Annotated in this window: 41 protein-coding genes (1 of these 41 cut by a window edge); 15 read left to right on the top strand and 26 right to left on the bottom strand. The window is 66.8% G+C overall.

The genetic code is table 11. The features are described from left to right. Positions 1-196 precede the first annotated feature (196 nt). From AC0685_RS36875 to AC0685_RS36855, 5 genes are all read left to right on the top strand, one after another. Complete coding sequence (locus tag AC0685_RS36875) at positions 197-823, top strand: LysE family translocator (protein ID WP_478229703.1); 627 nt, start codon at positions 197-199, stop codon at positions 821-823. Then, positions 820-1,440 carry a LysE family translocator gene (locus tag AC0685_RS36870; protein WP_478229702.1) on the top strand — a complete coding sequence of 207 codons (621 nt, stop codon included), beginning with the start codon at positions 820-822 and terminating at the stop codon, positions 1,438-1,440. Before AC0685_RS36875 ends, AC0685_RS36870 begins: the two co-directional genes overlap by 4 nt. A 61-nt stretch (positions 1,441-1,501) precedes the next feature. Further along, a complete protein-coding gene (locus AC0685_RS36865) occupies positions 1,502-1,693 on the top strand; it encodes a hypothetical protein (protein WP_478229701.1) in 192 nt (63 codons plus the stop codon). A 291-nt stretch (positions 1,694-1,984) separates the two neighbouring features. Continuing rightward, the gene (locus AC0685_RS36860; RefSeq protein ID WP_478229700.1) at positions 1,985-2,161 is read left to right on the top strand and encodes an LPXTG cell wall anchor domain-containing protein; all 177 of its coding nucleotides are present in this window, start codon (positions 1,985-1,987) and stop codon (positions 2,159-2,161) included. A gap of 36 nt (positions 2,162-2,197) precedes the next feature. Continuing rightward, positions 2,198-3,046, top strand: a complete 849-nt coding sequence (locus AC0685_RS36855; protein ID WP_478229699.1) for a trypsin-like serine protease — start codon at positions 2,198-2,200, stop codon at positions 3,044-3,046. Here AC0685_RS36855 and murA read toward each other — a convergent pair whose 3' ends face one another. Then, positions 3,047-4,321, bottom strand: a complete 1,275-nt coding sequence (gene murA / locus AC0685_RS36850) for a UDP-N-acetylglucosamine 1-carboxyvinyltransferase (RefSeq protein WP_465367979.1) — start codon at positions 4,319-4,321, stop codon at positions 3,047-3,049. It abuts the gene before it with no gap. 61 nt (positions 4,322-4,382) lie between these two features. Between murA and AC0685_RS36845 the strand changes: the two genes are divergently transcribed. Continuing rightward, on the top strand, positions 4,383-4,955 hold the full coding sequence (locus AC0685_RS36845) for a cob(I)yrinic acid a,c-diamide adenosyltransferase (protein WP_478229698.1): 573 nt from the start codon (positions 4,383-4,385) through the stop codon (positions 4,953-4,955). An 81-nt stretch (positions 4,956-5,036) separates the two neighbouring features. Here the strand turns inward: AC0685_RS36845 and AC0685_RS36840 are convergent, their stop codons facing one another. From AC0685_RS36840 to AC0685_RS36755, 18 genes are all read right to left on the bottom strand, one after another. Continuing rightward, on the bottom strand, positions 5,037-5,189 hold the full coding sequence (locus AC0685_RS36840) for a hypothetical protein (RefSeq protein ID WP_478229697.1): 153 nt from the start codon (positions 5,187-5,189) through the stop codon (positions 5,037-5,039). A gap of 89 nt (positions 5,190-5,278) precedes the next feature. Next, positions 5,279-6,514: a 3-phosphoshikimate 1-carboxyvinyltransferase gene (gene aroA, locus AC0685_RS36835; RefSeq protein WP_478229696.1), complete on the bottom strand. Its 1,236-nt coding sequence runs from the start codon at positions 6,512-6,514 to the stop codon at positions 5,279-5,281. A gap of 75 nt (positions 6,515-6,589) precedes the next feature. Continuing rightward, the gene (locus AC0685_RS36830) at positions 6,590-7,024 is read right to left on the bottom strand and encodes a DUF2550 domain-containing protein (RefSeq protein ID WP_039915170.1); all 435 of its coding nucleotides are present in this window, start codon (positions 7,022-7,024) and stop codon (positions 6,590-6,592) included. A 25-nt stretch (positions 7,025-7,049) separates the two neighbouring features. Beyond that, complete coding sequence (locus AC0685_RS36825; RefSeq protein ID WP_016336851.1) at positions 7,050-7,415, bottom strand: F0F1 ATP synthase subunit epsilon; 366 nt, start codon at positions 7,413-7,415, stop codon at positions 7,050-7,052. A 114-nt stretch (positions 7,416-7,529) separates the two neighbouring features. After that, on the bottom strand, positions 7,530-8,954 hold the full coding sequence (gene atpD, locus AC0685_RS36820) for a F0F1 ATP synthase subunit beta (protein ID WP_038508936.1): 1,425 nt from the start codon (positions 8,952-8,954) through the stop codon (positions 7,530-7,532). After that, positions 8,954-9,898: a F0F1 ATP synthase subunit gamma gene (locus AC0685_RS36815; RefSeq protein ID WP_478229695.1), complete on the bottom strand. Its 945-nt coding sequence runs from the start codon at positions 9,896-9,898 to the stop codon at positions 8,954-8,956. The genes atpD and AC0685_RS36815 overlap by 1 nt, the downstream gene beginning before the upstream one ends. Positions 9,899-9,909: 11 nt before the next feature. Beyond that, entirely contained in the window at positions 9,910-11,547 is a 1,638-nt protein-coding gene (atpA, locus tag AC0685_RS36810; RefSeq protein ID WP_478229694.1) for a F0F1 ATP synthase subunit alpha, read from the bottom strand. 54 nt (positions 11,548-11,601) lie between these two features. Further along, on the bottom strand, positions 11,602-12,423 hold the full coding sequence (locus AC0685_RS36805; RefSeq protein WP_478229693.1) for a F0F1 ATP synthase subunit delta: 822 nt from the start codon (positions 12,421-12,423) through the stop codon (positions 11,602-11,604). A gap of 6 nt (positions 12,424-12,429) precedes the next feature. Beyond that, positions 12,430-12,993, bottom strand: a complete 564-nt coding sequence (locus AC0685_RS36800) for a F0F1 ATP synthase subunit B (RefSeq protein WP_478229692.1) — start codon at positions 12,991-12,993, stop codon at positions 12,430-12,432. Between the two features lie 34 nt (positions 12,994-13,027). Further along, the gene (locus AC0685_RS36795; RefSeq protein ID WP_478229691.1) at positions 13,028-13,285 is read right to left on the bottom strand and encodes an ATP synthase subunit c family protein; all 258 of its coding nucleotides are present in this window, start codon (positions 13,283-13,285) and stop codon (positions 13,028-13,030) included. Positions 13,286-13,347: 62 nt separating this feature from the next. Continuing rightward, a complete protein-coding gene (atpB, locus tag AC0685_RS36790) occupies positions 13,348-14,145 on the bottom strand; it encodes a F0F1 ATP synthase subunit A (RefSeq protein WP_478229690.1) in 798 nt (265 codons plus the stop codon). 377 nt (positions 14,146-14,522) lie between these two features. Next, positions 14,523-14,978 (bottom strand): hypothetical protein, encoded by a 456-nt coding sequence (locus AC0685_RS36785; protein ID WP_478229689.1) that lies wholly within the window; start codon positions 14,976-14,978, stop codon positions 14,523-14,525. A 57-nt stretch (positions 14,979-15,035) separates the two neighbouring features. Further along, a complete protein-coding gene (locus tag AC0685_RS36780; RefSeq protein ID WP_340683754.1) occupies positions 15,036-16,187 on the bottom strand; it encodes a glycosyltransferase family 4 protein in 1,152 nt (383 codons plus the stop codon). A gap of 88 nt (positions 16,188-16,275) precedes the next feature. Beyond that, positions 16,276-16,926, bottom strand: coding sequence for an L-threonylcarbamoyladenylate synthase (locus AC0685_RS36775; protein ID WP_478229688.1), 651 nt, complete (start codon positions 16,924-16,926; stop codon positions 16,276-16,278). A gap of 80 nt (positions 16,927-17,006) precedes the next feature. Then, the gene (locus tag AC0685_RS36770; protein WP_478229687.1) at positions 17,007-18,992 is read right to left on the bottom strand and encodes a M6 family metalloprotease domain-containing protein; all 1,986 of its coding nucleotides are present in this window, start codon (positions 18,990-18,992) and stop codon (positions 17,007-17,009) included. A gap of 178 nt (positions 18,993-19,170) precedes the next feature. Then, positions 19,171-20,037: a peptide chain release factor N(5)-glutamine methyltransferase gene (gene prmC / locus AC0685_RS36765; protein WP_034308966.1), complete on the bottom strand. Its 867-nt coding sequence runs from the start codon at positions 20,035-20,037 to the stop codon at positions 19,171-19,173. An 84-nt stretch (positions 20,038-20,121) separates the two neighbouring features. Beyond that, on the bottom strand, positions 20,122-20,670 hold the full coding sequence (locus AC0685_RS36760; RefSeq protein WP_478229686.1) for an HD domain-containing protein: 549 nt from the start codon (positions 20,668-20,670) through the stop codon (positions 20,122-20,124). Between the two features lie 7 nt (positions 20,671-20,677). Then, entirely contained in the window at positions 20,678-21,025 is a 348-nt protein-coding gene (locus AC0685_RS36755) for a MerR family transcriptional regulator (protein ID WP_478229685.1), read from the bottom strand. Positions 21,026-21,084: 59 nt separating this feature from the next. On the opposite strand from AC0685_RS36755, the gene AC0685_RS36750 reads away from it, so the two are divergent. The 5 genes from AC0685_RS36750 to AC0685_RS36730 all read left to right on the top strand — a co-directional run bounded on the left by AC0685_RS36750 (position 21,085) and on the right by AC0685_RS36730 (position 26,231). Further along, positions 21,085-21,852: an alpha/beta fold hydrolase gene (locus AC0685_RS36750; RefSeq protein WP_478229684.1), complete on the top strand. Its 768-nt coding sequence runs from the start codon at positions 21,085-21,087 to the stop codon at positions 21,850-21,852. 59 nt (positions 21,853-21,911) lie between these two features. Then, the gene (gene wsfD / locus AC0685_RS36745; RefSeq protein WP_478229683.1) at positions 21,912-23,348 is read left to right on the top strand and encodes a glycan biosynthesis hexose transferase WsfD; all 1,437 of its coding nucleotides are present in this window, start codon (positions 21,912-21,914) and stop codon (positions 23,346-23,348) included. A 104-nt stretch (positions 23,349-23,452) separates the two neighbouring features. Further along, the gene (locus AC0685_RS36740; RefSeq protein ID WP_478229682.1) at positions 23,453-24,718 is read left to right on the top strand and encodes a glycosyltransferase family protein; all 1,266 of its coding nucleotides are present in this window, start codon (positions 23,453-23,455) and stop codon (positions 24,716-24,718) included. 110 nt (positions 24,719-24,828) lie between these two features. Next, positions 24,829-25,809 carry a glycosyltransferase family 2 protein gene (locus AC0685_RS36735; protein ID WP_478229681.1) on the top strand — a complete coding sequence of 327 codons (981 nt, stop codon included), beginning with the start codon at positions 24,829-24,831 and terminating at the stop codon, positions 25,807-25,809. Next, on the top strand, positions 25,806-26,231 hold the full coding sequence (locus AC0685_RS36730; protein WP_478229680.1) for a GtrA family protein: 426 nt from the start codon (positions 25,806-25,808) through the stop codon (positions 26,229-26,231). The genes AC0685_RS36735 and AC0685_RS36730 overlap by 4 nt, the downstream gene beginning before the upstream one ends. Positions 26,232-26,244: 13 nt before the next feature. Here the strand turns inward: AC0685_RS36730 and AC0685_RS36725 are convergent, their stop codons facing one another. From AC0685_RS36725 to AC0685_RS36715, 3 genes are all read right to left on the bottom strand, one after another. After that, complete coding sequence (locus AC0685_RS36725) at positions 26,245-28,020, bottom strand: hypothetical protein (RefSeq protein ID WP_478229679.1); 1,776 nt, start codon at positions 28,018-28,020, stop codon at positions 26,245-26,247. A 510-nt stretch (positions 28,021-28,530) separates the two neighbouring features. Beyond that, positions 28,531-30,426 carry an FG-GAP-like repeat-containing protein gene (locus AC0685_RS36720; RefSeq protein ID WP_478229707.1) on the bottom strand — a complete coding sequence of 632 codons (1,896 nt, stop codon included), beginning with the start codon at positions 30,424-30,426 and terminating at the stop codon, positions 28,531-28,533. A gap of 111 nt (positions 30,427-30,537) precedes the next feature. After that, a complete protein-coding gene (locus tag AC0685_RS36715; protein ID WP_478229678.1) occupies positions 30,538-31,026 on the bottom strand; it encodes a hypothetical protein in 489 nt (162 codons plus the stop codon). Positions 31,027-31,319: 293 nt separating this feature from the next. Here AC0685_RS36715 and AC0685_RS36710 point away from each other — a divergent pair, with 293 nt between their 5' ends. The 3 genes from AC0685_RS36710 (at position 31,320) to AC0685_RS36700 (ending at position 36,656) form a co-directional block, all read left to right on the top strand. Next, the gene (locus tag AC0685_RS36710) at positions 31,320-35,006 is read left to right on the top strand and encodes an ALF repeat-containing protein (RefSeq protein WP_478229677.1); all 3,687 of its coding nucleotides are present in this window, start codon (positions 31,320-31,322) and stop codon (positions 35,004-35,006) included. Positions 35,007-35,020: 14 nt separating this feature from the next. Beyond that, the gene (locus tag AC0685_RS36705; protein ID WP_478229676.1) at positions 35,021-35,500 is read left to right on the top strand and encodes a hypothetical protein; all 480 of its coding nucleotides are present in this window, start codon (positions 35,021-35,023) and stop codon (positions 35,498-35,500) included. 418 nt (positions 35,501-35,918) lie between these two features. Next, on the top strand, positions 35,919-36,656 hold the full coding sequence (locus tag AC0685_RS36700) for a hypothetical protein (RefSeq protein WP_478229675.1): 738 nt from the start codon (positions 35,919-35,921) through the stop codon (positions 36,654-36,656). A gap of 142 nt (positions 36,657-36,798) precedes the next feature. Here AC0685_RS36700 and prfA read toward each other — a convergent pair whose 3' ends face one another. Both prfA and rpmE read right to left on the bottom strand, forming a co-directional pair. Further along, positions 36,799-37,869, bottom strand: coding sequence for a peptide chain release factor 1 (gene prfA, locus AC0685_RS36695; RefSeq protein ID WP_478229674.1), 1,071 nt, complete (start codon positions 37,867-37,869; stop codon positions 36,799-36,801). Between the two features lie 81 nt (positions 37,870-37,950). Next, positions 37,951-38,178: a 50S ribosomal protein L31 gene (gene rpmE / locus AC0685_RS36690; RefSeq protein WP_007028345.1), complete on the bottom strand. Its 228-nt coding sequence runs from the start codon at positions 38,176-38,178 to the stop codon at positions 37,951-37,953. A 222-nt stretch (positions 38,179-38,400) separates the two neighbouring features. On the opposite strand from rpmE, the gene AC0685_RS36685 reads away from it, so the two are divergent. Next, the gene (locus AC0685_RS36685; RefSeq protein WP_478229673.1) at positions 38,401-38,946 is read left to right on the top strand and encodes a CHAP domain-containing protein; all 546 of its coding nucleotides are present in this window, start codon (positions 38,401-38,403) and stop codon (positions 38,944-38,946) included. Positions 38,947-39,011: 65 nt separating this feature from the next. Here AC0685_RS36685 and AC0685_RS36680 read toward each other — a convergent pair whose 3' ends face one another. Together AC0685_RS36680 and rho are read right to left on the bottom strand one after the other, a co-directional pair. Then, positions 39,012-39,545: an AAA family ATPase gene (locus AC0685_RS36680; protein ID WP_478229672.1), complete on the bottom strand. Its 534-nt coding sequence runs from the start codon at positions 39,543-39,545 to the stop codon at positions 39,012-39,014. Between the two features lie 174 nt (positions 39,546-39,719). After that, positions 39,720-40,590 carry the 3' end of a transcription termination factor Rho gene (rho, locus tag AC0685_RS36675; RefSeq protein WP_478229671.1) on the bottom strand. It continues 1,139 nt past the right edge of the window, so the window shows 871 of its 2,010 coding nt (coding positions 1,140-2,010); its start codon lies beyond the right edge, outside the window; the stop codon is at positions 39,720-39,722.

Below are 40,590 nucleotides of genomic sequence, written 5' to 3'. Positions count from 1 at the left end.
TGTTCTTGGGGAAACTTGGGGAAAAAACGCCTCTCCTGCTTCCGTCGGTGTGGGTGGTTGGGGGGGGGGGGTTGGGTTCCCACCCAAACCCCCCCCCCACGACCCACCCGGCCCAGCGGCTACCGCGGCCGCGGAATCGTGACTGTGACCGAAATCCGCGAGACTCGCCCGTGCCCGGCGTCTAGCGTGGGTGACCGTGACGTGGAGTGCGTACAGCAGCTATCTGGTCATCGTCGTCCTGATCGTCCTCGCGCCGGGGCCGGACACGATGGTGATGCTCAAGAACTCGCTCTCCGGCGGCACCCGCGGCGGCTTCCTCGCCACGGCCGGGATCTTCGTGGCCAACGCCGTCCAGGGCACCGCCGCCGCGCTCGGCCTCGGCGTCGTGATCGCGCAGTCGCAGCCGGTGTTCGTGACGCTCAAATGGGTCGGCGCCGCATACCTGGTCTTCCTCGGTTTCCAGGCGTTGCGCGGCGCGTGGCGGGGCGACTACTCCGGTGTCACGGCGGTGAAGCAGCAACGATCGAGCGGATTCCGCCGCGTCCGTGAGGGCTTCCTTTCCAACATCACCAACCCGAAGGTGCTCGTGCTGTACCTCTCGGTGCTGCCGCAGTTCCTCGACCCCGTGACGACCTCGGCGTGGCACGCGCTGCTGCTCGCGTACACCGTCGCGGTGCTGGGCGCGGTCTGGCTGCTGACGCTGTTGTTCTTAGTGCATCGCGTGCGGGCCTGGCTGGAACGCCGCAAGGTCCGGCGCGCGCTCGACGGCGTCACCGGGACCGCGCTGGTCGGATTCGGCGCCGCTTTGGTGCTCGAGTCATGACCTGGGGTGTCTACGGCGGTTTCGCGCTGATGATGCTGGCGCTGGCGCTCGTCCCGGGCCCGGACAACATGGTGGTGCTGAAGAACGCGCTGTCCGGCGGTGTCCGCGGTGGCGGCTGGGCCTGTTTCGGCATCGGCGTCGCGAACCTCGCGCAGGCGACCGCGGCGGCGCTCGGCCTCGGCGCGGTCATCATGAACTCGCGGCCGGTGTTCGAAGCCGTGAAATGGGCGGGCGCGGCCTACCTCTGCTACCTCGGCGTCCGGGCACTGATCGGCGCCTTCCGCGGCGACTACGGCCTGCTCGCCGAGACCGCCGCCGCCCGGAGCGGATTCCGCCGCTGGCGGGAGGGTTTCCTCTCCAACTTCACCAATCCGAAGGTCCTCGTCCTGTACCTGTCGGTGCTGCCGCAGTTCCTGACCCCGGGCGTCACCGGCACCGGGGACGCCCTGCTGCTGGCCTACACGATCGCGGCGGCGGGCACCATCGCCCAGCTTCTGCTGCTGTTCTTCGTGCACCGCGTCCGGGCCTGGCTGGAACGCCGCAAGGTCCGGCGCGCGCTCGACGGCGTCACCGGGACCGCGCTGGTCGGATTCGGCGCCGCTCTCGTCCTCGAGTAACCCCTTCGGTCGTTTACGCGATACTCCGGATGTCGCAATGGCGCGACCTTAGGAGGCTTCGATGAACAAGAAGACCTACGGCGTTCTCGCCGGAGCCGCCTTCTCCCTCGTTCTTCTCGGCGCGGCCCCCGCCGACGCCGGTGAGCGCGGCAACGGCGTCGCCCCGCCGGGACGCGCCCAGGACACCACCAAACCGCAGCCTCCGTCCAAAGCGGACTTCTCCGGGCACGGCGCCAACAAGCGCGGGCCCTAAGACTCGACACGGGACGGTTCGCCGTCGGCCAACGGCAACGGCGGTGGTGAAGCGGCCGGAAAGCCGTGCGCGGGCTGCGTCGGCAAGGCCGACAACAAGAACCCGCCCGGACAGCTGCCCGGCGGCTCGGATGCCAACGCGGGTTACGAATGCGACCGCAACCACGGCGTCGGGCGCGGCAATCCCGCGCACACCGCCTGCGTGCCGGACCGGACACCGCCTGCCTCGAACCCTCCGGCCGAGACTCCCCCGCGCGGGGGACCGCACAGCGAGGGCGTCCGTCCCGCGGCCGTGCCGGTAGCGGTCCAGGGCGAGGCCGTCACGCCTCGGCCCGTCAGCGCGGTCGCGAGCCCGCCTTCGCTGGCTAAGACCGGTTTCGAACTCGAACCCGTGCTGCTGACCGGGCTGGGTTCGCTGGCCGCGGGTGCCGCGCTGTACGCGGGGACCCGGCGGCGCAGGGACGCGTGACTACTTTCGGCGGATGACTTTCGGGCGCCCACCACATTGAATCCCGTCTCCAGAAGCACGAGACGAGGCGGCGCCACCGCCGCGCCCGCGATCAACTCCTACAACGCCACGCCCGCACCGGAGCGCACCGAGGTCGGTGCCCTCGTCGCGACCTGGGACAACGACGGCGACCCCGCCACACCCGACCGGGTCGACTGGGTGTGCTCGGGCACGATGGTCGACGCCGACACCTTCCTCACCGCCGCGCATTGCACCACCGATTGGCCGGCCAACGTGCGGTTCTTCGTCTCGCTCGACCAGGACGTGCAAGCGGGTCTCGACGCGGCGGCAAAGAAGTACCCCGGCGACCCGGCGGCGATCGCCAAGGCCGTCGCGGTGGAAGGGGTCGCGCACAACGAGCCCGGATACCCCGGCAACTCGGCCGACTCGCACGACATCGCCGTCGTCCAGGTGCCCGCGAAGCAGGTCTCCGCGCGCTGGACCTTCACTCCGGCCACGCTGCCGAGCGCCGGCCAGCTCGACGCGCTCGGGCCACAGGCGCTGAACTCGACGCCGTTCGTGGTCGCCGGCTACGGCACGCAGGAGGCCGTGAACGCGCCGGGCGGGCACACCCATCCGGGCGGCGGAGTCCGGATGAAGGCGCCGGTCACCTTCAACGCGCTGAACAACACGTGGGTGCGGCTGGCGATGACAGCGCCTCAGGGCAACGGCGGCGCCTGCTACGGCGACTCCGGTGGGCCGAACTTCGCCACCATCGGCGGCAAGCGCGTCCTGGTGTCGACGACCATCACCGGCGACGGACCCTGCTTCGCCACCAACGTCACCTACCGGCTGGACTCGCCGACGTCGCGTGACTTCCTCGCGCCGTTCGTCGCCCTGCCCTGATCAAGCCCGGTCAGGCTCCCCGGCCACGCGCTCGATCCTGGCACCGAGCCGGTTCAGGTTCTCCACGAAGTGCGGGTAACCGCGGTCGATGTGGAAGACGTCCCAGACCTCGGTGACGCCGTCCGCGCAGAGACCGGCCAGCACCAGCCCGGCACCGGCGCGGATGTCCGCGGCCCACACCGGAGCACTCGAGAGCTTCTCCACGCCGCGCACGACGGCGTGGTGGCCATCGGTACGCGCGTCGCCGGAAAGCCGCATCATCTCTTCGATGAACCGGAACCGGGCCTCGTAGATGTTCTCCGTGATCATCGACGTGCCTTCGGAGACCGCGGACAGCGCCACCGCGAACGGCTGCAGGTCGGTCGCGAAACCGGGGTACGGCAGCGTCACCCAGTCGACCGCCTTCGGGCGCTCGTTCTGGACGATGCGGAAACCCTTGTCGCCGAACGTCTCGACCTCGGCGCCCGCCAGGCGGAGCTTGTCGAGGACCAGGTCGAGGTAGTGCGGGTTGACGCCGCGGACGGTCAGGTCGCCCCTGGTCATCGCGGCGGCGAACGCCCAGGTCGCGCCGACGATCCGGTCGCCGATCACGCGGTGCTCGGTGGGGTGCAGCTTCTCGACGCCCTCGACGGTGAGGGTCGAGGTGCCCGCGCCTTCGACCTTCGCGCCCATCTCGGTCAGCATCGTGCAGATGTCGACGATCTCGGGCTCACGCGCGGCGTTGTCGATGACCGTGGTGCCCTCGGCGAGCACGGCGGCCATCAGGATGTTCTCGGTGGCGCCGACACTCGGGAAGTCCAGCCAGATCTGCGCGCCGCGCAGCCCGTCGGCCTTCGCCACGACACAGCCGTGCTCGATGGTGCTGGTGGCGCCCAGCTTGCGCAGTCCGTTCTGGTGCATGTCCAGCGGACGGGAACCGATGGCGTCACCGCCCGGCAGCGCGACGACGGCCTGCTTGAGCCGTCCGACCAGCGGACCCAGCACGCACACCGACGCGCGCAGCTTGCCCATCGCGGCCGAATCGGCCCGGTGCGACAGCTCGGCCGGAGTGGTGATCTTGGCGGTGTCGCCGTCGATGACGACGTCGCAGCCGACACTGCGCAGGACGTCGCCCATCAGGGGGACGTCCAGGATCTGGGGGCAGTTCGTGATGGTCGTCGTACCCTCGGCCAGCAGGGCCGCGGCCATCAGTTTCAGGACGCTGTTCTTGGCCCCGACCACGTCGACCTCGCCGACCAGCCGTGCTCCGCCGTGCACGTCGAAGTGCTCGCTCATGGGCGCCAATCATGCCCTCTCGCCCGGATTTGCCTTACGCCGGGCCGGTAGAGTCGGCTTCATGGTCGTACGCATCAACCGCGTGTACACGAAGGTCGGCGACAACGGCACCACGGCGCTCGGCGACGGCTCCCGCGTGCCGAAGACCTCGCCACGGCTGGGTGCGTACGCCGACGTCGACGAAGCCAACTCCGTCATCGGGCTCGCGCTCGCGATGGGTGGTCTCCCCGAGGAGATCACGCAGGTGCTGCGTGCGGTGCAGAACGATCTCTTCGACGTCGGCGCGGATCTGTGCGCGCCGATCGTGGAGAACCCGCCGTACGAGCCGCTGCGGATCACCGAGCGGTACATCGAGCGGCTGGAAGGCTGGTGCGACGAGTTCAACGAGCGGGTGCCGAAGCTGACGTCGTTCATCCTGCCGGGTGGCACCCCGGGTGCGGCGTTCCTGCACCAGGCCCGCACGGTCGCGCGGCGGGCGGAGCGTTCCGGCTGGGCGCTTTTCGAGGCCGAGCAGGCCACGACCAATCAGCTGGCGATCAAGTACCTGAACCGGCTCTCGGATCTGCTGTTCATCCTGTCCCGGCTGGCGAATCCGGACGGCGACATCCTGTGGCGGCCCGGCGGCGCCTCCTGACGACGCGATCCGGCACCTGGTCGCGGTCGTCGCGTGAGCGATCACCGCGACCAGGTGCCGGATCGCGTGATGGGTAGGAGTTCAGCCCTGTTCCTGTGCTGCCCAATAGCGCTCGAGGTCGACTTCGGGCGTGCCGTCCTTGCCCGGGTCGATCGCCTTCATCGTGATCGTGTCCTCCAGGGACACGGCCTCGGGAAGGTGGCTCCAGCGGTTCGTGTCCTCGCTCTGAGTCATATGCCGAGAATAGCCGCGCGGCATACCGGAAGGCCGGTAGAAATGCCGCTTCGTGATGATCCCATGTTTCCGCGGGCGCATTCAGAGGACTAAGTGCCCCAGGAAGCCCGCAGTGAAGCGAGAGCGTCGTGGAAACCCGGGAACGTCTTCTTCACGCAACCCGGGTCGTCCAGCGTGATCCCCGGCGTCCGCAGCCCCGTGACGCTGAACGACATCGCGATCCGGTGATCCCGACGGCACTTCACCAGCGTCCCCGTCGGCACACCCGGCTGGATCTCGATCCAGTCCCGCCCCGTCTCGACCGAGACACCCATCGCGCGCAGGTTCTCCTCGCATGCCGCGAGCCGGTCGCATTCCTTGATCCGCGTGTTGTAGACATCCTCGATCCGCACCGGCCCGTCCGCGAACGGCGCGATGGCCGCGAGCGTCGGCACGGTGTCGGAGATGTCGCGCATGTTCACCGTGACGCCGCGCAGCCCGCCCGTCCCGGTCACGGTCACGGCGTCCGGGCCCACCTCGACGTCCGCGCCCATCTGCCGCAGGACTTCGACGAAGGCCAGATCTCCTTGCAGGGCACCGTCACCCAGGCCCGGCACGGTCACCGAGTTGCCGGTCAGCGCGGCGGCCGCGAAGAAGTAGCTGGACGTCGAAGCGTCGGGCTCGATCTCGTAGTGGCAAGCCCGGTACGGCGTGGGCGGCACGACGAACGTGTCGCCGTCCCGGACGACCTCGACGCCGAAGCGCCGCATCATCGCGATGGTGATCTCGACGTAGGGCACCGAAACGAGGTCCGTCACGGTGATCCGCAGTCCCTCGGACGTCAGCGGCCCGACCAGTAGCAACGCGGTCAGGAACTGGGAGGACAGCCCCGCGTCCAGCGTCAGCTCCCCGCCCTTGATCCCGTCGGCCCGCACGACCAGCGGATGGTGCCCCGGCGAGCCTTCGAAGGTCAGGTCGACGCCCAGCTCCTGCAACGCGTCGGTCAGCGGCCCCAGCGGCCGGGCGCGCATCTGCTCGGAGGCGTCGAAGCGGAAGGTGCCGTGCCCGGCCGAGGCCAGCGCGGGCAGGAAACGCGCGGTGGTGGCACCATCGCGGCAGAAGACGTCGGCGCTGTCGACGGCGGGCCCCTCGGGCCTGCCTTCGATCGTCCACTCCCCGTCAGTGCGGGAAACCTGGTAGCCGAGCTTGAGAAGGCCTTCGGCGAAGCCCTCGGAGTCATCCGAACGCAGCGGCCTGCCCAGCACGGTCGTCCCGTGGGCGGCGGCCGCGAGGAACAGGCCTCGGGCGGTGATCGACTTCGAACCGGGGATGTCGACGATGGTCACGGCGTGAGCATACGGCGTGCTCGAACGGCGAACTCGCGTGCTCAGAGACGGGACATGCGTGCTTGGGGGCGTAACTCAGGAGGCGCGTGGGAGGCGGCGGCCCGGCGGGGCCGACTCCAGCCAGGAGAGGAAGCCGGTAAGGGCACCGGGACCCATCGCGATCTCGATCGCCTCCTGCGTGGCGGACTCACACCGCAGGACGATCGAACCTTCGGGGACGGCGTACGCCTCCGTGCCGGAGGGATCGCGCCGGTCCGCGATCTCCATACTCGCCCGCTGGAAGACCCGGTCCGGGCCGGTCCGCAGGCTCCACACTCGGAACCAGACGAACTCGTCGCCCTCGTAGCGGCCCAGCCCCAGATGCCAGCTGGACCGCGCCTCGTCCGGACGCCACCGCAGGGCGACACTCACGCCACCACCGCGGCGCATCCGGACCCACCGCAACGAATACCAGGCCACGACGACGGCCAGGATGGTCAGGGCCCCGAGAACACCCACGGCGATTTCCACGGCCCGGCCCCTGTCCTTCGCCCGGTCAGACTGACTGACCGGCCGCGCGGAGCTGGGCGGTCGCCCTAGCCCGCTCTTGCTCGTCTTCGCCGGTCAGCGCCTTCTTGGCCGCGTCGACGTCGATCTCGTCCGAAAGCTCCGCGCTCTCGGCGAGGATGCTCACACCGGTCGCGGTGACCGACAGGAACCCGCCGTGCACCGCGGCGGTCACGGTCTCGCCGTCCGTGGTCGTCACCTTCACGACGCCACCCTCGACGAGCTGGCCAAGAACCGGCTCGTGACCGGCCATGATGCCGATCTCGCCCTCGGTGGTCTGCGCCACCACGAACGTGGCGGTACCGGACCACAGACGGCGCTCGACGGCTACCAGCTCGACAGAAATCTCAGCCACGTAGCTTCCCTTCACCTCAGGTGCTGGCACCGAGTGTAATAGTCAATGATCCCGGTAAGCGAACGACGGGACCAGCGTCCACAGTAGACACTGATCCCGCCGCTCATCGGAACATCACTTCTTGGTGATTTCCTTGTACTTCTTCTCGAGGTCTTCGAGGCCACCGATACCCAGGAACGCCTGCTCCGGGTAGTGGTCGAAGTCGCCCTTGGTGATGCGGTCGAAGGACTCGATGGTCTCCGACAGCGGCACGGTCGAGCCCGGCTGACCGGTGAACGCCTCGGCGACCAGCATGTTCTGCGACAGGAACCGCTCGATGCGGCGCGCGCGCTGAACGGTCAGCTTGTCCTCTTCCGACAGCTCGTCCATACCGAGGATCGCGATGATGTCCTGCAGCTCCTTGTACTTCTGCAGGATCCGGATGACCTCGGAGGCCACGCGGTAGTGGTCCTCACCGACGATGGCCGGGTCGAGAATGGTCGACGTCGACGCCAGCGGGTCCACCGCCGGGAAGATGCCCTTCTGGAACACGCCACGGGAAAGCTCCGTGGTGGCGTCCAGGTGGGCGAACGTCGTCGCCGGGGCCGGGTCGGTGTAGTCGTCCGCGGGGACGTAGATCGCCTGCATCGAGGTGATCGAACGACCACGGGTCGAGGTGATCCGCTCCTGGAGCTGACCCATCTCGTCGGCCAGCGTCGGCTGGTAACCCACGGCCGAAGGCATGCGGCCCAGCAGGGTCGACACCTCGGAACCGGCCTGGGTGAACCGGAAGATGTTGTCGATGAAGAGCAGCACGTCCTGGTTCTGCACATCGCGGAAGTACTCCGCCATGGTCAGCGCGGACAGCGCGACCCGCATGCGAGTGCCCGGCGGCTCGTCCATCTGACCGAAGACGAGGGCGGTGTCGTTGATGACGCCGTCCTCGGACATCTCCAGGAAGAGGTCGTTGCCCTCACGGGTGCGCTCGCCGACACCGGCGAACACCGAGGTACCACCGAAGTTCCGGGCGACACGGGTGATCATCTCCTTGATGAGCACCGTCTTGCCGACGCCGGCACCGCCGAACAGGCCGATCTTGCCACCCTGCACGTACGGGGTCAGCAGGTCGACGACCTTGAGGCCGGTCTCCAGCATCTCCGTCTTGCCTTCGAGCTGGTCGAAGGAGGGCGGGTTGCGGTGGATGCCCCAGCGCTCGAGGTCCTCGCCGTAGCCGGGCTCGTCGAGGCACTCGCCGAGCGCGTTGTAGACGTGGCCCTTGACCTTGTCGCCGACCGGCACCGTGATGGGGCCGCCGGTGTCGGTGACCTCGGCGCCACGGACGAGGCCGTCCTGCGGCTGGAGCGAAATGGTGCGGACGAGGTTGTCACCGAGGTGGCTGGCGACCTCGAGCGTCACCGTCTTGCGGAGCTGCTCGAACTCGATTTCGACCTTGAGCGCGTTGAACTGGTCGGGAACGGAACCGCGCGGGAATTCGACGTCGACGACCGGGCCGGTCACCGAGACGATGCGCCCCTTGGCACGGGCTTCAGTACTGGTCATCAGTCATCACTTCCTGCTGCGGTGAGAGCGTTCGCCCCACCGACGATTTCGGAGATCTCCTGGGTGATCTGCGCCTGGCGGGCCTGGTTCGCCTCCCGCGTCAGCGTGTTCACCAGTTCGTTCGCGTTGTCCGACGCCGCCTTCATCGCGGTGCGTCGGGCCGCGAGTTCGGACGCCGCCGACTCGAGCATCGCCGCGAAGATCCGCGTCTTGAGGTACTTCGGCAGCAACGCGGCGAGCAGCTCCTCGGCGTTGGGCTCGAACTCGTAGCCCGGCAGCAGACCGGCGGACTTCTCGTTCTCGTCCTCGTCGTCGCTGTACTCGACTTCGAGCGGCGCGACACGCTTGGCGACCGGCCGCTGAGTGAGCATCGAGACGAACTCGGTGTAGACGACGTGGATCTCGTCGACACCGTCGATGCCGTCGGCGTTGCCTTCCTCGTCGTCCGCCCCGGCGAGGAAGGACTCGACGATCAGCTCACCGACCTCCGCGGCGTTGACGTAACCGGGCTGGTCGGAGAAGCCCGTCCAGCTTTCGGAAACCTCGCGGCCACGGAACCGGTAGTAGCTCAAGCCTTTGTTGCCGGTGACGTAGAGCTCGGGCTGCTTGCCCTGCTCACGCAGCAGCGTGAGCAGTTCCTCGGTCGCCTTGAGCACGTTGGAGTTGTATCCACCGCACTGACCCTTGTCGCTGGTGATCACGAGGACCGCCGCGCGCTTCGGGTTGGGGCGCTCGACCAGGAGCGGGTGGTCGAGGTTCACCGAGGCGCTGGCCAACGCGGAGAGCACCTTCGTGATCTCGTCCGAGTAGGGCCGCGACGCCGCGACCTTCGCCCGCGCCTTGGTGATGCGCGCGGTGGCGATGAGCTCCATCGCCTTGGTGATCTTGCCGATGGACTTGGTCGCCTTGATACGCGACCGGAGTTCTCGGAGTTGTGCGGCCATGAGCTATCAGCTCACTTCTTCGGTGCGGGCTTGTTGACCTTGACGGTCTCCTGCCCGACCTTCTCGGCGTCCATCGCGTCGGAGACCTCGACCAGGCTCTTGCCCTCGGAAGTGGTGAACTCCTTCTTGAACTCGTTCACCGCGTCGACCAGCCCGGAGGCGGTCTCGTCGGAGAACTTGCCCGATTCGCGGATGTCCTTGAGGAGCTCGCCGTGCCTGCGACGCGCGGAATCGATGAACTCGTCGCGGAAGCGGCGCACGTCCTCGGTCGGGACCGAGTCGAAGTGACCGTTCGTGCCGAGGTACACCGTGACGACCTGCTCCTCGACCGGGATCGGCGAGTACTGCGGCTGCTTGAGCACCTCGTACAGGCGGGCACCACGCTCGAGCTGCGCCTTCGACGCGTCGTCGAGGTCCGAAGCGAAAGCCGCGAAGGCCTCCAGCTCGCGGTACTGCGACAGGTCGATACGGAGCGAACCCGAAACGTCCTTCATCGCCTTGACCTGCGCGGCACCACCCACACGGGAAACCGAGATACCCACGTCGATGGCCGGGCGCTGACCGGCGTTGAACAGGTCCGACTGGAAGAAGCACTGACCGTCGGTGATCGAAATGACGTTCGTCGGGATGTAGGCCGACACGTCGTTCGCCTTGGTCTCGATGATCGGGAGACCGGTCAGCGAGCCCGCGCCCAGCTCGTCCGAGAGCTTCGCGCAACGCTCGAGGAGGCGGGAGTGCAAATAGAAGACGTCGCCGGGGAAGGCTTCGCGGCCCGGCGGGCGACGCAGCAGCAGCGAGATCGCGCGGTAGGCGTCGGCCTGCTTGGTCAGGTCGTCGAACACGATGAGGACGTGCTTGCCCTCGTACATCCAGTGCTGGCCGATGGCCGAACCGGTGTACGGCGCGATCCACTTGAAGCCGGCGGAGTCCGACGCGGGGGCCGCGACGATGGTGGTGTACTCCATCGCGCCGGCGTCCTCGAGGGACTTCTTCACCGCGGCGATCGTGGAGCCCTTCTGGCCGACCGCGACGTAGATGCAGCGAACCTGCTTCTTCGGGTCGCCGGTCTCCCAGTTGGCCTTCTGGTTGATGATCGTGTCCACCGCGACGGCCGTCTTACCGGTTTTTCGGTCACCGATGATCAGCTGGCGCTGGCCACGGCCGATCGGGGTCATCGCGTCGATCGCGGTGATACCGGTCTGCAGCGGCTCCGACACCGGCTGGCGCTCGACCACCGAAGCGGCCTTGACCTCCAGCGGGCGGCGGTCGGTGGTCTCGATCTCGCCGAGGCCGTCGATCGGGGCGCCCAGCGGGTTCACGACGCGGCCGAGGTAGCCCTCGCCGACCGGAACCGAAAGGACCTGCCCGGTCCGCTTGACTTCCTGGCCTTCGACGACGGTCTCGAAGTCACCGAGGATCGCGGCACCGATGGAGCGCGCGTCCAGGTTCAGCGCCACACCGAGGACCCCGCCGGGGAACTCGAGCAGTTCGTTGGCCATCGCCGAGGGAAGGCCCTCGACGTGGGCGATGCCGTCACCGGCGTCGATGACGACGCCGACTTCTTCCCGGCTCACGTCCGGGGCGTAACTCGAGACGTAGTTCTCGATCGCGCTACGGATCTCATCCGAGGAGATCGTCAGCTCCGCCATTTCAATCCCGCTCTCGCTTCGTTCGTGCCAGTGTGCAAAGTCGTTGTTATGGGTTCAGCTGGCCAACCGGCGACGCAGGGCGTCGATGCGCCCCGCGGTGCTGCCGTCGATGACCTCGTCGCCGACGCGGACGACGAGTCCGCCGCCCAATGACGGGTCGACCTCGACGTGCAGCGCGAGCTGCCGCCCGTACAGGGCGTTGAGCTTCTCGCTCAGCCGAGCCTGCTGCTCGTCGGACAGCGCGCTCGCGCTGGTCACCTGGGCGACCGAGCGTTGACGGCGTTCCGCGGCCAGCCGGACCAACCGCTCGAGGGCATTGGCGACCCCGCGGCCCTTGGCGCGCAGGACGACCTGCTCGACGAGAGTCTCGGTGACCACGTCCACCTTGTCGGCGAACAGGGTGCGGACCAGCGTCCGCTTCGCCTCGGCGGGGGCGGTCAGGTCGGACAGGGCCCGTTCGAGCTCCGGCTCGCCCGCAACGATACGGCTGACCCGGAACAACTGGTCCTCGACCGCGTCGAGGTTCCCGGACTTCTCCGCACTGGTGAGCAGCGCCGAGCGGCCGAGGGCCTCGAGCCCGTCGGTCAGTTCGCGCGGGCTCGACCAGCGGCTGCCCGCCACGGAGTCGAGCACCTGCAGGGCCGGCTCGGAAACCTTGCCCGCGAGAATCCCGCGAGCGAGGCCGATCCGGGCGTCGGGCGTGGCCGAACCGTCGGCGACGGCCCGGCGCAGGCCGATCTCCCGGTCCAGCAGGGCGACGACCGAAAGCAACTCGTCGCCGACCGTCGCCGGGTCCGTACCCGCGGCGGCCAGAACCTCGCCGAGCCTGTTCTCGGCGAGGTCGAGCGCTTCACGGCTCGCAGCATGCAGCGTCATTCTGGTCTACTTCCCCGCTCCGAGACCGGCACCGTTGGTGCCCGCGGTCTCCAATTCGGCCAGGAACCGGTCCACGGTGCCGTGACGGCGCGCGTCGTCCGCGAGCGACTCGCCGACGATGCGGCTGGCCAGCTCGACGGAGTTACGGCCGAGTTCGGCACGCAGTTCGGCGATGATCTGCGCCTTCTGGGCCTGCAGCTGGGCCTGCCCCTGAGCGACGATGCGCTGGGTCTCGGCCTCGGCCTCGGCCCGCAGCTCCACCTTGATCTGCTCGGCTTCGAGCCGGGCGTCGTCGCGGATCTTCGCGGCCTCGGAACGGGCTTCCGCCAGCTGCGCCTTGTACTGCGCGAGGTTTTCCTCGGCTTCGGCCTGCGCCTTCTCAGCCCTTTCGATGCCGCCCTCGATCAGCTTGCTCCGCTCCTCGTACATCGCCTCGAAACGAGGAACGACGTACTTCTTGAGCACCCACAGCAGCAGGAGGAAGGCGACGAACCCGAGGATCAGCTCGGGAATGTGCGGCAGGATCGGGTTGGGCGCCGTGGCGGCCAACACCAATTCGGTCTTCAGCACAACGTCTCCTTAAGCGAGATGAGCTAGCGACAACTCAGCTGGTGGAGGCGAGGAAGTAGACGACGATACCGATCAGCGCGAGCACCTCGACCAGCACGAAGGTGGAGAAGGCGATGCTCTGCAGCTTGCCCTGCGCCTCCGGCTGACGGGCGGTGCCGTTGATGACCGCGGCGAAGATCAGACCGACGCCGAGGCCGGGCCCGAGGGTACCGAGACCGTAACCGATGGCGGCGAGGCCCGGGTTGATGCTGGTGGCGGCCTCGGCAGCCTGCGCAAGAACGATGTTGCTCACGTGCGTTTCCCTTCAAACTCGGTCCGCGCGACTCACGCGGATCGGGGGCTTTTGGTGTTCTCTCAGTGCTCCGACGCCAGTGCGGCGCCGATGTACCCTGCGGCCAGGAATGCGAAAATGTACGCCTGCAGGATCTGGATGAATGCCTCCAGGAACGTCATCGCGATGGCGAAGAGGAACCCGACCGGCGAAGCGAGTTTCACCAAACCTTCACCATCGGTCAGCAGGAAGCTGCCACCGAGGGCGAAGACCATGATGATGAGATGCCCGGCGAACATCGCCGCGAAGACCCGGATCGCCAAGGTGGCGGGGGCGATGAAGAACTTCTGCGCGAACTCGATGAGCGCGTACAGCGGCATGACGAACCACGGCACGCTCGGCGGCGCGAGTTCCTTCTTCAGATAACCACCGAGACCGTGGCGCTTGATACCCACGTAGTGGTACACCGGGTAAACGACAAGGAACGCGAGTGCGAGCGGGAAGCCGATCCGTGACATGGTCGGGAACTGAAAGAACGGGATGATCCCGAAGAAGTTGTTCACCAGTACGAAGGTGAACAGTCCCAGAATCAGCGGAATGAACGGCTTGAAGTCCTTCGAGCCGATCTGGTCCCGCGCGATGTTGTTACGGCCGAAGCCGTAAATCGACTCGGCCAGGAACTGTCCCTTGCCAGGGACGACCTTCAGCTTGCGCGAGGCAAGCAGGAAAAAAGTGGCGATGATGACCACGGACATGATCACCAGCAACATCGGCTTGGTGAAGCTCAGCCAATAGCCGGAGCCGAACAACGGCGGCAGGTTGAAGTCCGCGATGCCTGGCGGCTTGAACTCCGCACCCTCGGCTAGTACCAGCGCGCCCACTGGGCTCCTTCCGGTTCTCCCGGCCGGCGTTCACTCCGCCGGGGGAATCGTCACGATCTGGACTTAACGTACCCGACACGTATCGGGCCGTCGGAGGCGGCCACCCCACGATGTGCTGAACATGGGATCACGTTCCGCGCACGAGGATTCTCGCTGCAATACTCCCGGAGGACAGACGCCTGACAGCGGCATGAGGGGACGATTCAACTCCGTCGCCACACTGCTGTTCGGGGTTCGTCATCGGGAGCAGGCAGCCGAGGCCGCCGCCCACACGCGGACCATATCAGCCGCTTCCCACGCACCGTACAGGCGTACTACTTTGCCCTGATCGGTCGAGGACCTAGGTCCCGTCCCAGGTCAGGACCTTCGTCCCGGATTCAGCGGGAAGCAGGGATGATCGTCGGGATCTTGACCTTGCGGAACGCCGCGAACTCCACGCCCGCGGCCAGGAGGATGCCCACGATCATGGTGATTCCCAGCGACATGGGATGCACGGCGGAGACGCCGCGGAGCAGGGAAAGCGCCCCGAAAAGGAGGAGGACCTTGGCGATGTAACCACTGAGAGTGATCGCCAGCACGAACATCGGGTCCAAGCCGGCGCAGAAGCGCATCATTCCCAGCGTCGCCAGGGCGGACGCGATGGCGAGCACGCCACCGATGACCGAACCCACGAGCCCGGGCAGTCCATTGAGGATGGTGAACACCACGACGCACACGAGAACCGCGGGCGGGGTGATGCGCAGGGAAGCCTTCGTCATCGCGTTGGCCGCCTGCAGGACCACCTTGGCGTGGGGGTTCTCCTCCGCCTCGACGGTCTTCTCGGTCTCGCTCACAGAAAACTCCCTGGTCGTCTCAGCCCGCCAGTGTAGGCCCGTGCCGGTGTGTGCGGTTCAGGCGGTCCGGTTCCGGGACCGCAGCCGGGGCACGATCGACACCAGGGTCGCCAGCAGGAAGCCGAAGCCGACGATCCAGAAGACCGCGGCGCTGTCGAACAGCGTGACCGAAACCGCGCCGAACGCGAGCAGGCCCGCCCACAAGTAGATGAGCAGCACCGCGCGGCGCTGGGAGTGGCCGATCTCCAGCAGGCGGTGGTGCAGGTGCATCTTGTCCGCGGCGAACGGGCTCTCGCCGCGACGGGTGCGGCGGATGACCGCCATGATCAGGTCGAGCATCGGCACGAACAGCACCGCGGCGACCACGACAAGCGGCGAAAGCAACGCGAGTGCGTCCTTTCCGCTGAACTGCGGGTACGGCACGCGGCCCGACGCGGACGTCGTCGCGCCCGCCAGCATGAGGCCGATCATCATCGAACCCGAGTCGCCCATGAAGATCTTCGCGGGCTGGAAGTTGTACGGCAGGAAGCCGAGACAGGCCCCGGCGAGCGTGGCGGCGATGAGGGCGGGCGGGTACGCGCCGACGTCGCCACCCGAGGAGTCGAGCAGGCCGAGAGAGAAGGAACAGGTCGCCGCGGCGGCGATGAAGCCGAGGCCGCCGGCGAGCCCGTCGAGGCCGTCGACGAAGTTCATCGCGTTGACCATGACGACCACCAGCACGACGGTCAGCAGCGCGCCCTGGTTCTTGTCCAGCACCAGCACCTGGCCGAAGGACTCGCCACCGCCGCCCCACGGCACCCAGAACGACACCCACTGCACACCGAAGATCACCAGGATCCCGGCGCACATGACCTGGCCGGCCAGTTTCGTCCAGGCGTCCAGCTCGAACCGGTCGTCGAGGGCGCCGATCAGGGAGATCACCCCGGCGGCGAGCAGGACGCCCAGCGAATCGAAGGAGAAGTCGAAACCGCGGCTCAGCGCGGGCAGCTGGTGCGCGAGCCCCATCGCGGCGGCGACGCCGAGGAAGATCCCGATACCGCCCATCCGCGGGATCGGGGTGACGTGGACGTCGCGGGCCCGCGGGTTGGCGATCGCGCCGATCCGGATGGCGACCCGGCGCACAACGCCGGTGAGCAGGAAGGTCACGGCCGCCGCGGTGAGGGCGACGAGGATGTACTCCCGGATCGGGAGGCCTTGCGTAGGAGGCATGATGCGTTACGCCGCCGAGGTCCAAGTCACTCGAACACGCTACCGCGTGAGGGGGATACGCCCGGACACGGTACTGACACCCGGTGAATCAGGCGAGTGACTCCGCGGGCACTCCCAGTACTTCCGCGACGGCGGCCCGGCTGACCGCGCCCTCCCGCAGGATGACCGGGTCGTCGCCGGTGAGATCGACCATCGTGGACGGAACGGGCTCTCCGGTGGAGCCGCCGTCGAGGTACACCGCGACGCTGTCGCCGAGCTGATCGACGGCCTCCTGCGCGGTGGAGGCGGGCGGCTGTCCGGAGACGTTGGCGCTCGAGACCGCCATCGGGCCGACGTCACGCAGCAGTTCCAGCGCGACCGGGTGCAGCGGCATCCGCAGCATCACCGTTCCGCGTGACTGGCCGAGATCCCACTGCAGGCTCGGCGCGTGCGGCAGGACGATGGAGAGGTCGCCGGGCCAGAAGGCCTCGATGAGCGCGCGGGCCTGCGGCGGCGTGCCGAGCACGAGCCCGTCCACAGTGGACCAGGAGCCGACCAGGACGCCGACCGGCATGTCCGGGCCGCGGTTCTTGGCCCGGAGGAGGGACTGGACGGCGCCGCTGTCGAAGGCGTCCGCGCCGATGCCGTAGACCGTGTCCGTCGGGAGGACGACGAGACGGCTGGACCGCACGGCGCTCGCCGCCGCGGCGAGCCCGTCGGCCCGGGATTCATGCTTGCTGCAGTCGTACACCGCGCTCATGGCCTGTGAGCGTAGCCCTGCGGCCTCGTGAGTGGTAAGGACGGTTCTAACCGTCCTTACCGCTCACGAGCCGTGCTGGGTCAGAAGGCGAAAGCGGTGCAGAACGACGTCGCCGTCTTCGCCGGATCCGCGATCGACGTCGCGGTCAGCTTGATATGCGCGACGTGGTCACCGCCCGCGGCCCGTTTGGCGTGCGCCGTCGCCGAAGACCGCCCGCCGAACGGGACGGTCGACAGCTCGTTCGGCAGCCGTACCTCCCAGCCCTTCGCGTTGGTGGACGCGCTCAGCCGGTAGGTGTCGGTGTCGAACGGCGCCGCCGCGCCCTTCGCGTCCCCGGTGTTGAACACCGGGAACGAGCAGCTCGCGAGGCCCTGCTTGGCGAACGCCGGGGCCGATGGCCACAGCGAAACACCCCTGGCCCGAGAGCCGGCGCCGTCGAGCGAAGCCACCGTGACGACGTAGGACAGCACGCCCTTGCGGTCGCGCTCGACGTCCGAGACGAGGAACTTCAGCCTGTTCGCCTCGTCGGTGTACTCGTACTTGCTCGCGGAACCGGTGCCCGCCTTGAACGCCGCGTCGTTGAGCTGGCGGTAGTCGCCGATCGTGATCGGCACCGCGGTGCCGTCCGGTTTCTTGTAGTCGGTCATGCCGATGTCGGCCGGATTCGCGTCGACGATCCATTCGAACGGCGCGTTGTCCTGGTTCTTGGTCTTCGCGATGATGACCCCGGAATCGGGGGCGAAGGAATCGCTGCCCATCCGGTCGACGACCTCGACGGTGTAATTGTTGTATCCACCGCCGTCACAGAACGGATCCTTGGACCGGTCGCATTTCGGCGAAAGGTCCCCGCCGGTCAGCGCGATGTTGATGCCGCTGTAGGCACCCTGCCCGGGAAGAACCGAACGCGCCGTGATCCTCGCCGAAACCGGGCCGGTCTCGGCGAGCTGGTTCCGGTCGAGTTTCAGCACGTCCTCGGGGTCGATGATGTCGAGCTTCATCTTGGTGCGCAGCATGTGATGCGAGCCCATCGAGCCACCCTGCGTCGCCGGGATCTGCCAGCGCGTGTGCGGTCCGCCCGGGCCGTTGAAGCTGCCGCGCGACATCATCTCCCACGGACCGGTGTAGGTCCTGGACGGCGGGGTGCCGAACGGGTTGTTGTAATTGTCGCCGATACCGAGAATGTGGCTCAATTCGTGCGCGTAGACCGCCTGACCCGAGCTTTCGGCCTGGGTCGAGGAACCGGTGACCGCGTTCGGCCAGATACTCGCCGCCGATTTCCAAGACGTCCACGGAACGTACCGGGTGGACGCGGCGTTCGGCATTCCCGCGACACCGGGGCCGAATTCGTCGGGCACGTTCCCCGGCTCGCCGAACTTCATCACGCCGAATTCCTGCCAGGTCGCGCTCTCGTCCTGGCCCGCGGAAAGGTAGAAGATGAAGTCGAACTGCTTGGCGACGTCACCCACGTCCGCCCGCCAGGCCGCCCCCGCGTCGGCGCGCAGGTCACGCTTGCAGTTCGCGTCCGACGGACAGGCGTCGGGCTGGAACTCCATGCCGTATTCGAAGGACTTGCCGGGCAGGCGGTACGGCCCGAACGCGGTCAGTTCGACCCCCATCCTGCCGCCGGAGTCCTCCATCCAGTACTCGTTGATGGTGTGGCCGCGGTTGATCGCCTGCGGCTTGTTGAGGAAGTCCTGGTAGAACTTCGCGACGTCCGCGCGCGGGATGTTGCTCGCGGCGGGGCCGGGGTTGCCGAACACCGTCGAATGCGTCGGCTGCGTGACGGCGAACTCCTGGTCCGGGTAGTCCGCGAGCACCACGGCGCCCTTGAACGTCCGCTTCGTCGGCTTCAGCGCGGGGTCGGCCCAGTTGGTGCCGGGCGGCTTGCGGTAGTCGTCCCACGTCATATGGTCCTGGTTCTCCCAGGTCGACCCGTCGATCGGGGCGGGCCAGCCTTTCACCGGCACCGCGGCGGACGCGGGTTGGGCGACCAGACCCGGCAGCAGCGCGACGGTGGCGAGGACGGCGAGTGTTCTGAGTGGGGCTCGTCGGAGAGACGATCGCATCGGGGTACACCTCCCAGTCGGACCGCCGATGAGGCGGCCGTGCTCGACGTTAAGAGGTGGCCTTTGCCGTGGGCACCGCCGGAAGTCGTGAGTCTCGCTAACTATCCCCCGCGGTCAGTCCTCTGGATGCGGTCCTTGCGCGTGCAAGTACCGCATTCAGAGGGCTAAATGCAGGGGGTCAGGAGACGCGCAGGGCGGTGACGAACCGCGGCCGTCCGGCGAGATCGAGGTGCCCCTGGACATCGGTGAGCACCCGTCGTGCCCGCACGAGCGCCGGGACGGCGGAGCCGTGCGTGTCGTCGTGCTCGATCGCCATCCCGCCGGTGGGCCGCAGCAGGCGCGCGGCCGCGGCGATCGCGTGCCGGATCACCGCCAGCCCGCTCTCCTCCGCGAACACCGCCCGCGGCGGGTCGTGCTCCGCGACCTCCGTCGGCACAGGCGTGCCTTCGGGGACGTACGGCGGGTTGCACAGGACCAGGTCGACGAGCCCGTCGAGTTCGGCGAACATCGTGCTGTCCGCGACGTCGCCGGAGTACAGGCGGATGGGCGTGTCCCCCGCGTCGGCGTGGACGTCCGCGTTGTGCCGGGCCCACGCGAGCGCCTGCGCGTCGATGTCGACCGCGTAGACGACGGCGTCTGGCCGCGCGTGCTGCACGGCCAGCGCCAGCGCGCCCGACCCCGTGCACAGGTCGACCACCACCGGGTACTCGCGCCCGTGCAGCAGTTTGAGGCCCCATTCCAGGAGCAGTTCGGTCTCCGGGCGCGGGACGAACACCCCGGCGCCGACGTTGACCGTGATGTCGCCGAGCGCGGCCCAGCCGGTGAGGTACTGCAGCGGGATCCGTTTGGCCCGCTGGTTCACGAGCTGGCCGATCGCGTCGATGACGGGCGGGTCCACCAGCGGCACCATCGGCAGGCGGCCGCGTTCGACGCCGAGGACATGGGAGGCGATCAGTTCCGCGTCCGAACGCGGTGACGCCACACCGGCCTCGGTGAGGATGCGGGTCGCTTCCATGATGGCGAGGCGCAACGGCTGCCGGTTCACTGGTGTTCCTTCACAGAGTCAAGCCTGACACACGAGGCACGCGTGCCGGGGTCGATACACGCGGGCCCAGGGTATCGATTCCTTTCACCTCACCCGCCACGAGAGCGACGACAACGTCAGTGCCGCTTCGGCCACACGCCGCGCCAGGTCGGTCTGAAGGCTCTTCGTCGCCGAAGCGATCCACTCGTCCACGTTCCGTACACCGACATCGCGGTATTCGACGGCTTGAAGCAACATCTCCAGCTTGTCCGCGTCACGCGCGTAGAGTGCTTCCGGACTCTCAGCGGACTCGTACTCGTCGACGGCGTCGCGCACCGAGTCACGCGCTGCACCGGGAAGCGACGACGTCTGCGCGGCGGTGATCGCGCGCGGATCCGGCTTCTCGACGAAACCCTTGATCGTGTGCGGAAGGTCGCCGGTCCGCGTCTCCTGCGTGTCGTGCCAGAGCGCGAGATACGCCGCCTTCGCCGGGTCGGCACCGCCCTCCGCCGCGAGCAGACCGGCCAGCTGCGCGACCCGGGCGGTGTGCTCGGCGACCGATTCGGGATCGCGGACCCCCGCCTGCCACCACCCGGCCCGCCGGATCCGCTTGAGCACACCCAGTTCGAACCCGAATCTGGCCAGGGCCTCCACAGTTCTCCTACGCGTCGAGAGTGAGATATCCGACCAGTGTCCCGCGCCGCCGGCGGAGGGTGTCGATGCGGTCGTCCATTTCGGCCAGTTCGCGCCGGATCTCCCCGACGACCGTGGGGCACAGATCGAGTTCCGGCAGTTCGCCGTTCGCGCACGGCAGCACCTTCGCGATGACCTGCGTGCTCAGCCCGGCCGCGAGGAGCGCGCGGATCTGCCGCACGGTGGTGACCGCGTCTTCGTCGAAGCTGCGATAGCAGTTGGAGTCGCGCCGCGAGACCAGCAGCCCCTGCTCCTCGTAGTAGCGCAGCAGCCGCTGGCTCACGCCGGTCCGCCGGGACAGCTCGCCGATCAGCATGTGACCCCCGTCATCCGAGTTTGACCTTCACATCGATGTCAGTACCTAACGTCGCCGGCATGACGAATCATTTCGCGCGCGTCGTCCGCGGTTCCGGTCCCGGCCTGCTGCTCGCCCACGGCAGTGGCGGCAGCGTCGAGGGCAACTTCGGGAGCATCCTCGACGACCTCGCCCGCACGCACACCGTCGTCGGCCCCGACTACCCCGGCTCCGGGGCCACGCCGCGCAGCACCGAACCGCTGGACCTCGACGCCGTCGCGGACGAGCTGGTCTCCATCACCGTCGAGGCCGGCCTCGAACGCTTCGCGATCCTCGGCTACTCGCTCGGCACCGGCGTCGCCGTCCGCGCCGCGACCCGGCACCCCGATCGGGTCACCGGGCTCATCCTGACCGCCGGGTTCACGAAACCGGACAACCGGCTCCTGCTGGCCGTCGACATCTGGCGCGAGCTGCTGACCGGCGACCGGAAGCTGCTCGCGAAGTTCCTCACTTTCGCCGCCACCGGCGAGAAGCAGCTGAACGCGCTGACCCCCTCGGAGCTCGAAGCCACCATCGAAGGACTCGCCGGATTCATCCCGGAGGGCAGCCCCGAACACGCGGCCCTGGTCGCGAACGTCGACACCCGCGCCGAACTGGCCGGGATCTCGGTCCCCACCCTCGTCATCGCCACGACACTGGACGGCCTCGTCCCGCCGGTCCACTCCCGCGAACTCGCGGCCGGGATCCCCGACGCCGAATTGGTCGAGATCGAGGCCGGGCACGGTATCGGCACCGAGGCCCGCGACGAATGGCTCGGCGTGATCCAGAAGTTCCTCGACCAGGCATAGTTCTCGTATACAGAGGGTGCCGAGTCGATCACTGTGCCGGATATTCTATGGTGGCCCGGATGAGGTATCGGGAGATCGGTCTGCCCTTAGGCGTGTTTTCCGCCGCGCTAGGCGTGCTGCTCGTCCGTTTCCTTGTTCCGCGCCCGATCGGCATGGCGGACAACGGTGACGGCTGGCGCATCCTGTGCCGGCTCGGCGCCCGCGAGCTCGACAGGCCTTCGGAAGACTTCGTCCGCTTCTCCTACGGCCCTGCCCCGGCCTGTAACAGCGAGTACATCTCCAGCCAGAGCTGGATCGACAAGATCGCCAGCGAACTCGGACAGCTGCTCGGCTCGTCGGCGATCCTGGACCTCCTGGTGCTGGGCGTGCTGGGCTGCCTGCTGGTCGCGGGCGGGATCGCCGCGATCGTGGCGGGCCTGCGCCTTTCGGCCCGGAACAGCGTCATCGCCACGGTCGCGCTACTGCTGGTCGTGGCGGACTCGGCCTTCTTCGGCTACTTCGCCTCGGTGCTGAGCGAGGGTGCCGCCTTCGTCGGGATGCTCCTGCTCGCCGGCGGGCTCCTGCTCATGCATCGCACCGGGCCGTGGCGCTACGCCGGCGCCGCGGTCACCGTGCTCGGCGCGATGATCGGGATCAACGCCAAGTCGCAGACGCTGCTGCTGATCCCGGTGTTCGCGCTCGCGCTCCTGTTCGTCCGGCCGGCGGGCAGCCGTGGCCTGGCCCGATGGGCCCTGCCGCTGGCCGTGCTCGCCGTTGTCGGCACGGGCACCGCACTGGTGCAGGGTGCGGGCGACTCCGCGAACGCGGAGTACCGCGAGGCCAACATGTATCACGTCGTGTTCAACGGGATCGTGGACGGGAAACACGACACCACCGGCGATCTCGCCGCGCTGGGTCTCCCGCCCGAGTTCGCCGAGTACGTCGGCACGGGCTGGTGGAGCGACAACGCGGCGTGGCACTCCCCTGAGTATCCGAAGTACCGCGACAAGATCAGCCGCCGCAACGTCGCCCAGTACTACCTCGAACACCCGGGCCGCGTGGTCCAGATGCTGCACCGCTCCGCGCAGGAGACGCTGACGGCCCGCGTGCCGAACCTCGGGAGCTTCGGCGAGCACGCCGGGCAGCCGCCGATGGCCAAGGAGTACCGGATCCCCGTCCTGTCCGGGATCACCGGCTGGATCGCGCCGCTGGGGTTGTTCGCCCTCCTGCCGATCTGGCTGCTCATCGGCTGGGCGGGGCTCCGCGCGTTCCGGAACCGCACCGGGCGCCGCGACGTGGGCATCGTGGTGCTCATGTTCCTGCTGTTCGCGATGGGACAGTTCCTGCTCTCCGGCCTCGCGGAAGGCATCGAGAACATCAAGCACCAGCAGCTGACGATCTTCCCGACCTTGCTCGCCGCCGCCTTCGCCGCGCTTTCGTTCCTTCCGCGGCGAAACAACGAATCGGACCTCGAAAAACCGTCCGAGACCAGGGAAACAGCGACCGCGCTCTCCTGAATCCGCGGTATTCGGACAAGTCCGGTGGGCCGATTCAGTTCCGGTCACCGGGGCATCGGCACCCCGCTCAGGCCATGCCGTGCCGCCCCTGTAGGAATTCAGTCATGACCGACATGATCACGGCGGGCCCCACCAAGGTTCCCGCGGACGCGAGCGAGCGAAGATCCGGCCGCGAGCGAGTGCTCGGCTGGCTGGCCGGGGACTACGGCAAGGTCCTCTTGGTCGTCCTCGCCTGGAACGTCGCACTGACCGCGGTGGCGTGGCTGTTCGGCCCCTCCACTCCGTCGAGCGAGGGTATTCCCAAGACCGGTATCGGCTCGACGCTGAGCCTGCTGTCCCACACCTACCGCTGGGACGCGGGAAACTACGGCGAGATCGCCGAACACGCGTACACCGGCGACTTCATCCCGGTGCGGGCCTTCTACCCGGTGTTCCCGATCTGCGTGTGGCTGGTCAAGACCCTCAGTTTCGGCACTCTCGGCCTGCTCACGGCCGGGTTCATCGTCAACCTGATCGCGACCTGGCTGGCAGGCGTCGCCCTGCTCAAGATCGCCCGGTTCTTCCTCACCGCGACTCGCTCGCACTGGCTGGTCGTCGGCGCGTTCCTGACCGCGCCCGCCGCCTTCTTCCTGCACTCGTTCTACAGCGAGGCGGTGTTCTGCGCACTCGGCTTCTGGGCGTATCTGTTCGCGTTACGGCGCCAATGGCTGTGGATGGGACTGTGCCTGATCCCGCTCACCGCGTCGCGGATCACGGCCGTGGTGTTCATCGGGCTGTGCTTCCTCGAGTTCTGGCGTTCCGCCGGCTGGAAGCCGCGCGGCCTGCTGTCCTGGCCGATCCTCTGGTTCCCGGTCGCGTATGTCGGCCTCGGCGCGCACATGCTGTACATGAAGCTCGAGACCGGCAGCGCGACCGCCAGTTTCACCGCGCTCGAAAGCGCCAGCACCTGGTCGTACCACAAGTTCAACCCGAACATCCTCAGCACGACGTTGACGGAACTGAAGATCACCGCGAGCGCGCTCACCGGCGGCAGCCCGATGACCGGGTGGACGCTGATGAGCCACGTACTGCCGACGATCGGCCTGGTCCTGCTCGTGGCCTCGTCGATCTACTTCTTCGTCGCGCTGCGGTCGAAAGGCCTGCCGCTCGCGCTGTTCGGGATCGCCTCCTTCGTGATGCTGACGCTGAACAGCAACGTCGTCTCTGTACACCGTTATCTCCTTCCGTGTCTGGTCATGTACTTGGCGTTGGTCCATTTGGCCGAATGGCGACCGAAACTGCGCGGTGTGATTTACGCGACGCTGTACCTGAATTCGCTGATCTGTACCGCGATCTTCATCCGGTTCGCGACAGGTCACTGGGCAGGCTGAGAAACCGGCAGGGTCCCGGAAAAGCCTTTCAGCGATCTTCTAGAATCACTCCGCTCAGGCCGTGAGAGTCACTCACCGCCTTCTCTTGAAAACCGCACAGGGGGTATCCAGTGCCCGCGGACCACGACAGACGCCGGATCGCGTTCATCTTTCCCATCTACAACGAGGAAGAGAACATCGAACTCCTCCACCGCACGGTGGACGAGACGATCGCGCCGCTCGTCGACAAGTACGATTTCAGCTTCGTCTACGTCGACGACGGCAGCCGCGATCGGTCGATGGACCTGCTCACCGCGCTGAGCAGGCGCGACGCCCGCGTCACCGTGATCGAACTTTCCCGCAACTTCGGCCACCAGATGGCGGTCACCGCCGGGCTCGACCTGGTGGACGCGGACGCCGCGATCATCATGGACAGCGACATGCAGGACCCGCCGAGGGTTGCGCTGGAATTGATCGCCAAATGGGAAGAAGGCTTCGACGTCGTCTATGCGCAGCGTCGTTCGCGCCAGGACTCGGCGTTCAAGAAGCTCACCGCCGGCGCCTTCTACTGGTTCCTCCGGAAGATGGCGTCCGTCGAGATCCCCCGTAACACCGGCGACTTCCGGCTGATCGACCGCAAGGTCGTCGACGAACTGCGCAAATACCGCGAACAGGACCGGTTCCTGCGCGGGCTGATCAGCTACATCGGCTTCAAGCAGACAGCCGTCCTGTTCGACCGCGACAAGCGGCACGCCGGGGTGACCGGCTATCCCCTGCGCAAGATGCTCCGCTTCGCCGCGGACGGCATCCTCGGCTTCTCCGTCGCGCCGCTGCGGATGATCACCCGGCTCGGCTACCTGATCTCGCTGCTCAGCTTCCTCGGCATCCTGTACGTGCTCGGAGTCAAGCTTTTCGCGCCGACGACCGCCGTCCCGGGCTGGGCCTTCATCACCGCCGCGATGTTCTTCCTCGGCGGTATCCAGATCATCATGCTCGGGGTACTCGGCAGCTACATCGGCCGGACCTACTCGCAGGTGCAGAACCGCCCGCTCTACGGCGTCGCGTCGGTCCGCTCCGGTTCACCCGTCGACGCCGGGCAAGTCGCCCGGTGAAGCCGATCAGCGGCACCCAAGTGCGCTTCGGTGTCGTCGGGGTGCTCAACACCGCCGTCGACGCGCTCGGCTACGCCCTGCTGGCGACGCTCGGGGTCCCGATGTTCGTCGCGAACTTCATCTCGACCACGGCGGGCATGCTCCTGAGTTTCACGCTCAACCGGAACTTCACTTTCCGCGCGAAGGACGGCGACATCCGCCGTCAGGCCGTTCTCTTCTTCGCCGTGACGGCCTTCGGCCTGTGGGTCGTGCACGCCGCGGTGATCTTCGGGGTCACCAAGCTCTTCCCCGGGATCAACGTGCTCATCCCGAAACTGGGCGCCATCGCGGTCGGCATGGTGTGGAACTACGTCCTGTACAAGAAGATCGTCTTCCGGCAGGCAGTCGAACCCGCGGTGGTTCAGCCCGGTTCGCCGGGCTGAACCACCGCGGGGTTCAGCGGCGAGGCGCCCAGAAACCGACGAAACTTCCGCAGCCGACCCTGGCCCCGTTCAGCGTCTGACGCACTCGCTCCACCACGGGGGTGTAGTCGAAGGTGTGCGCATCGGGGGCCACGGCGGCGGGAACCGGACGGGCATCGATCAGCGAGGCCGTCAGGACGGTTTGGAAGAGAATGAGGTAGTCGCCTTCCCCGTTCAGGCGTTCCGCCGCCTCGACCATCCTTTGTGGAGCGTCTCCGGTCATCTCCATCGGGACGGGCCAGTCCATCGGCAAGGGATTCCGCACTCCGAACACGGGCGCGACGAACGCGTTGTCGGGCAGGACGGCCACCCGTGTGGCCGGATAGCGGTCGATGCAGTCACGGATCTGCGTGACGTAGGTGTGGACACTGGGGTTCGTCCGGACCCCGCGCATCGTCGGCACGACATCGCCGAGAGCGCGGGTCAGCTCGCCCTGCGGCCGGTCCGCGTACGGCGCCTTGTCGTGAGCAGCGACGACCTGCACAGCGACGAGGAGCACCACGATCGCGCCGATCGCGCCGGCGGCGACCCCGCGGATCTCCGGCAGATCGTCGCGTACCGCCAGTGCCACCACCTCCAGCGTGCCGAGCACGAGAACGCCGGTGATCAATCCCGGCAGCGGATAGCCCCAGGACAGGCTGGCCATCCACCCCAGTAGTGCGACGAGCAGGTACTGCCACGGCAGCCGTCTGCGGATCACCGCATCCAGCACAGCGGCGGTGACGAAGATCCAGAGCAGTTCCAGCTGCCAGGCCCCGGCATGGGCAAACGCGCCGTCGACCAGTACGAAGACGACCACAGCGACGACGCAGGCCGCTGTCACGACGCGCAGCGCCAGTCCCGTGATGCCCCACCGGGCCCTCGACGTCCAGGCGACCGCGAGCACAACCATGCCCAGCAGGACCGGCACCACGTACGTTCGCGGGTCGGCACGTAGTCCGCCGAGGTCCGCCGTCCAGAACCGGAAAAGTCCTTCTCCCCAAGCTCCGGTGCTCCCGGTCAGCTGCGCGATCGCCGAGGGCAGCCCGCCGGCGAGAGTGATCATGCCGAAGTACAGCAAGGGCGCCGACCCGAGCACGAGGACGTCGACGACCATCCGGCGCCACCGGCGAGTGCCCCCGGGGTGGAAGAACAGGATCAGCAGCCCGATCGGCGCGGCGAACATGAAGCTCTGCTTGACGATGACCGCGAAACCCAGACAGAACAGCCCGAGCCAGCGTTGCCATCTCGAACCGGAGCGGAGTCCCGCGTCGAGGAGCCACAGCCCGACAGCGACCAGGAAGACACCGTCGACGGTATGCCATGCCATCGTCGGATAGGTGTTCAAGCTGATCAGCGCCGCGGCGAAGACGAGACCGAGCCGAAGCGGCCCCCAGGTCAGCGGGGATGTCCCGGTCAGGAAGGCCACGAGCGCGAAGGTGGAGACGGTCAGCTGGACCATCATCACCCAGCTCGACCCGATCATCAGCGGCGCCGGGACGAGATAGTCCACCAAGTGCAGGTACGCCGATCCGAAGGGACGTGGCGCCAGGACGTCCACCTGGGGAATTTCACCGTGGAGGACCCGCCGGCTCTGCGCCAGGATGAAGCCCTGGTCACTCGGGTTGAACCCGAACCGGCCGATCCTGGCGACGACGGCGGCGCTCAACAGGAAGATTCCGCCGACGATCATGATCGCCCGCGGCCATCGTCTTCGCTCGGCGACAGGAGGAGGCGTCGCCGCTCCGCCCTCGATGACCTCGGTCAGCAAAAGAAACCCCCAAAGAATGCCCGGCAAGGTGCGTTCGCGGTTCGGCGCGAATCAGCCGATTCAGTTCCTGACAACCGTACTCGATGCCCACTGTGCCGATCATGCGAATAACAGTCGTCACGACCGTATCCGCGAGTGTCGAAACCGAAGATTTCGCTGAACGCGGCCCCTTGGTGAACGAATCATCGACCTGTCGGACGTTCCCAGGTACGATTTCCTTCACGCGCGGCAACCGATGTCGATCGCACGAGCACACCGAGCAGGTGAGCATGTCCGCCCGGGCCATCCATACCGGACTGAAGGATGCAGCCAACGCCTCCGCGGCAGCATTCCGGCAAACTCATCCAGGGATCCGAATTCCGCCGAATACACCAGGCGCGGGTACGAATTCATTACCGAACTTGCCCCTCCGGGTAATCGAGCAGGAGACCTCGACCCATCTTGCGGGGCGGCAAAAGACGATGTCGGGCAGGCGAGTAGCGACCCGCCTGCCCGACAGAGATGAAACGGTCAGAAACCGAGTGCGAAAGCCCTGGGTATCGGCACCTCTTCACCGAAGGCGAAATCTCCGTGCCAGCGGACCGAGGCGCCGACGAACTGCACACCATCGGACGCCGCCACGTACACATCCGCCCCCGAACCGCGCGTGTAAGTCGCGATATCGGCCTTGCCGTCGCCGGTGAAGTCCCCGATCGCGGGCAACTCCGTCCCGTACGCGAAGTTACCGTGCCACCGCACGCCGCTTCCGACGAACGTCGTCCCATTGGAAATCGCCACGTAGACGTCAGCCGCCGTACCGCGGGTGAAGACCGCGATGTCGTCCTTACCGTCGCCGTCGAAATCGCCCGAGGCCGGGATCTCGTCACCGAAAGCGAAGTCCCCGTGCCACTGCAAGGAATTGCCCACGAACTTCCCGCCGTCCGACAACGCGATGTACACGTCGCCCGTCGTACCGCGCGTGAACGTGGCGATGTCGTCCTTGCCATCGCCGTCGAAATCGCCCACGACGGGAACTTCGCCACCGCCGGCGAACCGGTCGTGCCACTTCACGCCGTTGCCCACGAATTTCGTGCCGTCCGACAACGCGACGTAGACGTCGGCCAAGCTCCCACGCGTGAAGACCGCGATGTCGTCCTTACCGTCACCATCGAAGTCACCGACCGCGGGGATCTCCTCACCGAAGGCGAAATCCCCGTGCCACTGCTGCGAGTTCCCGACGAAACTGCCACCGTCGGACAGCGCCACATACACGTCACCGAGCGCCCCTCTGGTGAAGGTCACGATGTCGGTCTTGCCGTCCCCGTCGAAGTCACCGGCGAGCGGCACTTCGTTGTTCATCGCGAACCGCTCATGCCATTTGACCGAATTGCCCACGAACTTGGTGCCGTCGGAGACGGCCGCGAAGACATCCGCGGTGGCCCCTCGGGTGAATACGGCGAGGTCATCCTTGCCGTCGCCGGAAAAGTCGCTCACGGTGGGAACCGGCGTGGTCGCCGAAGTCGGGTCGGTCATCAAATCCGTACCGCCGGCAAGCGTCGTGACAACTCGGTAATACAAGGTCTTCTTGGCCGGCAGGGACTTGTGCGTGAAGCTGGTTCCCGTCGTCGAACCGATACGACGAGCTTCGGCCACCGGGACCTGGGGCTCTTCTCCCGCGTAGATCCGGTACGTCAACTGCCCTTGGCCCGCGACCGGAGTCCAGCTGATCTTGATCGCGTGGTCGACGGCCTTGGCCGACGCGACGAACGTCTGCTGGCGAATCCACCCGGCGAGGTCGTCGGTGCGGGTGGCCGTCGTGCCCTGCCGCGTCTCCGTCACACCAAGGCATCCGTGCTGCCAGGAAGCGCCCACGACACCGGCCAGTTCGAACCTGCCCGCGTTCTCACGGAAAACCGGACCACCCGCGTCACCCTTGCAAGCGTCCGCGCCGTTGTCCCCGGTGAGCGGGACCTCGGTCGCCGTCGGCGTACCGACCGTGAACAACGCCGAATGCAGCTTGTCCGGGACCCATTCGGTGGCGGTGCGGCCATAACCCGCCAGCCGCAACTTCTCGCCACTCGCGGCGGCGGTACCCAGCGACACCGGCGCGATGTCGTTGATCGCCGTGTCGAGCCTCGCGAGCATCACCCCGCGGCTCGGGTGCGCCACGAGATTCGTCACCTTGGCGACCTTGCCGGCGGTACCGGCGAGATCGGTCCGGCCCACCGTCACCGTGGTCGCCTTGATGGGCGCCCCGCCCTGCGGGTTGCCGGGAAAACAGGTCGCCGCCGTGATGACCCACTCCGACGCAACGAGGGCACCGCTGCAGGCGGCGCCTTCCATGTTGATCTTCGCTGCAAAGGTATAGCTCCCGTCAACTGCCGGGGCCCCACCGGAGACCGCGTTCGCCGGCGCGAGAACGCACATGCCGAAGGCCACCACAAGTACAGCGACAGCCGAGCATCTGAGATATTTCATTTCTTCCTCATTATTCGATACCGCCTCGAAATTCGACAGAAGACCACGATTTTCGAATGCTCACGCCGACGTCTTGAGTTCAAGCAAGGTCGCGCCATCTCCGGCATTGATCGGAGTCCAGAGATTTTTCTTGATTTCAGTGTCCCGTGGCGCACCTCCGGCAACACTGACCGTTGCGATGGCCGCATGGTCGTCGCCCTTGATCGAGTAGACCTCGGGAATCGACATGCTCAGATAGCCGACGGCTCCGGTCACCTTGAAGCAAATCGGATCAGCAAAGGACGAACTGGACAGAACGATCTGACCGGCGCCACCTGGTGAACAGTCGACGAGGAGAATATGCCCATCGCCCTTGAGTAGAGTTATTCCGCGGTCGGCCAGAATATTGGCCGCACCCGGATAGGAAAAGTCCTCGACAAGCGATCCGGCATCGTTCTGAACTCGCACCTCCGACCCGGAAGCCTCACCACCAGCGGCCGCCGCCGCGCCACCCAGGAGACCCAAGACAGCAGCCGAACAAACTAGTATCGCGGCAGAAAGATAACGCATTACCACCCCTGTTCATCACACCGAAGGAATTCGACGGGAAGGCTACTCGGACAGGCAGTCACACGGGAACACCTCCCGAAAACCGTTGAATCACACCCCAAACCACTACCGACAGCCTCCCGCCCAGATGGATGCTAGCGCAGGTGTAGACCTATTGATAGATTCCTCAATGGGCCGAAAAACAACACGGCAACACGCAACCGAGGCCGAACGGGCTATCCATTACACCAAATGGACCATCTTTAACACCAGGGGGAACACCTGTGCGCGTAAGAGCGTGTCTCAGTATCCTTATGGCCTACATCACACTCATCATGGGCGTCGGACCGGTAACGGCTTCCGCCGCCGAATCGATTGACAGCATCGCCGCAAACGACGGTGAACGTGCGCAGACACTCGCATTGTTCAAGTCGGGCGGCCGGGTCGTCGCGCGGGAAGCAGAATTCGCACTGTTGGGTACAGATGCGGATGTTCATCGCTTCTTGGCCGAACGGCGGCCAGTCGCCACCGAGCACGATGACCGAATTGCCCTGAATCAGCTTATGGCAAGGTCGGGACCTGCGGTCCGAGCCGCGGGTAGCGCGGCCTTGAGCGACTCGATCGCCGCCGTACGGACCTTCCTTGACTCAGGGTGGCGCTCCCCTTGGGAAAACGACCAGCGCCGGCTCCTCAATCAGATCATGGCGCGGGCCGGTGCGCAGGTGATCAAGGCGGGCGACGCCGCCCTCAAGGGGACTATCGACGATGTCGTGGCTTTCCTGCGCACCGGTCAGTACGTCGCTCAAGACAAAGACGACCGGATCCGCGTCAACAAGATCTTGTACGCATCGGCTGTTGGCTCGGCCGTGTATCAAGCCTGCCAGCGGGTACTGAGCGGAAACGCCGACGACATCCGCGAATTCCTGCGCAGTGGCTGGCAGGTTGCCGTGCAGCGCGACCAGGAGACACTCTCGGTCGCCGGATTGGCCGAGTTGGCGGCCGACGCTCAGCGACGCGCCGCAGAGAGCACCGACGCCGCGAAAGAAGCGGCGGACCAGGCGGTCAGTGCGGCACAGAAGTCACGGGAGGCGGCGGAACTCGCTGCCACTGAGGCCACGGCCGCACAAGGTGACGCGGCACGAGCCGGTCAGGCGGCGACACGGGCGGCCGAAGCCGCCAGCGCCGCGGCCGCTTCCGCCCAGACCGCGATCAATGCGGCCGGGCGCGCCAACGATGCCGCACGGGTCGCAGCGAACGCCGCGGGTCAAGCGGCGATCGCCGCTTCTCTGACCGAGAAGGCGGCGACACGAGCACACGACGCCGCAGCCGGTGCGGCGAGAGAACGCGGCAAGGCACATGATGCCCGCGTGGCCGCCGAGGCGGCCAAGGAAGTGGCCGTGAACGCTACGGCTGCGGCCGCGGCGGCGGACGCGGCCGGCAAGGCCGTTCTTGAGGCGGGCAACGCCTCCACCGCAGCCGGCAATGCCGGTGACTTTGCCGACAAGGCGGCGAAAGCCGCCGAACAGGCCGCGACAGCGGCACGAGCGGCCGGCGCGAACGCCGACGAAGCGGAACGCGCCGCGCGGCGCGCACGCCAAGCGGCAGCGGAGGCAAGAAGGGCGGCTGCAGCCACTCAGTCGCTGGCGCAACGAGCGGCACAAGCGGCGTTCGAGGCGCGTGACGCCGCCAACTCAGCCGCAGGACATGCCGTCAAGGCAGCCGAAGCCGCCCTGCTCGCAGCGGAACAGGCCGGTGAAGCCGAGAAGGCCGCCGAGCGGTCGGCGGCAGCGGCTGCGGAGGCCGACAAAGCCGCGAACGCGGCGAGTGCCGCCGCGGTCAAGGCGCACACCGTGGCCGACACGGCGCGACAAGCCGATGTCGAGCGATTGGCTCAGCAGGAATCTCAAGGGATTCGCGATGCGCAAGACGCAGTGCTGGCAGAAGCCGCGGAAAAGGCCGAGCCGACGTGGAAACCCGGCGAGCGAGAAATCATCGATCCCGACACTCAAGCTCTGCTGACAGCAGCTAGCCAAAGCAGCACTCCCCCGGAGACCTTGCTCTTCAAGACACGTCAAGCCGCACTTCGGTTGCTCACTCGAGGTGGCCCATGGGTGCAGGTAGCGGCCGAAGACGCCCTGAGCGGGACCGCCGCGGGGGTCAAGGAGTTTCTCACCGCGGGGTTGGCCCTGGCCGTAGAACAAGACGACCGGGCGAGCATCGGCGTCATCATCCGCTCCACCACCAAACCACCGCAGCGCGCCGCTGCGATCGCCGCTGCCGCCGGTAGCCATGATGCGGTCAAGGAATTCCTGCGCACGAAGTTCTACCCCGGCAAGCCCAATGACGACCGCCAAGAGATCAATCGCATCATGGCGGCCGCGGGCGAAGGCACTGTGGTTCACCAAGCGGGTAGCGAAGCGCTGACAGCCGAACTGAACGGGGACGCCGACGCTCTGCAACGGTTCCTGGAACACGGGCGGTACGTCGCGGCGAAGCAGGAGGATCGCAAGGCTGTCAACCGCGCCTTGGCGGCTGGCGGCCCGGAGGTTCGAGCAGCCGCACAAGCGGCCCTGTCCGGGCCCGACTCCTATGTGACGTCGTTCCTGCAAACAGGACTACCGAAGGCACAGCTCCGAGACTCCGACACCGCGACCCATGTCTCACAGATAGCCAGCTATCTCGCCAGCGCCGACCAGTCAGCCGCCGCCGCACGCCAGAGTGCCCACCTGGCCGCCGAGCAAGCCGCGATCGCCCGGAGCGCGGCGGACGAGGCACATCAATGGAACGAGAAGGCACAAGCCTCCGCTACCACGGCCGCCGCAGCGGCGAAGCGGGCGAAGGAATCGGCCGATGCGGCGCAGCGATCCGCCGACGAGGCAGCCGCCTCTGCGAAGCGGGCTCGTGACGCGGCGGCGGCCGCGGGCAAGAGCGCTCAGCGTGCGAGCGCGTCTGCTGCCTATGCGTCGTCTCAGGCGACCTTCGCTCGCACGAAGGCAGCGGAAGCAAAGCGGTCCGCGGACGACGCACGCACCGACGCGACCGAAGCCGGCAAGGACGCGGAAGCCGCGGCACGGGCCGCCGAGGAAGCCCGTACGGCGGCTGCGAGGTTTACGCAGGTCGGGGAGCAACGCGAAAACATCGGCGACGTGCCCGACGAAAACGCAATCAGTCAGTTCGGCGTCGACAGGCAGCCTGAGAATCTTCGCGACAATCCCAAGACGCACGGCCTCGAAAATTGCAAGCCGAACGGCCTGGACATCGGCGGTGGTCCGCCGATCTACATCTGTGATATCACCATCGAGCACCACATCACGGGCACCATGCGCTACTTCACCTTCCAATGCCCGCCTGGCGCCACCCAGCGTGAACAATGCACACGCGTCGAGATCGGCACGAGCCCCATCGATTTCGTGTACACCGAGCACACAAAGCTCAAGTCCTGGGAAGTCGTCGGCGACGCGCTCGTGGCGATCGGCAGGGCGCTGATCGACGACTTCGTCAAGTGCGCGAACGACAAAGGATGGGCGCAGGCAGAAGGCTGCGCTTGGATTGCCGCGTCGATGTTCATCCCGGTGCGGATAGCCCGGCTCGGCAAGGTAATGGCGATCACTCCCACCAAATTCGCCGCGACAAGCAAAGCGTTTGATGTTTCCTTGTCCGACGGCACCATCTTCATGACAACTCTGAGCGAAACCGGAACTCTCGAAATAGTTGTCGAAGTCGGAACAAAGCACCAAGGCATAGGCGGAACCCTCGTCCAGTCCGCATTTGATCACTTCGGAGCAAAGGTCAAACGAGTCGGCGGCAAATGGAATACAGGCTTGCGCGACAACTTGGATACATTTAATCGACTTCTTCGCGAGAACTACACTCCAGAAAATGCGGCGCGCGCCACGTTTACCGGCAAGCAGGCGGGAAAATACGGGTTCACGGAAGTTGAATTCGTAAAGCGCGTTGGCGAGTACGGCAACTACACGGACGTGGAAGTCTTGTTCAAGTAGGATACCCTGGAGCGATGATGGACGTGCTACTCGACTTCGCAGGCAAAGGCAGGTTAGGGCCGATTCATACCGGCATGAAACTTCAGGAAGCCACCAGACTCCTGGGTCCCGGTTCGCCTCATCCGGCGATCCGCATGCTCGGCTCGAAAGCAGACGAGTATCCCTATCCGTATTCGTGGGCAAATCTGTCGCTCGACGTTGCGCGCGGGCTCGTCACGGCGATCCGGCTCAGGCTGGAACCCGGAGACTCTTTTACAATTCCAGCACCACTGAACGGGAGCTCTCCGGATTCGAACATTTCGAAAGAGGTTTTCCTGGCAGCCCTCAAAGAAAGGGGCTACCTCTACCAGGAATACGCCGACCTAACTTTTGAAAAACAATCCGCATTTCAGGTTCAGGACACCAAAGTGGTGGCCAGCTTCTTCGAGTACCAACAGTCCGATCACATCGAGAAGAAAGGCTTCTACCTGACCGGGATGTATCTGGAGTCATGATGGGTCGTCGCCTGGATTTCGCGAGCTCTGGCGTTCCGTGACAGGAGGGCGTCCGACAGGCGATTCACCTGCTCGGCGACAGCTCGACGGACATCCATACGGCTGGGATTGCCCGCGATCAAATTTCGTCCAGCCAGCTCGAGACGTAGCCCTGCGAAACTATCGCTGTCGCCTGAACTCGGGGCGGCAGATCGGCAACCGGCTCATTCCCGGGCATGTGGTGATCGCCACGCGCCCGGGAACGAGCGTTGCGGACAACTGAAGATTACGACGCGAAATTCGTCGAAGCCGACCCCGCAGTCGTTACTCCCGAAGACCGTTCGCGGACATGGGAACAACCTGGGGCACCGGGCGCGTTCCGAACGTTGGCCGTAAGCTGGGCGCAGCTGTCGTCACCGAAGGAGCCTGCGGACCAGTCATGGATTTCCGAGAGACGCGAGTCGTCACGCGGTTGTCCGCGAATATCGAGACCGACGATTTCGCGGCGGCCGCTGGGTTGGGTGAGCGCTTGATCGGCGAGTTCGAGGCCACCGAGGTGGAGATCTGCCGAGCGAGCCCCGGAGGGCGACTGAGGGGCTACTTGGTCTCCGTCGGTTATCGCACACTGCCGTCGGGCGGCGAGGAGCCTGCCGAAACCTTGCATCGCGCCGCCATGCCTGCGCTTTTCCACTTCGGACTGAATGCGGCGTTCTTCGAAATCCACGGGACGCCGGATACCGGTCACTATGGAAGCTACGACGCCGGCGACACGCAGCTCGACGGTTTCACACTCTATTCGCTCATGACGACCTTCGGTGGCACCGATCCCCGTGAACCGGCTTATGTTCCTCGGCATGATTTCACCCCGCGAGCGGACACCGACGTCATCTTGCGGGTACACCTCTACGTGCCCACCGACGACCTGCGGGCAGCCATACGCCTGTGTGGCGCGACCGCGACGGATCTTTCGGCGTCCCTGATCAGGATCAGCACGGACACGGGCCCTTGCGAGGCGGTGCTGTTATCGGCTTTCCCCGCGGCCGCCGGGGAAACCGGCGCGGAAGCACTCAGCCGGGTCGAGGACGATGTGAACGGCCGTCTTTCACAGGTAGGCATGTCCGTGCGGGCCATCCACACGGGCCTGGACGACGATCCGTTCTCCACGGAACCTGGTTAGCGGGCCTTCCCTTCCCAGCGAGAGTGCTCCAGGCGTTTCCGCATCGGTGCGCTGCTGATCACCGAAAGTCCTCTAGGTGGCGGTCGCAGCCGTCACCGGAAGAATCCACGGGCGAGCACGACGATGCCGCCCGGCACCGGAATCAGCCCGCGTGGGCCGCGAGCCGCTCTTCGCGGTCCGCGGTGATGAGCGCGTCCAGCACGCCGTCGAGATCGCCGTCGAGGACCTGGTCCAGGTTGTACGCCTTGTAGTTCACCCGGTGGTCGGCGATGCGGTTCTCGGCGAAGTTGTAGGTGCGGACCCGCTCGGAGCGGTCGACGGTGCGGACCTGCGAGCGGCGCGCGTCCGACGCCTTCGCGGCGGCTTCCTCCTCGGCGATCGCCTGGAGGCGGGCCTGCAGCACCTGCAGGGCGCGGGCGCGGTTCTGGATCTGCGACTTCTCGTTCTGGCACGAGACGACCACGCCGGTCGGGAGGTGGGTGATCCGCACCGCCGAGTCGGTCGTGTTCACGCTCTGGCCGCCGGGGCCGGACGAGCGGTAGACGTCGATCCGCAGGTCGTTCGGGTCGATCTCGACCTCGACGTCCTCGGGTTCGGGGTAGATGAGCACGCCGGACGCGGAAGTGTGGATGCGGCCCTGCGATTCGGTGGCGGGCACGCGCTGCACGCGGTGCACCCCGCCCTCGAACTTCAGGCGCGCCCAGACGCCGTCGGCCTCGGCGGAACGGCTCTTGATGGACACGGTGACGTCCTTGAAACCACCGAGGTCCGAGTCGACCGAGTCGAGCACCTCGGCCTTCCAGCCGTGACGCTCGGCGTAGCGCAGGTACATACGCAGCAGGTCGCCGGCGAACAGCGCCGATTCCTCGCCGCCTTCACCCGACTTGATCTCCATGACCACGTCGGAGCCGTCGTACGGGTCGCGCGGCAGGAGCAGTTCAGTGAGCTTGGCTTCGAGCACGGGGATCTTGGCGGAGATCTCCTCGGCCTCGGCCGCGAAGGCCGAGTCTTCAGCCACCAGTTCCTTCGCCGTCTCGAGGTCTTCACGGGCGGTGTCGAGCTCGCGGACCGTCTTGACGACGGGGCTCAGCTCCGCATACCGGCGGCCGAGCTTGCGGGCGCGCGCCTGGTCGGCGTGCACGGACGGGTCGGCCAGCTGCTCTTCCAGCTGGGCGTGCTCTTCGAGCAGACCCTTCAGCGAACTCGAATCCACCACTCCACCTCTCAACGGACCCTGATAGAACCATGAAAAACGGCGCCTACCCGGACATGCGGGTAGGCGCCGTCGTTCAAGCTACTTGGCGTCTTCGGCCTTCTTGCGCTTGCCGTAGCGAGCCTCGAAGCGCGCGACGCGGCCGCCGGTGTCCATGAGCTTCTGCTTGCCGGTGTAGAACGGGTGGCAGTTCGAGCAGATCTCGACGTGGAGGTTGCCGGAGGTCTTGGTGCTGCGCGTGGTGAATTCGTTGCCACAGTCACAGTTCACGTGCGTGACCACGTACTCGGGGTGAATACCGCTTTTCATGGTGTCCTCTCTCGTTGGCCCCGGGTCCCCGTGCGGGGTGAACCGGTGCCGGACTTCAGCGGATGATTTTGCCAGATGTGCTGGCAGTGGCGTCAACGCACCCCACCCCCGGCATATTCCACTACGTTGAGTTATCAACTATCGACATCCAGTTGTACGAAATTTGTACTTGATCACGCGATGCTCCGCCTGTTGGTGATTCCTCAACAGGAGGTACTGATCATGCGCACCATCCTCGCCAAGGTGGCGAAGCCGGCCTCCGTCGCCGCGCTGGCCATCGCGGCCCTCGCAGTGGCTCCGGTCGCAGGAGCCGCTCCGGCCACCCCCGAAACGGCCGCCACCATCACCGCCGCCGACATCAACCCGGCCGCCGGGACGTTCACCACTCTGTCCGACGGCGACCTGGCCATCCAGGGCGCCGGCGACGGCACGCCTGCCGGCGCCGTCCAGTGGTTCAAGAACCGCATGGGCTCCACCGCGTACCAGGGCCTCTGCGAGAAGGCCGTCGAGAACGCGTACGGGACCACCGGCGTCTGGGCCTCGGCCAACGCGCACTGGAACGGCGCGAGCCCGAAGCACACGACCGGGACGCCGCCGAAGGGCTCCTTCGTGTACTGGAACATCAGCCAGTGGGGCCACGTCGGCATCGCCGACGGCTCCGGTGGGATCTACGCCTCCAGCATCGGCGGCAAGATCGGCCACGCGTCGAGCGTGCACTACTTCAACAACTACCGCGGCTGGACTCCCGCTGCGGTTCCGCACCGCTGAGCCATCGCTTGGACCGCCGTCCGTGAAGGCCTCCTTCCCTACCCTGAGAGTAGGGAAGGAGGCCTTCACGGACCTTCGATCGACGCAAACCAGCGCTTCGTCGTGCGCGGCGAGGTCAGCCGCACCACCGGCACCGCCGGATCCGCGACCCAGCCGCGGATCGTGCGCCGTTTGCGCGCGAACGAGCGGAAGTGCCACACGATGATCGAGTCGCCGGAGAGCATGCCCCGCAGCGTCTCGACGTTGCCGTTGCAGATCCGCCGACGGGTGACACACCGCACCACGGTCCGGCGCACCAGACGGCTCAGCGAAACCCAGCGCGGATAGTCCAGTGCGACGACCAGTTCGGCGCGGGGCAACGCGATGTCGCGCCATTTGGCGAACATCCCGTCGATGACCCAGCGCTCCCCCGCGACCAGCGCGCCGATCCGGCGTCGCTGCTCGTCGTCGGGGACGGGCACCCAGCCTGGCTGCCAGGCGAGTTCGTCGTCGACCGAATGGCACGGCAGCCCGGTCCGCTCGGCCAGCTTTCGCGCCAGCGTCGACTTACCCGAGCCGGTGACCCCGTACACGACGATGCGCCCCGGCACCGAACCCACGGCTTCCTCCCTGCATGGACCGCCGTCCGTGAAGGCCTCCTTCCCTACCCTGAGAGTAGGGAAGGAGGCCTTCACGACCTCACCTCGCTGACATACGCCCCGAGTACATGAAGGCCCCCTTCCCTGCGCCTGGCGCAGGGAAGGGGGCCTTCATGTACTTACCGACCGAAAAGATCAGTCGTCGTCGTTCGAGCCGAGGGCCGTCTTCGAGACCTGCATGAGGAACTCGATGTTGGTCTTCGTCTTGCGCAGTCGCGAGATCAGCAGGTCGATGGCCTGCTGCGAGTCCAGCGCGTGCAGCACCCGGTGCAGCTTGTGGGTGACCGCGAGCTCGTCCGGCGAAAGCAGCAGGTCTTCCTTGCGGGTACCGGACGGGTTGATGTCCACCGCGGGGAACACGCGCCGCTCGGCGATCTTCCGGTCGAGCTTGAGGTCCGCGTTCGCGGTGCCCTTGAACTCTTCGAAGATGACCGTGTCACCGGTGGACCCGGTTTCGACCATCGTCGTGGCGAAGATCGTCAGCGAACCGCCGTTCTCGATGTTGCGCGCCGCGCCGAGGAACCGCTTCGGCGGGAACAGCGCCGTCGAGTCGACACCACCGGAGAGGATCCGGCCGGACGCCGGGGCCGCCAGGTTGTACGCACGGCCCAGACGGGTGATCGAGTCGAGCAGCACGACGACGTCGTGGCCCATCTCGACCAGGCGCTTCGCCCGCTCGATGGCCAGCTCCGCGACCGAGGTGTGGTCGGACGGCGGGCGGTCGAAGGTCGAGGCGATGACCTCACCCTTCACCGACCGCTGCATGTCGGTGACCTCTTCCGGACGCTCGTCCACGAGCACGACCATCAGGTGGCACTCGGGGTTGTTCGTCGAGATCGCGTTCGCGATGTCCTGCATGATCGTCGTCTTGCCCGCCTTCGGCGGCGACACGATCAGGGCACGCTGCCCCTTGCCGACCGGCATCACCAGGTCGATGACGCGGGTGGTGAGCTTGTGCGGCTCGGTTTCGAGACGCAGCCGCTCGTTCGGGTACAGCGGCGTCAGC

Source organism: Amycolatopsis sp. NPDC043889 (assembly GCF_056435645.1).
The sequence above is the reverse complement of the archived record's forward strand: the minus strand, read 5'-3'. Positions and strand labels throughout refer to the sequence as shown.

Coding starts and splice junctions, on each gene's coding strand:
- AC0685_RS36715 (WP_478229678.1), bottom strand. CDS start 31,026: ATGCGTTATCTTTCTGCCGCGATACTAGTTTGTTCGGCTGCTGTCTTG.
- AC0685_RS36750 (WP_478229684.1), top strand. CDS start 21,085: ATGACGAATCATTTCGCGCGCGTCGTCCGCGGTTCCGGTCCCGGCCTG.
- AC0685_RS36865 (WP_478229701.1), top strand. CDS start 1,502: ATGAACAAGAAGACCTACGGCGTTCTCGCCGGAGCCGCCTTCTCCCTC.
- AC0685_RS36845 (WP_478229698.1), top strand. CDS start 4,383: ATGGTCGTACGCATCAACCGCGTGTACACGAAGGTCGGCGACAACGGC.
- murA (WP_465367979.1), bottom strand. CDS start 4,321: ATGAGCGAGCACTTCGACGTGCACGGCGGAGCACGGCTGGTCGGCGAG.
- wsfD (WP_478229683.1), top strand. CDS start 21,912: ATGAGGTATCGGGAGATCGGTCTGCCCTTAGGCGTGTTTTCCGCCGCG.
- rpmE (WP_007028345.1), bottom strand. CDS start 38,178: ATGAAAAGCGGTATTCACCCCGAGTACGTGGTCACGCACGTGAACTGT.
- atpA (WP_478229694.1), bottom strand. CDS start 11,547: ATGGCGGAGCTGACGATCTCCTCGGATGAGATCCGTAGCGCGATCGAG.
- AC0685_RS36720 (WP_478229707.1), bottom strand. CDS start 30,426: ATGTGCGTTCTCGCGCCGGCGAACGCGGTCTCCGGTGGGGCCCCGGCA.
- AC0685_RS36870 (WP_478229702.1), top strand. CDS start 820: ATGACCTGGGGTGTCTACGGCGGTTTCGCGCTGATGATGCTGGCGCTG.
- AC0685_RS36815 (WP_478229695.1), bottom strand. CDS start 9,898: ATGGCCGCACAACTCCGAGAACTCCGGTCGCGTATCAAGGCGACCAAG.
- AC0685_RS36775 (WP_478229688.1), bottom strand. CDS start 16,926: ATGAGCGCGGTGTACGACTGCAGCAAGCATGAATCCCGGGCCGACGGG.
- AC0685_RS36805 (WP_478229693.1), bottom strand. CDS start 12,423: ATGACGCTGCATGCTGCGAGCCGTGAAGCGCTCGACCTCGCCGAGAAC.
- AC0685_RS36700 (WP_478229675.1), top strand. CDS start 35,919: ATGGATTTCCGAGAGACGCGAGTCGTCACGCGGTTGTCCGCGAATATC.
- AC0685_RS36740 (WP_478229682.1), top strand. CDS start 23,453: ATGACCGACATGATCACGGCGGGCCCCACCAAGGTTCCCGCGGACGCG.
- AC0685_RS36705 (WP_478229676.1), top strand. CDS start 35,021: ATGATGGACGTGCTACTCGACTTCGCAGGCAAAGGCAGGTTAGGGCCG.
- AC0685_RS36770 (WP_478229687.1), bottom strand. CDS start 18,992: ATGCGATCGTCTCTCCGACGAGCCCCACTCAGAACACTCGCCGTCCTC.
- atpD (WP_038508936.1), bottom strand. CDS start 8,954: ATGACCAGTACTGAAGCCCGTGCCAAGGGGCGCATCGTCTCGGTGACC.
- AC0685_RS36780 (WP_340683754.1), bottom strand. CDS start 16,187: ATGCCTCCTACGCAAGGCCTCCCGATCCGGGAGTACATCCTCGTCGCC.
- AC0685_RS36755 (WP_478229685.1), bottom strand. CDS start 21,025: ATGCTGATCGGCGAGCTGTCCCGGCGGACCGGCGTGAGCCAGCGGCTG.
- AC0685_RS36840 (WP_478229697.1), bottom strand. CDS start 5,189: ATGACTCAGAGCGAGGACACGAACCGCTGGAGCCACCTTCCCGAGGCC.
- AC0685_RS36685 (WP_478229673.1), top strand. CDS start 38,401: ATGCGCACCATCCTCGCCAAGGTGGCGAAGCCGGCCTCCGTCGCCGCG.
- AC0685_RS36710 (WP_478229677.1), top strand. CDS start 31,320: ATGGCCTACATCACACTCATCATGGGCGTCGGACCGGTAACGGCTTCC.